The organism is Aeromonas sp. FDAARGOS 1407, from assembly GCF_019048725.1.
GTDB lineage: Bacteria > Pseudomonadota > Gammaproteobacteria > Enterobacterales > Aeromonadaceae > Aeromonas > Aeromonas enteropelogenes.
In genome coordinates this window covers 2,167,871-2,225,541 of record NZ_CP077399.1, presented here as the reverse complement: position 1 = coordinate 2,225,541, position 57,671 = coordinate 2,167,871, and the positions used below count along the sequence as shown (strand labels likewise).

Here is a 57,671-nt window from a genome sequence, read left to right as displayed (position 1 = left end):
GCTGCTTGGTGCTGGCCGCCGAGCAGCGGCTGTTGACGCCGGTCGCGCTGTTGACCGCGGAACCGATCGCCACATCCTTGGCACTGCAACCGGAGGAAAGAAGATTGGCCTGGGACGGCAGGGAGGCCAGCGCCAGGGGCAGGAGGAGAAGGGACCAATGTTTCATGACAGACTCACCATAGCTAATAACATGACGCCGCAGTGTACCCTCCCAGGCCCAGCCTTGGCACCGGATAGCTCCTTTATGCTCTTTTGGCTCCTCTGAGCCCGCTTCCTCCGTCAGTTTTTAACGCGCCGATGACCTGCCAAACAAAAAGGGAGCCATTGGCTCCCTTTCTTGCGCTGCACGGCGTACCGCTGGCGACTCCCAGCCTTAGCCCTTGTTGACCACGGCGGTGGCGGCCGACTTGACCGGATCCTTCACCACCTTCTTCACGTCCTTGCTGGTCTGCTTGAGATCGTCGCGCGTCTCCTTGAGGCCATCTGTCTTGTTGTCGATCGCCTCGGCGGTGTTCTTCTTCACCTCTTTCACTTCTTTCTTGGCGTCCTTGGTCTTCTGCTCCACCAGCTTGTCGGTATCACAGCGTCCCTTGACCCCCAGTGTCGCGTTGAGGGCTTCGTTTTTGGCCGCTTTTTCGAGATTGCACTCGGCCTGCACGCCGGCAGACAGCAACCCCAGGGAAACACACAGTATCCATGCACGCATGACAGCACCACTCTTTGATTGAAGGAACAACAGCCAGCATATAACGCTGGTGGCCAAGCACAAGCACGAATACGAACGGAGCCCTTCATCGCCAGGCCCAGGAAGATGGTCCGACAGTTTCTGACCGATTTCGCCAAAAAAGATCTCCCCGGGCGGCCAACCAGCGCACGGGTCATGTCATCAAACCATCATAAAAGTGTCACTTTGTCATATTTCTGTCATGGAGCCTTGCTTAAATGCGCCTGTCATCAACTACCCAAGACGGAACGACCGTCTCAAGAGGCTTTATGCAACACAATGACTCCTTGCCGCAGCAGACCGCGACCCGCGCCCTGTTCAACTGGATGAGTGTTATCGTACTGGTCTATCTGATCCTGGTCGCCGTTGGCGCCGTTTCTCATGGTTTCAAAGGCTTCTCCGGCGGTGCCGAGGGTGCCGCCCAGATCTTCGCGTTTGCCAACAACCCCTTCGTCGCCCTGCTGCTCGGCATTCTGGCCACTGCCCTGGTGCAATCCTCCAGCACAGTGACCTCCGTCATCGTCGGCCTGGTGGCCGGCGGCCTGCCCATCAGCATGGCCATCCCCATGGTCATGGGCGCCAACCTCGGCACCACCATCACCAACACCATCGTCTCTCTGGGCCATATCCGGGATCGGGCGGAATTTCGCCGCGCCTTCGCCGCCGCCACCGTCCATGACTTCTTCAATCTCATGGCCGTGGCCATCTTCCTGCCCCTGGAGCTGATGTTCGGCCTGCTGCAAAAGAGCGCCGAGACCCTGGCCACCTTCTTCACCGGTTCCGCCGACATGTCGATGAAGGGGATGGATTTCATGAAGCCGCTGACCGCCCCGGCCCAGCAGCTGATCGACAGCGCCGTCGCCTTCCTGCCGGGCAAGGGTGCCTCCATCGCCACCATCATCATCGGCATCCTGCTGATCCTGGGCTGCGTGACCTATCTGGGCAAGGTATTGCAACAGGTACTGGTCGGCCGCGCCAAAGAGGTGCTGCACAAGGCGCTGGGCCGTGGCCCCATGAGCGGCATCGCCTCCGGTGCCCTGGTGACCATCATGGTGCAGTCCTCCTCCACCACCACCAGCCTGATGATCCCGCTGGCCGGCGGTGGCGTGTTCAGCACCCGTCAGCTCTATCCCTTCACCCTGGGCGCCAATATTGGTACCACCATCACGGCCCTGCTGGCTGCCACCGCCATCAGCGGCGCCGGTGCCCAGCTGGCCCTGACCATCGCCCTGGTTCACGTGCTGTTCAATGTCTTCGCCGTCATCTTCATCTACGGCATCCCGGCCCTGCGCGACCTGCCGGTGCGCGCCGCCGAGTGGCTGGCCCGGGTTGGCAGCGAGAACAAGCTGCTGGCACTGGGTTACGTGGCAGGTCTCTTCTTCGCCCTGCCCGCCCTGATGATGGTGGCCGCCAAGTAACGCTCATCATGAAAACGAGGGGGAGGAGCCTGGCTCCTCCCCCTTCTCATTTGCCTGTTCTGTCACATCCTGCCCCGCCCCGACTCGCCCTGACGCCCCGGCTGGGATAAGATGCCGCTCTCGTTCTCACAAGGGAAAATCGATGAAATTCATCCTGATCGCGCTGCTGGTTGCCGGTGCCGCCTACTACTTCTACACCAGCAGCAACAACAAGAAGCTGGCCGCGGAAAACGTGCGCATCGGCGCCGAGTTCCTCGCCGGCAACAAGGAAAACCCGCTGGTGACCACCACCGCCTCCGGCCTGCAGTACGAGGTGCTCACCAAGGGCAGCGGCACGGTTCACCCCACCGCCACCAGCAAGGTGAAGGTGCACTACGAGGGCAAACTGCTGGATGGCACCGTATTTGACAGCTCGGTGGCCCGTGGCGAGCCCATCGAATTTGGCCTCAACCAGGTGATCCCGGGCTGGACCGAAGGGGTACAGCTGATGGTGGAAGGTGAGAAGACCCGCTTCTACATCCCCGCCAACCTGGCCTATGGCGATCGCGCGGCTGGCAAGATCCCGCCCGGCTCGGTCTTGATCTTCGACGTGGAACTGCTGGGCATCCAGTGACGCCTCCTCCGGGACCGATAACAAGCTGGCCCGTAGCAATCACATCACCGGCAAGATCCCACTGAGCAATTCTGTCCTGATCTTCGACGTGGAGCTGCCAGGCATCCAGTGACGCGTTCTTCGAGCCCGTCACGCACCAACAACAAGGCCAGCATCATGCTGGCCTTGTTGTGATGGAACGGTTGCGATGGGAACACCTCACTCCCCCTTGGCGATCCCCTCGCGGCGCGGATCGGCGGCGCCAAACCATCCCTCTTTGTTGCGCTCTACCCCCTGCAGGCCTGAAGTCTGTTCATTGAGCACCACCTCGTGCCCCCTCGCCTTCAGCCCCTCAACCACGGCATCAGGGGTGCGTCCCGCCTCCAGCTCGGTAGGACCGTTGCGACTGCCGAAGTTGGGCAGATTGATCGCCTGCTGCAGATTGAGCCCCCAATCCTGGGTCCCCAGCAGCGTCTTGCCCACGTAGTTGATGATGGCCGAGCCACCCGGGGAGCCCAGGCTCATCTCCAGCTCGCCGCTTGCCTTGTCAAACACCAGCAGGGGCGACATGGAGGAGCGCGGCCGCTTGCCGGGCTCCACCCGGTTGGCCACCGGCAGCCCGGCGGCATCCACCGAGGTGAAGGAGAAGTCGGTGAGCTGGTTGTTGAGCAGATAGCCGTTGACCATCTGGCGCGAGCCGAAGCCATCCTCGATGGAGCTGGTCATGGCGATCGCCATGCCGCTCGGGTCGACGATGGAGATGTGGCTGGTCGACGGCAGCTCGGGGGTGGCGTCGCGGCCCATGGCCAGCGCCTGCGGCGGCGTGCCCGGTCGAGCTATCCCCATGGAGCGCTCGCCGATAAGCCGCCCGCGCTCGGCCAGATAGCCTTTATCGAGCAGGCCGGCCAGCGGTACCGATACGAAACGGCTGTCGGCCACATACTGGTTGCGATCGGCGAAGGCGAGGCGCGCAGCCTCGCTGTAGAGATGGATGGCTTCAGTCGAGGCGGCAAGCCCCCCTGCCGGGGTGGTGACGGGTTTGAGGGCCGCCATATTGCGACTCTCCAGCATGCCGAAGATCTGGCCAAGCGCGATGGTGCCCGACGAGGGGGTCGGGAAGCCGCACACCTTGCTCTGGCGATAGTCAAAGCAGAGTCCGTCACTCACCCGGGCCCGGTAGCTGGCCAGATCGGCGGCGCTGAGCACTCCGGGATTGGTGGCATGACCGCGCACCTTGACCACCATGGCATCGGCCAGCGGCCCCTGATAGAAGGCATCAGCCCCCTGATCTGCCAGCGTTTTCAGTACCTTGGCCAGCGCCGGGTTGGTCAGCCGTGTGCCCGCCGGCTTGGGGCTGCCATCAGGCTGGTAGAAGTAGGCGCGCGCCTGTGGGTCTTTGGCGAGATAGGGATCTTTTGCCAGCTGGGTGACCAGGCGCGGGCTTATCACAAACCCCTGCTCCGCCAGGGTGATGGCCGGCGTGAACAGACTTGCCCAGGGCAGCTTGCCATAACGCTCGTGGGCCAGCGCCAGGGCGCGCACAGTGCCGGGCGCCCCGACTGAGCGACCACCCACCACGCCATCGTAAAAGGCCATCGGCTGGCCATCTTTCATGAACAGCTGATCCGTGGCCGCAGCGGGGGCCGTCTCCCGGCCATCCACCGCGCTGACCCGTTGGCCATCCCACACCAGCAGCAGGGAGCCGCCACCGATGCCGGAGGATTGCGGCTCCACCAGGGTCAATACCAATTGCACCGCGATGGCAGCATCCACGGCGCTGCCGCCCGCCTTGATGATCTGGTAGCCCGCATCCACCGCCAGCGGGTTGGCGGCAGCCACCATGAAGTCACGGCCCTGCCAACCCTGTTTCTCCTGCCAGCCGCTGGCCGCCTCCGGCGCGATCAGGGTCTGGGGTGGCGCAGCATAGTGAAAGCCCGGTTCGCTGGCACAGCCGGCCAGCAGGGCAAGGGCGATGGCTAGCCCCAGGGGTTTGCGCAACATGACACTCTCCTTGTCTGTTTTATGACCATGAAGGACGACTATGTCACGATTGGCGCTAATGACTCAAGTTACCGAGCCAAATCAATACTTTACTCATTTATCAACAGATTGAGCCGACTCATGCGGTCATAAAAAAACCGCCCGTAGGCGGTTCTTGCTGACAAGGAGTGCATCAGATGGACTGCTCTTCCCCGCCCATGGCGGCAAACAGCGCCGGGATGAACTGGGCCAGCTCGGCGGTCACCAGGGCGAAGTCGGCGTCCAGACGGGCGGCCGGATCCTCGCTGGTGATGTCATCGTTTTGCTCGCGCAGCTCTTCGCTGAACTTGAGGCGCTTGATGGAGAGATCGTCCCCCAGCACGAAGCTGATGGTCTCGCCCCAGTTGAGGGCCAGCTTGGTCACCAGCTTGTCGTTGGCCAGGTGGTTCTTGATCTCGTCGGTCATCAGATCCTGCTGCTTGCAGCGGATGATGCCGCCGTGCTCCATGGCGCTGCGCAGCTCGGCTTCGTCCTCCAGGGTGAAAGAGGCCGGCAGATTGCCTTCGTTCAGCCACTCGGTCATGGTGATCTCGGGCGGGTTCTTCAGGGCCACCGGCACCACCGGCAGGGAACCGATGGACTTGCGCAAGAGAGCCAGCAGATCGTCCGCCTTCTTGGCGGAGCCCGCATCCACCACCATCAGGTTGTCGGCAGGGTTTATCCAGGCAAAGGTCTGGCTGGTGCGGCTGAAGGCGCGCGGCAGCAGGGTGTGGAGGATCTCCTCCTTGAGCGCTTCCTTCTCTTTCTTCTTGAGGGCACGCCCCTGCTCGAACTCGATCGCCTCTACCTTCTCCGCCAGCATCTCCTTGACCACGGTACCCGGCAGCATTTTCTCCTCCTTGCGGGCACAGATGAGGATGTGACCGGAGGCGCTGTGGGTCAGGGTGGAACCGAATTTGCCAAGGGGCTTGACCCACCCGAAACGGGACATGTCCTGACTGCCGCACGGGGTGAAGGCGCAGGCCTCAAGCTGAGTCTCCAGCTGATCCACGGTCAGGTCAAAGGGGCGGGTAAAGCGATAAATCTGCAGGTTTTTAAACCACATGGCGTCCTCGGTCTCTAGATTGTCCGGCGGGCATTGTACTAGAGAGGCGCTTTGTGATCAGCCAATCATTCTCGCTAAATAAAGGACGATCGACGTCACAGGGAGTCATGTTCGCCCCCGACTCGATCGGCAAACTCCCCTAGACTGCGAATGTTTGAATTGTTAACAAGGATCAAAGCATGTTGCGGCCGAGTAGCCCGAAAGACATGGAAGAGATCGTCGAAATCTGGCTGCTGGCCTCCCTGCAAGCACACGATTTCGTCGATGCCTCCTGCTGGTGGCAGGCCCAGGAGGAGTTGCGTTCCCGCTATCTGGATCGTGCCCGCATCTGGGTGTTTGAGGAGCGCGGCGACTTGCTTGGCTTTATCGCGCTGGTGGATGACTACCTGGCGGCCCTGTTCGTACGCCCCGACCGGCAAGGGCGCGGCGTGGGTCATGCCCTGTTGCAGGAGGCCAAACGCCAGGGGGCTTCGCTGTATGCCAGGGTGTTCGTGGAAAACGAGCCGGCGGTGCGCTTCTATCGCCGTCACGGCTTCATGATCGAGGGCGAGGAGTCCGATCCCTTTACCGGCCACCCGCAATACCGGATGCGCTGCATACCCGCCTGACGCCAAGCTGGTGGCCAGTTTCCCTTGAAAAAAGCGAGGGGGATCCTCATCTTGTCTCCATCGGGTGCCGCTGGCACCGTCCCAGGATCCGGGTTGCTTTCTCATGAAAATCCTCCATACCGCCGACTGGCACCTTGGCCATCAACTTCATGGCCATGACCGCCGTTTTGAACACGATGCCTTCCTCGACTGGCTGACCGACACCCTCAAGGCACGCCAGATAGACGCCCTGCTGGTCGCAGGCGATCTGTTCGATACCGCCAATCCCCCCGCCAGCGCCTGGCAGCAGCTCTACCGCTTTCTGGCGCGGCTGCGGGCCGAGATGCCCAACCTCGACATGGTGCTGATCGGGGGCAACCACGACTCCCCTTCCAAGCTCGATGCCCCCCACGAACTGCTGCGGGCATTCGATCTCCATCTGGTGGGCAGCATCAGCCGAGACAAGGATGGCCAGCTTGAGACCGATCGCCTGCTGGTGCCGCTGCACGACAACGAAGGCAAGGTGGCCGCCTGGTGCGCCGCCGTGCCGTTTCTGCGCAGCAGCGATCTGCGGGTCGAACCGCTGGCCGAGGGGCAGGACAGGCTTATCGAGGGGGTGCGTCAGATCTATGCAGAAGTGCTCGCCGAGGGGCGCAAGCGCTGCGAGCAGGATCAGGCCCTGATCGCCATGGGCCATGCCTATCTGGCGGCGGGCCAGCTCTCGGAATTGTCGGAGCGACGGGTGCTTGGCGGCAACCAGCACGCCCTGCCCGCCGACATCTTCACCGGCGCCGACTACACGGCGCTGGGCCACCTGCATCTGGCCCAGCGCTTGGCTGAAGGCGTTCACTACAGCGGCTCGCCGCTGCCCCTGTCGCTGACCGAGACCGGCTACCGCCATCAGGTGCTTGAGGTGACACTGGAGGCCGGCCAGCTCGCAGCGGTAGAAGCCATCCCGGTGCCCCGCAGCGTCGAGATGATCCGCCTGCCACTGGGCTCCCTTGACGAGGCCCTGACCGCCATCGACGCGCTTGAGTTGCCGGATCGCCCGCAGGAGGCGCAACCCTTCCTTGAGGTGCGACTGCTGCTGCCCAAACCCGAGGCCCGTATCCGTGAGCGCATTCTGGCGGCGCTGGCGGGCAAGCCGGTGCGCCTCGCCCGTATCAACACCCAGTATCAGGGGTCGGGACAGGGGCTGGCCGATGGCCGTGAGCGGCGCAGGCTGGATGAACTCTCCCCCACCGAGGTGTTTCGTCTCTGTTATCAACGCCAGTTTGAAGGTGAGCCCGAGGTCGGGCTGGTTGCCTCGTTTGAAGAGATCCTGGAGCAGGTGAAGGAGGCCGGCGCATGAAAATTTTATCCCTGTCAGGTGAAAATCTGGCCAGTTTGACCGGCCCCTTCACCATCGACTTTACCAAAGGGGCCCTCGGCGCCACCGGACTGTTCGCCATCACGGGCAACACGGGGGCCGGCAAGAGCACCTTGCTCGACGCCATCTGTCTGGCGCTCTATGACGAGATGCCGCGCTTTGTCGCCAACCGCAAGAACGTAGCCGAGGTGGGCCGCGCGGACGACGAGGAAAAGCTCAAGGCCAACGACGTGCGCGGCATCCTCAGCCGCGGCCACGCCAGCGGCTTTGCCGAAGTGCAGTTTCGCGGCTGTGACGGTCGCACCTGGCTGGCCCGCTGGGCGGTGCGCCGGGCCCGTAACCGGGCTGAGGGGCGCTTTCAGGCCCAGGAGCGCAGCCTGACCGACGTCGAGTCGGGCCAGGTTTTCTCTGGCAGCAAGCGAGAATTGCAAGAGCGCATCGACGAGCTGGTTGGCCTATCCTGGGAACAATTTCGCCGTGCGGTGATCCTGCCCCAGGGGGAGTTTGCCGCCTTCCTCAAATCCGATGCCAACGAGCGCTCCGCCCTGCTCGAGCGGATGACGGGCACCGAACTCTACTCTGCCATTTCCATCCAGACCTATGAACGGGCGCGGGAAGAACAGCAGAAGCTCGCCGCCATCGCGCAGCGCCTCGGCGACGTGGCGCTGATGGACGAGGCGACCCGTGAAGCGTGGATCGCTCGCCAGCTCACCCTCTCCACCACCCTCAAGCACGAACAACAGCAGCGCCAGCTGATGCAGGATCTGCGGGAGCTGGATGGCCGCATCGCCGCCCAGTTGCAGGGGTGCCGCGAGGGGGAAGAGGCGCTGACCGCCGCCCGGCAGGCTCACGATGCTGCGGCCCCCGAGCGGGAGGAGTTTGCCCGGGCCGAGCAGGCCCAGGTGGCCCGCGCCGATCACGATGAGCTGGCGCGCCTCACCCTGGAGGTGCAGCAGCAGGAGAAGGTGATCGCCGAGCTTGGGCCGGAGCTGGACCGCCTCGAGGAACAGGCCAGACAAAATGCGCTCCATGAGCAGCAGTTGCTGGCAGACAAGATTGCCGCCGAGCGGGAGTGGGGCGCCCTGCAACCCGAGCTCAAGCGAGCGCAGGAGCTCGACACCCGGCTGCTGGAAAAACAGCAGCAGTTGCAGAAGATCCAGCAGGAGGGAAGCCAGGAGCGCGAGGTGCAGCTCACCCTGGAGCAGAGCTGGCAGGAGCTGAGCCAACAGGTAGCCGCCCTCAAGAGCCAGTATCAGCAGTGGGGCGCCTGGCTCGAGGAGCACAGGGAGCTGGCTCCCCAGGCTCGCCAGTGGCAACCCCTGCTCACCGCGATGCAGGATTGGGCCGAGGATGCCGACAAGCTGCAGCAATTGCTGACCCTGCGCGAGCACAAAGTGCGTGCGCTGCAGCAGTTGCAACACCAGCTGGAGCAAGGCCGGCAGGAGCGTAACTACTGGCGCCAGGAGCAGGAGCGGCTGCAAAAATTGCAGGACGATCTGCAGGAGGAGCAGTGGGAGAGCCGCCTTGCCAAGGCGCAGGAGCAGTGGCAACAGCAGACAGAACAGCTGGGCCAGCTGCGCCAGCTGTTGGATCTCGCCAACTATGGCCGCAACCACGGCGAGCAGCACGATCGCCTGCAACAAGAGATAGCCCAGCTGGAACAAGCGCTGACCCGGCTCGCCAGCCAGGGCCAGGAGCTGGCCCCCGCCCTGGAGCGGCTGGCGGTGCAACGGGACGAGGCGCGCCACGCCCTGGAGCAGGCCCGCGCCGTGGCGAGCTTCGAGCAGTATCGCCACGTGCTGAGCGATGGCACCCCCTGCCCCCTTTGCGGCGCCGAGGAGCACCCCTACAGCCAGAGTCAACCCCAGGTGGCAGGGATCCTGGGTCAGCTGGCGGAGCGAGCTCGCAGCCTGGAGCTGGAGTGGGAACGGCTCAATCACCAGCACATGCAGGGCGAAGGGGAGCGCCAGGAGCTGACCCGACAGCTCGCGGTGCGTCGTCAGCATCTGCCCGAGCTAGCGGCGAGATCCGAGCAGCTGACCCAGCACTGGCAACAGCTCGGTGGGGAGGCGCTGCTCGGCCACCCCTTGCCGCTGCGCCAGAGCCCGGCCGAATGGGAGCACCTGCTGGACACCCTACTCGGTCGTGGCCAGGCGCTGGAACAGGGGCTGGCCCAGAGCCAGCAGACCCTGCGTCAGGCCCAGCAGGGGCAGCAGCAGTTGCAGGGTATCCGCCAGCAACTCAGCCAGCTGGCCACCCGCCATCAACAATTTGATCAGCAGTGGCAGGAGGCCGACCGCCAGCGCATCGCCTGGGAAGGGGAAGTGAAGGCGATGAGCGAGCAGGAGAGCACCCTGCGCCAGCGCCTCGAACAGGGGGCCAACCGGCTCGACGAGCAGATGGGCGGCCAACCCTGGCGCCAGTGGCTCGGCAGCCAGCAGTGGCGCGAGTGGCAGCAGACCTGCGAGGCCTATCTGCACGGCCAGAGCGAGTGGGAGCGACTGGCCGGCGAGATTGCCAGCCTGACCCCGACCCTGAGCGCCCAGGAGGCCCGCCTGCAGACCCAGCGCGAGCGGCTGCACAAGCTGGAGCGTGACTATAAGGAGCACGAGCAACAGCGTCAGGGATTGCTGGCGAGCCGTGCGGCCTGCCTGGAAGGTGAAGGGATCCCCCAGGTCGAGGCTCGCTGGCAGGCGCGGTTGCAGCTGGCCGCCAGCCAGCTCGACGAAGTAGCCGGCGCCGGACGCACCCTGCGGGAGCGACTGACCGAGCTCAAGACCCGTCTTGCCCATGTGGAGCAGGAAAAGCAGGTGAGCAGCCGCCGCAAACGCGAGGTACTTGGTCGCTGGGCCGCTCACGCCACTACCCTCGGCATCGCCGAATATGATCTGCGCCGCCTGCTGGCTATCGGCCAGGAGGAGCTCAAGGCCCGCCGCGCCGCCCTGCAGTCACTGGACGATGCCCTGGCCGAGGCCCGTACCCGCCTCACCGAACGGCAACGAGCGCTGGCACAGGAGCAGAGCAAGCGGGAGCGTTATCAGGAACATCACCCCGAGCTGGCCGCCCTCTCCGAGCAGGCGCTCGGCGAGCGGCTGGCAGCGCTGGAGAACCAGTGTCGCACCCTCGACGAGCAGCTGTTCGAGTGCCGCAGCACCCTGGCCCAGGCGGAGGCCGCCGCCCTCAAGGCGGGCAGCCTGCAAGAGGAGTTGGCGAGCCAGCAGGCGGTGGCGGATCACTGGCAGCAACTGTGCGATCTCATCGGCCAGGCCAACGGTGCCAAGTTCCGCACCTTCGCCCAGAGCCTCACGCTTGAGCGCCTCTTGCTGGAGGCCAACGCCCAGCTCGGCGAGCTGTCACCCCGCTACCGGCTGGAGCGGGTGCCCGGCACCGATCTGGCGCTCCAGGTGGTGGATCTCGACATGGGAGACGAGGTGCGCTCGGTAGACTCCCTCTCCGGTGGCGAGAGCTTCCTGGTGTCGCTGGCCCTGGCACTGGCCCTCTCCAGCTTGTCGTCACGCCAGACCCAGGTCGAGTCGCTCTTCATCGACGAGGGGTTCGGCACCCTGGATCCGGACAGCCTGGATCTGGCGCTGGCCAGCCTCGACTCCCTGCAGGCGGCCGGTCGCCAGATCGGGGTCATCTCCCATGTACAGACCCTGGTGGAGCGGATCGGGGTGCAGGTGAGAGTCGAGGCCCTCGGCGGCGGCGAAAGCCGGGTGATCGTGCCCTGACTGGCGCCGCTTGGTCCCATCGGCAACGGGATTGCATAGCAAAAGGCCCCGCCAAATGGCGGGGCCTTGTCGTTTATGCCCACAGCGAGCGCCTTAATTGAAGCGGTAGGCCCCCATATAGAGACTGCCCAGATCCCAGCTTTCGTGCAGCCGGACAGGGCTCTCCCCCCTGGCGGCCCCCAGCGCCACAAACAGGGGGCGCAGGTGATCGTCGTGGGGATGGGACTCCACCGCCCCGGGGGCCAGCCGGCGATAGTCGAGCAGCGCCTGCTTGTCCCCTTGCGCCATCATCTGCTCGAGCCAGCGGACAAACTCCCGGGCCCAGGGGGCCGTGGGGGAGTGATCCGGTCCGAGTGCCCGCAGGTTGTGGGTGATGGCGCCGGAGGCAAGGATGCCGATCCCCTGCTCGCGTAGCCGGCCCAGCGCTTCCCCGAGCTGCCACAGCTGCGCCGGGGTGAAGTTCACGGGGATGGATACCTGCGCCAACGGGATCTCGCTGTCCGGGTCGATCAGCGACATGGGTGACCAGACCCCGTGGTCCAGCTCCCGCCGCACGGCACTGGCCTGCCATCCGGCCACCGCCAGCTCGTCACCCACTGCCTGCTGCAGCCAGGCCGGGCTACTGGCAGGCCAGCGCATATGGTAGAGCGGCTCGGGGAAGCCGTAGAAGTCGTACATCAGGGCCGGAGCCGGCTCGACGTTGAGCTCCAGCTCGCGGCTGAACCAGTGGGCGGAGATGACCACCAGCCCCCTGAGCTCCCCCAGTCGCAGGGAGCTCAGGAAGCGGGTGGCGGGGCGATCCCGCAGCACCAGATCCGGGGCGCCGTGGGAGATAAACCAGACAGGGGCAAGGGACATGACAGTCACTCCAACAAGGTATCGGGTGGCGCTATTCACCAGGGATAACGCCGTTGGAGTACATTATCTGCCCACCCTTTCAGGTTAACAATCAGGTGAAATGGATAAGCACTGTTTACTTATTATTTATAATCACCGGGAGCTAAAACCCTGCTTCACTCTTGCCGCTCTGCGGGCAAGGTAGCATTCCGTTTATCGGTACCAGCGTCCCTCTCCCCCACAACCAGGAGACGGCTGGCCAGCCTGGTGGCCACTTGCTGATCCTGCCATTCCCGCCAGCCCAACGTCAGCGCACTTTCGTGCCGTGGCACTCCGCTTAGCCAGCCCTCATTGCCTGGCCAAAAGCGCGTTGGCAGCGCCTGCATCACCAGCAGGCTGGCCCCCAGCAGAAACAGCCCGGGCCCCGCCCATCCACTGTTTTTCATCCCGAAACCCTTCAGATGCCGACGAATGGACTAACATTCTTGCCCATGCGGGTGACAGGACGGTGACACTGAGCAAGTTGTCATTTTACAACATTTGCTCCCGAATCGGCCGCCAAGACACAGATGGAAACACTTGTCCCCTGTCAGCTCAGACCAGTAGGTGTATACCCTGAAAAGTGACAATCAGGAAAACGTTATCCCTGAAAAGAAAACGTTATCTGGTCAAAACGTTGTTTCTGGATCATAAAAAGAATCCAAAAACTGGTGTATATTGCTCGGCGGAAACTCCTTAACCATGAAGACTGACATGAAAAAGACCAAAATCGTCTGCACCATCGGTCCCAAGACCGAATCCAAAGAAATGCTGGCCAAGATGCTGGATGCCGGCATGAACGTCATGCGCCTGAACTTCTCCCACGGCGACTACGAAGAGCACGGTACCCGTATCAGCAACCTGCGTGCCGTGATGGCCGAAACCGGCAAGCAAGCCGCCATCCTGCTGGACACCAAGGGTCCGGAAATCCGCACCATGAAGCTGGAAGGTGGCAACGATGTCGCCCTGGTCGCCGGCCAGACCTTCACCTTCACCACCGACCAGACTGTGGTTGGCAACAAGGACAAGGTCGCCGTGACCTATCCGGGTTTCGCCAACGACCTGCGCGTCGGCAACCGCATCCTGGTTGACGACGGCCTGATCGGTCTGGACGTCATCGAAATCACCGAGCGTGAAGTTGTCTGTAAAGTGCTGAACAACGGTGACCTGGGCGAGAACAAGGGCGTCAACCTGCCGGGCGTCTCCATCAAGCTGCCGGCCCTGGCCGAGAAAGACAAGCGCGACCTGATCTTCGGTTGCGAGCAGGGCGTTGATTTCGTTGCTGCTTCTTTCATCCGCAAGAAAGAAGACGTACTGGAAATCCGTGAGCACCTGAAGGCCCACGGTGGCGAAAACATCCAGATCATCTCCAAGATCGAAAACCAGGAAGGCCTGGACAACTTCGACGACATCCTGGCTGTTTCCGACGGCATCATGGTCGCTCGTGGCGACATGGGTGTAGAGATCCCGGTTGAAGAGGTGATCTTCGCCCAGAAGATGATCATCGCCAAGTGCAACAAGGCCCGCAAAGTGGTCATCACTGCGACCCAGATGCTGGACTCCATGATCAAGAACCCGCGTCCGACCCGCGCCGAAGCCGGCGACGTGGCCAACGCCATCCTGGACGGTACCGATGCGGTCATGCTGTCCGGTGAATCCGCCAAGGGTAAATACCCGCTGGAAGCCGTGACCATCATGGCCACCATCTGCGAGCGCACCGATGCCGTGATGCCGTCCAACCTGTCTGCGTCCAACGACAGCAACAAGCTGCGCATCACCGAAGCCGTGTGCAAGGGCGCGGTAGAGACCACCGAGAAGCTGGATGCCCCGCTGATCGTGGTTGCCACCGAAGGCGGCAAATCCGCCAAGGCCATCCGCAAGTACTTCCCGAAAGCCTGGATCCTGGCCATCACCACCAACAAGAAGACTGCTGCCCAGCTGGTACTGACCAAGGGTGTCATGACTCACGTGGTTGATTCCATCGCCTCTACCGACGATTTCTATCGCATCGGTAAAGAAGTGGCGCTGGAGAGCGGCATGGGTCAGAAGGGTGACGTGGTTGTCATGGTTTCCGGTGCTCTGGTACCGAGCGGCACCACCAACACCGCTTCTGTTCACGTACTGTAATCCGTACCGAACTGCTGAAAACGGCGCCTGCGGGCGCCGTTTTTTTTATCCCTCCCCCTGCTTCCCTGACAAACCCGATGATAGAATCCACGCGGTTTTAATTTAAGCGGGATATCCCCCGTACATCGAGTAATAACCCGGAAGTTTTATGCTCTCAATACGATTGAAAAGAGCCTCGGCCACCCTGCTGCCGCTGCTCTGTCTACTCGCCAGCCTCTGCACTGCGCAGGCCATGGCACAAGAGGTTCCCCAGCGCGCCAGCGTCCAGCGTGCCCTGGACAGCCTGGGTAAATCCGAGACCCTCACCGTCTCGCAACAAGCCGATCAGAAATTTCTGACCGACACCCTCAGCCTGCTCGACAGCATCGACAAGGAAGAGGCGAAGGCCAAGGCCCAGGCTCAGCGGATCCGGGCACTTCCGGCCGAGATCCGCGACATCGGCGCCAAACTCAACGCCCTGAACGAGGGCAAGAGTGCGGAGCAGATCAAGAACGAATACGCCAGCATGAGCCTGAACGAGCTGGAGAGCCGCCAGCCCGATGTGCTGGCGAACATGCAAAACGCCCAGGAAGCCCTCGGTGCCATCGCCAGCCAGCTCACCAATCTGCAAACCCTGCCGGAGCGCGCCCAGACCAGCATGAGCCGGGTCTACCTGCGCAGCCAGGAGATCCGCAGCCGCCTCAATACCGGCGAGGGTGTCAGCAGTGCCGAGAAGATGAAGCTCAATACCGAGCTGGCACTGCTCGAGTTGCAGCTGGCCAATCTGCAGAAGGAGCTGGACAACCGTACCAGCATGCAGGATCTCGCGATCAAGCAGCGCGACTACCAGAGCGCCCGTCTCGCCAGCGAAGAGCAAAAGCTGCAACTGCTGCAGGAGCAGAGCAGCGCCAAGCGCCTGGGTGACACCGAGAAAACCGCCGAGCAGACTGGCGAGTTGGTGGCCACCGAAGACAGTCCGCTGGTACAAAGAGAGCAGGAGATCAACCACCAGCTCAGCCAGCAACTAATCAGCGCCACCACCAACCTCAACTCGCTGGTGCAGAAGAACCTGCAGGCCAAGAGCTGGCTGGAGCGCGGCACCCAGACCGAACGCAACCTCAATGAACAGGTGCAGATGCTCAAGGGCAATCTGCTGCTCTCGCGCATTCTCTATCAGCTCTACCAGCAGCTGGAGGCGGCACCGACCGTCGCCGTCAAGAACCTGGAAGAGCAGATTGCCGACCTGCATCTGGCCCAGTTCGAGCTGAGCCAGCAACGCGACCAGCTGTTCCAGAAGAACCAGTATCTGGACAACCTCATCGCCCAGAGCCCTGATCCCGTCACTGCCGAAGACAGGGCCAGCCTCTCCAAGCTGCTCGATACCCGCATCAATCTGCTGGATCAGCTCAACCGCCAGCTCGACAGCCAGCTCACCAATGCCATCAGCCTGCAGCTGACCCAGCAGCAGCTGAGCCGAGTCTATGCCTCGGTCGAGTTTACCTTGCAGCAACATATCTTCTGGGTAAGCAGCAATAAGCCCATCGACGGCAAGTGGTTCATCAGCTGGCCGGCCCAGGCCTTCAAACAGGCCTCCGACTGGGTGCTGAAACCTGACTGGAAGGGTTGGGGTGAAATGGTGCTGCCCATTTCGCTGCTCTCTCTTCCCCTGATGCTGGTCGCCGGTCTGCTGATCTGGAAGCGCCCGACCCTGATCGAGCGCCAGAAGAAGATCGCCAAGGATCTGGGCCGCTTCCGCCAGGACAGCCAGTGGCATACCCCGGCGGCCCTCTTATATACCGTGCTGGAGCGCCTGCCGGGCAGCCTGTTCATCCTCGCCATCGGCCTGCTGCTGACCTACTGTGGTCTGCTCACGCCCAAGCTTATCTTCCAGATCACCCTGAACCTCGCACTGGGTTATCTGGTGTTCAGCGTCTACCTCTCCGTGATGCGTCCAGGCGGCATCGCCGAGAGCCACTTCCGCATACCGAAAGCCGAGCTGCAGGCCAAGCGCAACAGCATGCACTATCTGTGGCTGCCGCTGCTGCCCCTCATCATGCTGTCGACCAAGGCGGTAGTTGAACCCTCCACCCTTGGCAACGACGTGATCGGCCAGGCGCTCACTCTGGCGCTACTGGGCCTGACCGCCTATCTGGTCTTCCCCATCTCCCGCGCCCGCATGAAGGGCGAAACGAGCATGCAGAAGTCCATCGTCGCCATGGCTCTGGCGCTGGCCCCCGTGGCCCTGATCATACTGGTCGGTCTGGGCTACTACTACACGGCATTGAAGCTGACCGGTCGCCTGATCGAATCCTTCTACATGCTCATCCTCTGGAGCCTGGTCTATCGCACTGCCCTGCGTGGCCTCGAGCTGGCGGCCCGCCGCCTGGCCTACCGCCGTGCCGTGGCCAAGCGGGAGCACAAGGCCCAGGAGGATGCGGAAGGGGGAGAATCCATTGAAGAGCAGCCCATGGATCTAGAAGAGGTCAGCCAGCAGTCCCTGCGTCTGACTCGCACCGTGCTGCTGCTGATCTTTGGCGTCGCCTTCTACTGGCTCTGGTCCGATCTGGTAGCGGTCTTCGCCTACCTCGACAGCATGGTGCTGTGGCATCGCAGTGAAGGGACTGGCGCCAATGCCGTGCTCTTCCCGATAAGCCTGAGCGACGTGCTGATCGGTTTCCTCCTGCTGGGGGGCGCCTGGTCGCTGGCCCGTAACCTGCCGGGTCTGCTGGAGGTGCTGGTGCTCTCCAAGCTGAACCTGGCCCAGGGCACCGCCTACGCCATCACCACCATGCTCAACTATGTGCTGATCGGGGTCGGCTCGCTGACCGCTCTCTCCATGATGGGCGTCCAGTGGGACAAGCTGCAGTGGGTAGCGGGTGGCCTGTCAGTCGGTATCGGTTTTGGCATGAAGGAGATCCTCTCCAACTTCGTCTCCGGCATCATCATCCTGTTCGAGCGCCCGGTGCGGATCGGTGACACCGTCACCATCGGCAGCTTCTCCGGCACCGTCTCCAGGATCCGCATTCGTGCTACCACCCTGACCGACTTCGACCGCAAGGAAGTGATCATCCCCAACCAGCAGTTGATGACCGAGCGGCTGATCAACTGGTCCCTGAGCGACACCATCACCCGCGTCATCGTACGGGTCGGGGTGGCCTATGGCTCCGATCTCGAGCTGACCCGTACCCTGCTGATGCAGGCGGCCATGGAGAACAGCCGGGTGCTCAAGGATCCGGAACCCATCGTCTTCTTCCTCACCTTTGGCGCCAGCACTCTGGATCACGAGCTGCGCTTCTTCGTGAGCGAACTGGGGGATCGCAACCCGGCCATTGACGAGCTGAACCGCAAGATCGATGCCCTGTTCCGCGAAAACGGCATCGAGATCGCCTTCAACCAGATGGATGTCTACATCAAGAACATGCAGGGAGAGGAGCAGAAGCTGGAATCCCACTCCAGCCTGCCGCCTACAGAGCCCGGCCAGCAGCCAACCTGATAATTCTTGCCGGCCATCCGATGACAAAAGCCGCTCACCCTGTGAGCGGCTTTTTTATGCCTGCTGCAGGCCACGACAAGGCCCCTTCCCTGTGTTCTGCACAAGAGGACAACTCATAGCTGCAATGAGCCAGCCAGATGCACTACCCCCTTGGTAGCCTTCTGCTCACCCTATCAGGGTGCCTACGCCTTCCACCCGCTTATGGATATGATGGCCGTTGCCAACCGTAGACCATAGGCCTCTGAACGCTCACGCAAAACGTAGAGCAGTTATCAGTGCGACCTCCTGTTTCGCACTCATGACCTGGCTGATGAAATAACGCACTTCTCCTGTGCTGAAAGCAGCTTGCACCATAGAACAGCGGCCATAAAAAAACCGAAGCACAAGGCTTCGGTTTTTGCTGCAATGGCTGGCACAGGCCAGCGCTGCATTATTTCTTGATGCGGATAACCGGGGTCTCACCCACAACAACGGCACCAGTCATCTTCACCAGCTCTTTGATCTCGTCCATGTTGGAGATGACCACCGGAGTCAGGGTAGATTTGGCTTTCGCTTCCAGAACGGCCAGATCGAACTCGATGATGGTGTCACCACGCTTGACCTGTTGACCTTCCTGAGCGATACGGGTGAAGCCTTCACCTTTCAGCTCAACGGTGTCGATACCGAAGTGAACGAACAGCTCGATACCAGAGTCGGATTCCAGAGAGAACGCATGGTTGGTCTCGAAAATCTTGCCGATGGTACCGTCGCACGGAGCAACCATCTTGTTGCCAGCCGGCTTGATGGCGATGCCGTCACCCACGATCTTCTCGGCGAAGACAACATCGGGCACATCTTCGATCGGCACGATTTCGCCTGACAGCGGAGCAAAGATTTCGATGCCACCGGTATCAGAGCTATCGTCGGAAACCAGTTTCTTCAGTTTATCAAACAGACCCATAGTAAAGCTCCTAGAGATGATTTGTCGCTGTTTGCAGCCGATCTTAGCAGACTGCCTTCTGCTTAATAAAGTTATCTACACAGGCTTCGATTTCTGCGGCAGTGGCGAAGCTCAGTGCTTGGTCAGCCATTGCCTTCACATCTTCGAAGTTGGTGTTGCGGATAAGCTTCTTGATACGCGGTACAGAGATGGCGCTCATGGAGAACTCATCCAGACCCATACCCAGCAGCAGCAGGGTGGCACGCTCGTCACCAGCCAGTTCACCACACATACCGGTCCACTTGCCTTCGGCGTGGGACGCATCGATAACCATCTTGATCAGGGTCAGGACGGAGGGTGACAGCGGGTTGTACATGGCGGAGATCATCTCGTTACCACGGTCGACAGCCAGGGTGTACTGGGTCAGGTCGTTGGTACCGATACTGAAGAAATCCACTTCCTTGGCCAGATGATGAGCCATGACGGCAGCAGCCGGGGTCTCGATCATGATACCCACTTCGATGGCTTCATCAAAGGCTTTGCCTTCGGCACGCAGTTCGGCCTTCAGCGTCTCTACGGTAGCTTTGAGGCTACGGAACTCTTCGACGGAGATGATCATCGGGAACATGATGCGCAGTTTGCCGAAGGCAGACGCACGCAGAATGGCCCGCAGCTGGGCGTTCATGATGTCGGCGCGATCGAAGAAGATACGCACGGCACGCCAGCCCAGGAAGGGGTTCATCTCTTTCGGGAAATTCATGTACGGCAGTTCTTTGTCGCCGCCGATGTCCATGGTACGCACGATGATCGGCTGATCCGGCATCGCTTCGGCCACTTCTTTGTAGGCTTTGAACTGCTCGTCTTCGGTCGGCAGCGCATCGCGATCCATGAACAGGAACTCAGTACGGTACAGACCCACGCCTTCGGCGCCATTACGGATGGCACCCTCGGTATCCTTCACGGTACCGATGTTGGCGCACACTTCGACCTGGTGACCATCCAGCGTGATGGCAGGCAGATCCTTGAGCTTGGCCAGCTCGTCCTTCTCGGCCTGGAACTGGGCCTGGATCTCTTTGAACTTGGCCAGTTGCTCGGCGGTCGGGTTGATCACGATCTGGTTGTTGATCGCATCCAGCACCAGCACGTCACCATTCTTGACGCGCTCGGTGATGTCGTTGGTACCCACGATGGCCGGCAGCTCCAGGGAGCGGGCCATGATGGAGGTGTGGGAGGTACGGCCACCGATGTCGGTGACGAAGCCCAGCACGTACTTCAGGTTGATTTGAGCGGTTTCGGACGGGGTCAGGTCTTTGGCGACCAGGATAACCTCTTCGTCGATGGTGCTCAGGTTGACAACGGCGATGCCCAGTACGTTCTTGACCAGACGGGTGCCGATGTCACGGAAATCGGTGGCGCGCTCACGCAGGTAGGGGTCGTCCAGCTCGGCCATCATCTTGGCGTACTGTTCGATAACCTCGTAAATCGCCTTGTCGGCGGAAGCCTTGTTGTCTTTGATGAAGGATTTGATATCCCCTTCCAGCTCCTCATCTTCGAGCAGCATGATGTGACCTTCGAAGATGGCCTCTTTTTCCTCACCGAAGGTACGACCGGCCATCTCTTTGATGGCTTCCAGCTGGGCAGCTGACTTGGTGCGAGCTTCGAGGAAACGGTTGATCTCGGTATCAATCTGATCGGCGGAAATCTTGCCTTGATTGATAACGATCTCATCTTCTTTCAGAAGAAGCGCCTTACCGAATGCGATACCGGGGGACGCAAGAATGCCAGATATCATAATCCTTCCTATTAAAACGACTGTGGGGGAGGAATAAAGCTGGATTACTCCAGCTCGTCCATCAGGGCAACCAGCTTCTCAACGGCTTGCTGAGCATCCGGACCTTCGGCCTGGATGGTCACGTTGGTGCCTTTGGTCAGGCCCAGGGTCTGCAGCTTGAACAGGCTCTTGGCGCTGGCGGACTTGCCACCGGAGACCACAGTGATCTCGCTTTGGAATTCTTTGGCTTCTTTCACGAACTGAGCTGCCGGACGGGTGTGCAGGCCGTTTTCAGCAGTAATAACAACAGACTTCTCGTACATGGTTTCACCCCATATTATTGATATTTTTTGATGGATTGAGCGTTTATCAAACGATTCTCCCCACCGTGTCAGTATGGATATGTTGTAAAGTAACGAAAGCAGACCCGCAATGGTTTAATCCAGGTCAAGTTTCTGTGCAGTAATCGGTTTGTTGGCCGGTGTTTTTCCGTTATCTGGCTGAAAGCCGCATCAGGACTGGCCTGAAATTAATTTATAACGAAAAATAACACTTTGTTACTTTGTGATACCTAGCCATCAAAAACCGCGTGACGCCGCACAGGATATGAGATTTATCACAGAATGTCTGCTTTTTTTGTCGCGGCAACGCTTGTTATTTTACCCCAAAAAATAAGGGTCGAGTGACGCTCCCTCGCGTCACGGCCAAGTGCAGAGTCTAGTCCATAACAAAACGGCGCTCCGAGGAGCGCCGTTGTTTTGAAAAGATCCGTACATTTACTGCTGCAGTTCCTGCTCGGTGAACACCCCGGCAAACAGGGCGCTGGAGAGGTAACGCTCCGCCGCGCTCGGCAGGATGACGACGATGGTCTTGCCTTCAAACTCCGGCAGTTCGGCCAGACGACTGGCTGCGACCACGGCGGCGCCCGAGCTTATCCCGGCCAGGATGCCTTCCTCTTCCATCAGACGGCGTGCCATCTCGATGGCCTCGTCGCTGGTCACCTGCTCGACGCGGTCCAGCAGGGTCAGGTCCAGGTTGCCCGGGATGAAGCCGGCACCGATCCCCTGGATCTTGTGGGGGCCCGGTTTGATCTCTTCACCCGCCAGTTTCTGGCTGATGACAGGAGATTCGGCCGGCTCGACGGCCACGGAGACCACGGCCTTGCCTTTGGTCTGTTTCAGATAGCGGGAGACACCCGTGATGGTACCGCCGGTACCGACGCCGGCCACGAACACGTCCACCTCACCATCGGTGGCGTCCCAGATCTCGGGGCCAGTGGTTTTTTCATGGATTTCCGGGTTGGCCGGGTTTTCGAATTGCTGCAACAGGACATATTTGCCCGGCTCGGATTCGAGGATCTCGTTGGCCTTGGCGATGGCACCCTTCATGCCGAGCGGCCCCTCGGTCAGTACCAGGTTGGCTCCCAGGGCCTTGAGCAGCTTGCGACGCTCCAGGCTCATGGTGGCCGGCATGGTCAGGGTGATGGGATAGCCACGAGCTGCGGCCACAAAGGCCAGAGCAATACCCGTGTTGCCGCTGGTGGGCTCGATGATCTCCTTGCCCTTGGTCAGCACGCCGCGCTTCTCGGCATCCCAGATGAGATTGGCGCCGATCCGGCACTTGACGCTGAAGCTCGGGTTGCGACTCTCTATCTTGGCCAACACGCGGCCCTTGGTAACACGGTTGAGACGAACCAGCGGGGTGTTGCCTATGGTCTGGCTATTGTCCTCGAAAATTTTGCTCATGGTGCTATCCCTGTGTTTGTTAAGGCGATGAAACAAGATTACCCTGTGGTTTCTGAATGAGAAGTGACGAATCGTTATAACAATATGTTATTACAACATATAGAGCTTATTCTCTCACTGAGTCCCGCCATCACCACGGGCCTCCCCTCGTCAAAGGATCGGACGCTATGGGATTTTCAGGAAGCAGCCACTATCTTGCCTCTGATGCATTGAGCATGGCGGTCAATGCCGCCATCGTGCTGGAGAAGCCGCTGCTCATCAAAGGCGAACCGGGCACCGGCAAGACGGTGCTGGCCGAGGCGGTCGCCGACCATCTGGGCACTGAACTTATCGCCTGGCATATCAAGTCCACCACCAAGGCCCAGCAGGGGCTCTACGAATACGATGCGGTGGCCCGGCTGCGGGACTCCCAACTCGGCGATCCGAACGTTGCCAACATCGACCACTACATTCGCCGCGGCAAGCTGTGGCAGGCCTTTACCGCCGACCAGCGCCCCGTACTGCTCATCGACGAGATCGACAAGGCAGACATCGAGTTTCCCAACGATCTGCTGCTGGAGCTGGATCGCATGGAGTTCGACGTCTACGAGACCGGCGAGCGCGTCAGGGCCCGCCAGCGCCCCGTGGTCATCATCACCTCAAACAACGAAAAAGAGCTGCCGGATGCCTTCCTGCGCCGCTGCTTCTTTCACTACATCCGCTTCCCCGACAAGGCCGAGATGCAAGCCATCGTCAGGCTGCACTACCCAACCCTGAAGGATGCGCTGCTGGATGAGGCCATGGCGCTCTTCTTCGAGCTGCGGGATGTGGAGGGACTACGCAAGAAACCCTCCACCTCGGAGCTGCTGGACTGGATCCGGCTGCTCTTGGCCGACGATATCGCCCCGGAGGCGATGCGCACCCGCGAGCCCGGCAAGCTGGTGCCCGCCCTCTATGGCGCCCTGCTCAAGACAGAGCAGGATCTGCATCTCTTTGAGAAGCTCGCCTTTCTGGCCCGCCGTGGTAGCTAGATGCTGATCGATTTTTTTACCCACCTGCGTCGCCACCAGCTCCCCTGCAGCCTGCGTGAACTGCTTGACCTGCACGCCGCCCTGGGGGCTCGCCTGGCCAGCGTCGACATGGATGACTTCTATTTGCTTGCCCGCCCCCTGCTGGTGAAAGACGAGGCCCATTTCGATCGCTTCGATCGCGCCTTCGCCGAATACTACGACGGCCTGCAGGCCACCCCCCTGTTGCCCGAAGCGCTACCCGACGATTGGCTGCGCAAGGAGTTCGAACGGCTGCTGAGCCCCGAGGAGAAGGCGTTGCTCAAGTCCCTCGGCGGACTCGACCAGCTGCTGGAGACCCTAAACCAGCGCCTGGCGGAGCAGAAAGAGCGTCACGCCGGCGGCAACAAGTGGGTCGGCACCGGTGGCAGCAGCCCGTTTGGCCACGGCGGTTTTCACCCGGAAGGGATCCGCATGGGGGGAGAGGGACAGCACGGCCGGGCGGTCAAGGTGTGGGAGGCGCGTCACTATCGCAACTTCAGCGACGACTCGCCTTTGGGCCAGCGGGCCATCCAGCTGGCCCTGCGCAAACTCAGGCGCTGGGTGCGCCAGGGCAGCCCCGACGAGCTGGATCTCGACGACACCATCCAGAGCACGGCCAGGCAAGGCTGGCTCGATGTGAAGCTGCGCCCCGAGCGCCACAACGGGGTCAAGCTACTGGTCTTCTTCGACGTGGGGGGCTCCATGGATGCCCACGTGGCAGAGGTGCAGCGGCTCTTTTCCGCCCTGCGCCACGAGTTCAAGCACCTGGAGTACTTCTACTTTCACAACTGTCTCTACGACTTTGTCTGGCGAGACAACGCCCGCAGGCACGAGGAGCGCTTCGACACCCTGCGGCTGCTGCGCACCTACGGCAGCGACTACCGGGTGATCCTGGTGGGAGATGCCACCATGGGCCCCTACGAGATCACCTGGCCCGGCGGCAGTGTCGAACAGTGGAACGAGGAGCCCGGCCAGGTGTGGCTCGCCCGGCTGCAGCAGCACTTCCCCAAGCTGGCGTGGATCAACCCCACACCGCGCCGGGAGTGGCTCTGGCACCCCTCCATCAAGCTGATGAACGAATTGATCGGCGGGCGCATGCACCCGTTGACCCTGGCCGGTCTCACTCAAGCTATTGACCAGCTGTAATGAACCTCTCTACCCGAATGGACAACAAGCCGGGAGTGCACCCGGCGAGGAGCAAAGATGACCCCTATCGTGATCAGTGGCTCAGGCCTCTATACCCCACCCTTTGCCGTCAGCAATGAAGAGCTGGTGGCCGCCTTCAACCAGTATGTGGATCTCTACAACGAGGAGAATGCCTCCGCTATCGATGCGGGCCAGCTGCCGGCCAGGCAGCATTCAAGCTGCGAATTCATCGAGAAGGCCTCCGGCATCAAGAGCCGTTATCTGGTGAGCAGGGAAGGTGTGCTGGATCCCGACATTATGCAGCCATTGATGGCGGAGCGCCCCGATGACAAGCCCTTCATCATGGTGGAGATGGCGGTGGCTGCCGCCGAGCAGGCGCTGATCGCCGCCGGTCGCGAGCCGGGGGAGATAGATCTGGTGATAGTGGCGGCCTCCAATATGCCGCGCCCCTATCCGGCCCTCGCCATCGAGCTGCAACACTATCTGGGGGCTAGCGGCATGGCCTTTGACATGAACGTGGCCTGCTCCTCCGCCACCTTCGGCATCAAGACGGCGGCGGACATGCTGGCGGCAGGCACAGCCAAACTGGCGCTGGTGGTCAACCCGGAGATCTGCTCGGGCCACCTCAACTTTCGCGATCGGGACAGCCATTTTATCTTCGGTGACGCCTGCACCGCCGTGCTGCTGGAACGGGAGACCGATTGCAAGGTGGCCAACCCCTGGCAACTGGTGGCCAGCAAGCTGATGACCCAGTACTCCAACAACATCCGCAACAACTTCGGCTTTTTAAACCGGCTGAGCCCACGCACCCGCTACGGGGATGACAAGCTGTTCCGCCAGCAGGGGCGCAAGGTGTTCAAGGAGGTGCTGCCCATGGTGTGCGACCTGATCGCCGACCAGCTGGACGAGCAGGGTTGGAGGGCGGATGCCTTGAACCGGCTCTGGCTTCATCAGGCCAACCTCACCATGAACCAGTTCATCGCCCGCAAGCTGCTGGGGCACGATGCCAGCCAGCAGGAGGCCCCGGTGATCCTCGACAGTTACGGCAATACCAGCTCGGCGGGTTCCATTATCGCGTTCCATCTGTACAATCGCGACCTTCCTTCGGGGGCCTGCGGCGTGCTTTGCTCATTCGGAGCCGGTTATTCCATCGGCAGCCTGCTGCTGCGGCGCCTGTAAAAAGGGGCCTGCCCCCTCATAACAATCATCCGTTGTTTGGGCGACATTATGCAGAAGATCACGGGGCGCTGTGCCCTTCACTACGGCGTGACACTGTCACTCTTTTGTCTCTACGGGCTGCAGGTCTGCCCGTTCCTCGAGAGCCTGACCCTGCCCCAGCTGGTCATGCCTACCCTGGTGGCCTTCACCTTCATGTTCGTCATGCGCAGCTGGCTGCTGCCACGCAGCCGCCTCACCGCCCGGGGGCTGGGCGGTTTCGGGCTCGAGGTCGGTTTCTTCCTGCTGGGCGCCCTGATGATCTCTACCTACAACGCCCTGGTACACACCTTCCCGCTGGAGAGTCATCTCAAGATCCTGCTGGGCATGACGACCCTGGGCTTTCTGGTGGCGGCGGACCTGACCCTGGCCCGGGACTGGCTCAGTGCCAAACAGCGGGAACAGCAGGGCTCCTTCGCCCTGAGTCATCCGTTGGCGATGCCGGTTTCGCGCAAGCTCTCCCTGTTTGCCCTGGCGACCCTGACCCTGCTGGGGGCCGTCTTCTTCCTGCTGTTCAACAAGGATCTGGAGTGGCTGATCACGGTCGGGGATACCTTGCCGCACCTCGCAGCCCAGCACTACATACTGTTGGAAATAGCCTTCGTGATGGCGGTGACTTTCGGCTATCTCTCCCTGATCATTCACGGCTATGGCCGCAACCTCTCCCTGACCCTGATGCACCAGACCCGCACCATGGCCAGGGTGCAGTGCGGCGATCTCAATGCCCGGGTGCCGGTTATCCGGGATGATGAGTTCGGTCTGATTGCCGCCAGCACCAATCAGATGATCGGGGAGCTGAAAGCGCGCCATGACGAGCTGCACCTGACCCGGGACGTGGCCATCCTGGGGCTCGCCTCCCTGGCGGAGACCCGGGACAACGAGACCGGCGCCCACATCATCCGTACCCAGCACTACGTCAAGGTACTGGCCGAATACCTGAGCCGTCACGAACGGGCCCGCTACCCGCTGGACGACGCCACCATCGATCTGCTGTTCAAGTCGGCCCCCCTGCACGATGTGGGCAAGGTGGGCATTCCCGATGCCATCCTGCTCAAGCCGGGCAAGCTCACCGACGAGGAGTTCGCCATCATGAAGCGCCACCCCCAGATAGGCGCCGATGCCCTGGCGAGCGCCGAGGCCCAGCTCGGCTCCAACTCCTTCCTGCACCTGGCGCGGGAAATTGCCCTCACCCATCACGAGAAGTGGGATGGCAGCGGTTATCCGAGCGGCCTTGTCGGCGAGGCGATCCCCCTCTCCGGCCGACTGATGGCGGTGGCGGATGTCTACGACGCCCTCATCTCGAAGCGGGTCTACAAGCCCGCCTTCAGCCATGAGGAGGCGAAGGCGATCATAGTCCGGGGCCGCGGCAGCCATTTCGATCCGGTCATCGTCGATGCCTTCCTCACCTGTGAGGCAAATTTCCAGCAGATTGCCGCCCGCTTTCAGGACAGCCACTGACAAAGGGGCCGCCAACATGGCGGCCCTCCCCTCAAGCGTCATTCCCCTTTCGCAGCCGCCATAATCCCCTTCATTCACTGCGGTTGATGGCCCTCAGAGGCGCGCTAACGTTTTCCTCCCTCACACACAACCAGCTGATAAATATATTATTTTTAAATAATGTGTCATTTTTTGGTCATTTGGACCCGAGAATTATGGAACCTGGATCACAAGGTGATATAAAAGTGACGATATGGAGCCAAAGGAGCCAATCATGACTGCCAATCAGAGCCAGGTTTGTTATCATCCCTGAATCTTTATCACCTGCCGCCGGTCACAAAAGAATACCCATGTACACACAGTTCTTCGGCCTCTCGGAACCTCCGTTCTCCATTTCCCCCAATCCAAAGTACCTCTATATGAGTGAACGCCACGGCGAAGCCCTGGCTCACCTCACCTACGGATTGCAGGATGGGGGCGGCTTCGTGCTGCTGACCGGCGAGGTGGGTACCGGCAAGACCACAGTCTCCCGCTGTCTGTTGCAACAGCTGCCGGAGGAGACCGAGATCGCCTACATCCTCAACCCCTCCCTGACCGAACGGGATCTGCTGGCCGCCATCTGCGACGAGTTCCAGCTTGCCTATGGGGAAGAGGCCGGGATCAAGGCGTTATTCGACCTCATTCGCGATCACCTGCTGGCCAACCTGGCGGCGGGCAAACGCAGCGTGGTACTGGTGGACGAGGCGCAGCACCTGCTGCCCGGCGTGCTGGAGCAACTACGCCTGCTGACCAACCTCGAAACCGACGACAAGAAGCTGTTGCAGGTGGTGTTGATAGGCCAGCCGGAGCTGCAGCAGATGCTGCGTCAGCCCCTGCTGCGCCAGCTGGCCCAGCGCATCACCGCCCGTTACCACCTGTTGCCGCTCTCCGCCACTGACGTGGATGCCTACGTCAGGTTCCGCCTGCAGGTGGCCGGTTGCGTGCAGCCCATCTTTACCCCGGGTGCGATCCAGACCCTGCATCGCCTCTCCGGCGGCGTGCCCCGCCTCATCAACCTCATCTGCGATCGCGCCCTGATCGCCGCCTTCGCCCGCGCCAGCTATAAGGTCGCCCCTGCCGACATCAGCCAGGCGGCCTTCGAGGTGACCGGCGTGCGGGACGAAGGGAGCTGGCTCTCGGGGCTGACCGTGACCCTGGCCGGCGCCCTGCTGGTGGCTGCCGGCTGGTGGGGCTGGCAATTTTTCGGCATTTTTCCCGAGCGCCCCGTGGTCAAGGTCGAGGTGCCGGTCACCATAGACGAGACCGCCGAGCAGCAGGAGCAGCTGACCGAGGCAATCAACCAGGCGCTCGATCCCGACGGCGCTATGCAGAATCTCTACCGGGTATGGGGATATGAACCCGAACTGGACGACGCCACCTGTGCCAATGCCCCCCGTGCCGGCCTGCGCTGCCAGGAGGGGGAAGCAAGCCTCGAGGAGCTGCGCGCCCTGCTGCACCCCGCCATGATCACCCTGACCGACGAGACCGGCGGGATCTACTACGCCACTCTGGTGACCCTGGGTCCCAAGCAGGCCAGCCTGATGATCGGCGATCAGAGCTGGGAAGTAGAGCGCCAATGGCTCCAGGATAACTGGGGCGGCAGCTACACCCTCTTGTGGCGCATGCCCAAGGGTGGCGTGGGCCTCATCAGCAACAACGCTGGCCAATCTCAGCTCCAGTGGCTCGACAACGCCCTGAGCCGCGCCCTGCAACAACCGGAACGCAAGGTGCGCCGCTTCGATGGCGAGCTCAAGCAAAAACTGCAGCAGTTCCAGCGGGATCAGGGGCTGACCCCGGACGGCATCGCCGGCAGCAATACCCTGCTGCGTCTCAACGCCCTCTCCGGCGAGCCCATGCCCAGACTGGAGGAGGCTTCCTGATGTCTACCCTGCTCAAGGCGCTGCGCCGTGCCGAACAACCGGCCATCCCGGCCCATATCCCCGCCATGGGGCTGCCGCTACCCCGGGAGGAGGAACGTCACCCTCGCCGCATCGGCTGGCTGCTCGCACCGCTGGCCCTGCTGCTGGGCGCCGGCGCCAACTATGGCTGGCACCTGCTGCACAATCGCCCCATCGAGGAGAAGGTCGAGGTAAAGGAGGTGGTCAGGCCCCCCTTCGTGCGAGTCGAGCCCAAGGCGATGATCACCCGACCACTGCCGCCTCCCCTGCCGGAGCCCGTGGTGCAGCAACCCAGGGTGGTGGCTAAAAATGGCAACCCGGCCCCGAGTCTGGCCGAACAGTTGCTGCGCGCCCTCAATGAAACACCGCTGCAGGAGCCCCGGGCCAGCGGGCCAGCGGTCGCTCCGAGCCAACTGATGAGCCTGAATGCGGCGCCGCCCGCGGTGCGCCAGCAGGTGCCGCAGCTGATGTACGGCTCCCATGTCTTCTCCTCCAACCCGGCCAAACGCACCGTGCTGCTCAATGGCCGTGAATACCGGGAAGGGAGCGAACTGGCGCCCGGCGTGCGCCTCGCCGCCATCGCGCAGGAGTACATAGTGCTGGATGTGGGCGGGCAGAGCGTCACCCTCAAGGCACTGCAGGACTGGCATGGTTAGCAGGGCGATGAAGCAAACCGTTCACCCCGGGTCGCGGGGCTGTGATATGAAGAGGATGCCAAACGGGTCACATCTGACAACCCCTGACGCCTGGCGTACAAGCGGCGCCGTGTCTCCTTGCGACGAAATGATTAAATACTCACCTGTATGCATACGCCTGTTGTGTCAGGCAAACGGGCCGTTCACAATACGCAACCACACCGGAACCTGGAAGTGATTGATTAATATGACGCTACGATTCAGGGACGACATGTTTTCCAGGCTGTGGGTCCAGTGCCGACGCCTCCCCATGACCAGGATTGCCCAGCTGGTATTCCTGGTGCTGCTGCTCATTCTGGCCCAGCAGAGTGCCAGCCTGACCTGGCGTCTGTTCACCCTGGCAAGCCCCCAGCAGAGCGAACCCTGGCAACCGGCCATGGTCGCCACTACCAGCCCGGGCAGCCCGCGCATTGAGCTCGATGACATCAGCCGGCTGGCTCTCTTTGGCAAGCCCCTGCCCAGGGTACAGGACAACACTGCCGTGGCCACCAATGCCCCCCGCACCCAACTCAATGCCCAGCTCAACGGCGTGCTGGCTAGCTCGGATCCGGCCAGATCGATCGCCATCATCGCCATCTCCGGGCGCCAGAACTCCTACGGTGTCGGGGATATGATCGACGGCACTCAGGCCAAGATCCGCCAGATCTTTGCCGATCGGGTCATCATCGCCCACAACGGCCGCGACGAGACCCTGATGCTGGACGGGGAAGAGTACGGCAAGCCGCTGCCGACCCCGGAGAAACCGGGCAATACCCTCACCGACCTGCGCCAGGAGCTGATGGCCAACCCGGGCAAGATCACTGATTACCTCAATGTTTCACCGGTGCAGGTGGATGGCCGGATGACGGGCTATCGCCTCAATCCGGGCAGCAATCCGGCCCTCTTCAACCAGAGCGGACTGCAGGCCAATGATCTGGCCATCGCCATCAACGGGCTGGATTTACGAGACAACATGCAAGCCATGCAGGCGATGCAACAGATGGCTGGCGCCACGGAAATGACGGTAACCATAGAGCGTCAGGGCGAACAGCTCGACGTCTATGTGAGCCTGGCAGAATAATGATTTTGGAGTCGTACCAAGAATGAGCACTAAAGGGAAAGGCTGGCGTCTGGCTACCATGGCCGCGGCACTGATGATGGCAGGCAGTGCCTGGGCCACCGAATACGCGGCCAGTTTCAAAAACGTCGAAATCGAAGAGTTCATCAACACGGTGAGCAAGAACCTCAACCGGACCGTCATCATAGAGCCGTCGGTGCGGGGCAAGATCAACGTGCGCAGCTATGACCTGCTCAACGAGGATCAGTACTACCAGTTCTTCCTGAGCGTGCTCGACGTCTACGGCTTTGCCGTGGTTCCCATGGACAACGGCGTGCTCAAGGTGCTGCGCTCACGGGATGCCAAGACCTCCGCCATTCCGGTGGTGGATGGCAGCAACCCGGGCTCCGGCGACGAAATGGTGACCCGAGTGGTGCCGGTGCGCAACGTCTCGGTGCGCGAACTCGCCCCCCTGCTGCGTCAGCTCAACGACAATGCAGGCGGTGGCAACGTGGTCCACTACGACCCGTCCAACGTGCTGCTCATCACAGGTCGCGCCGCCGTGGTCAATCGCTTGGTGGAAGTGGTCAACCGGGTTGACCGCGCCGGGGATCAGGAAGTCGACATCATCAAGCTGAAATACGCCTCTGCCGGCGAAATGGTGCGCCTGGTGACCAACCTCAACAAGGATGGCAACCCCCAGGGAAGCACCGCCAGCCTGCTGCTGAGCCCCAAGGTGGTGGCCGACGAGCGCACCAACTCGGTGGTGGTCAGCGGCGAACCCAAGGCGCGCGCCCGCATCATCCAAATGGTGCGCCAGCTTGATCGGGACCTCCAGAGCCAGGGCAACACCCGGGTCTTCTACCTCAAATATGGCAAGGCCAAGGATATGGTCGAGGTGCTCAAGGGGGTCAGCTCCAGCATCGAGGCCGACAAGAAGGGAGGCACGGCGGCCACCACGGGGGGCGCCAGCATCGGCGGTGGCAAGCTTGCCATCTCCGCCGACGAGACCACCAATGCCCTGGTCATCACCGCCCAGCCTGACGTGATGGCGGAGCTCGAGCAGGTGATCGCCAAGCTCGATATCCGCCGTGCCCAGGTGCTGGTCGAAGCCATCATCGTCGAGATGGACGATGGTAACGGCCTCGATCTCGGTGTGCAGTGGAACCACGCCGACTACGGCACGGTGCAGTTCCCCGGCACCAACGTGCCGATCACCAGCAAAGTGGCTGCCGACAAGGCACTTGATCTGGGTAAACCAGAGCTAAGCGCTGCGCTAATGAAGAACATCACAGGTATGGCTGCCGGTTTCTACCATGGCGACTGGAGCATGCTGGCCACAGCAATCGCCTCCAATACCAAGAACGATATCCTCTCCACCCCGAGCATAGTCACCATGGACAACAGGGAGGCGTCGTTCAACGTGGGTCAGGAGGTGCCGGTCCAGACCGGTTCGCAAAGCTCCACCTCGGGTGACAACATCTTCAACACCATAGAGCGCAAGACGGTGGGCACCAAGCTGGTGGTCACTCCCCAGATCAACGAGGGGGACTCGGTGCTGCTCACCATAGAGCAGGAGGTCTCCAGCGTGGCAACCAAACCAGCCGAAGGCACTTCCACCTTGGGTCCCACCTTCGATACCCGTACCGTGAAAAACGCCGTGCTGGTGAAAAGCGGTGAGACAGTGGTGCTGGGCGGTCTGATGGACGAAAAAACCAGTGAGAGCGTCTCGAAAGTGCCCCTGCTGGGAGATATCCCTGTACTGGGCTACCTGTTCCGCTCCACCTCCAGCTCAACCTCCAAGCGCAACCTGATGGTCTTTATCCGGCCGACCATACTGCGTGATGCCAGTGTCTACTCCGGCATCTCCAACAACAAATACTCCCTGTTTCGCGCCGAGCAGCTGGAAGCCGCCGCTCAGGATGCCTACCTCACCTCGCCCAAGCGCCAGGTGCTGCCGGAATACGGTCAGGATGTGATGGTCTCCCCCGAGGTGAAAAAGCAGCTCCAGCAGATGCAGCTTCGCCAGCAAAGCACGGTCGAGAGCACCACTCCCTTTGTGCAGAGCAAACCCTGATGAGCGCCTACCAGCTGGACGACAGCGAACTGCCGCCGCCACAGCCCGAGCTGCCCTTTGCGTTTGCCCGCAACTTCGGGGTGATCCTCACCGAGCGTGATGGCGCCCCCCTGCTGCAGTGCCGTCAGGGGGTCACGCCGCAGGCCCTGCTCGAGGTGCGCCGGGTCGCCGGCGTCCCCTTCGCGGTGGAGATGCTCGATGGCGACGCCTTCGAAGAGCTGCTGATGGCCCACTACCAGCGCGACTCCTCCGAGGCGCGCCAGCTGATGGAAGATCTCGGCAACGAGATGGACTTCTTCACTCTCGCCGAAGAGCTGCCCCAGAGCGAGGATCTGCTGGATGCCGATGACGACGCCCCCATCATCCGCCTCATCAACGCCATGCTGAGCGAGGCGATCAAAGAGGAGGCATCGGACATCCATATCGAGACCTTCGAGCGCGCCCTGGTCATTCGTTTTCGCATCGATGGGGTGCTGCGGGAGATCCTGCGCCCCCATCGCAAGCTCGCCTCCTTGCTGGTATCGCGCATCAAGGTGATGTCGCGCATGGACATCGCCGAGAAACGGGTGCCCCAGGATGGTCGTATTTCCCTGCGCATCGGCGGGCGCGCCGTCGACGTGCGGGTCTCCACCATGCCGTCGAGCTACGGCGAGCGGGTGGTATTGCGCCTGCTCGACAAAAACACCATCCGCCTCGAGCTCAAGCAGCTTGGCATGACCCAGCGCAACCGCACCATCATCAGCGAGCTCATCAGAAAGCCCCACGGCATTATCCTGGTGACCGGCCCGACCGGCTCGGGCAAGTCCACCACCCTGTATGCGGCGCTCTCCGAAATCAACTCGCGGGATCGCAACATCCTCACGGTGGAAGACCCCATCGAATATGACCTGGAAGGGGTTGGCCAGACCCAGGTCAACAGCAAGGTGGACATGACCTTCGCCCGCGGCCTGCGCGCCATATTGCGTCAGGATCCGGACGTGGTGATGGTGGGGGAGATCCGCGACCTGGAGACCGCCCAGATCGCGGTGCAGGCATCCCTGACCGGTCACCTGGTGATGTCGACCCTGCACACCAACACCGCCATCGGCGCCATCACCCGGATGCGGGACATGGGGATCGAGCCCTTCCTGCTCTCCTCATCCTTGCTGGCGGTGCTGGCCCAGCGCCTGGTGCGCACCCTCTGCCCGGATTGTCGCGCCCCGCGCCCGGTCACCGAGCAGGAGCGCCTTGCCATGGGTATCGAACTGACCGCCGATCAGCAGATCTGGCATCCGGTGGGCTGCGAGCAGTGCAACCACACCGGCTATCGCGGCCGTACCGGCATCCACGAGCTGGTGGTGGTGGACGAAGCAGTGCGCGAGGCCATTCACGGCGCCAGTGGCGAGATGGCCATCGAGCGCCTCATCCGCGAGCGCACTCCCAGCATCCGCCGCGACGGCATCGACAAGGTGCTCAAGGGGCAGACCAGCCTGGAAGAGGTGCTGCGCGTGACCCGGGAAGATTGAGATGGCGGCATTCGAATACAAGGCACTCGACAACCGGGGACGCAGCAAGAGCGGCGTGCTGGAGGGGGATTCCGCCCGCCAGGTGCGCCAGCTGCTGCGTGAACAGGGACTCACCCCGCTGGAGGTGAACGAGACCACAGAGAAGGCAAAACGGGAGGCGACCCGCTTCGCCCTGTTTCGCCGCGGTGCCAGCACCGCCGAGCTGGCCCTCATCACCCGCCAGCTGGCAACCCTGGTGGGCGCCGGCCTCACCATCGAAGAGGCCCTCAAGGCGGTCGCCGAACAGTGCGAGAAGGCCCATCTGCGCAGCCTGGTGGCGACAGTGCGCAGCAAGGTGGTGGAGGGGTATTCGCTGGCCGATTCGCTGGGGGCCTTCCCTCACGTGTTCGATCAGCTGTTTCGCTCCATGGTGGCGGCCGGCGAGAAGTCCGGTCACCTGGAGAAGGTGCTCAACCGCCTGGCCGACTATACCGAGCAGCGCCAGCACATGCGCACCAAGCTGCTGCAGGCGATGATCTACCCCATCGTCCTCACCTGCGTGGCTATCGGCGTCATCTCCATTCTGCTCACCGCCGTGGTCCCCAAGGTGGTGGCCCAGTTCGAGCACATGGGCCAGCAGCTGCCCGGCACCACCCGTTTTCTTATCGGTACCAGCGAGCTGATGCAGGCCTATGGCCTCTGGTTTTTGCTGCTGCTGTTTGCCGGCAGCCTGGTCTGGCGCTGGTGGCTCACCGACGACAAGCGTCGCCGCCGCTGGCATCAGGTCATCTTGCGCCTGCCGGTGATAGGCCGGGTCAGCCGCGGCCTCAACACCGCCCGTTTCGCCCGCACCTTGAGCATCCTCAACGCCAGCGCCGTACCGCTGCTGGAAGGGATGCGGATCGCCGGTGAAGTGCTCTCCAACGACTTTGCCCGGATGCGGATCGGCGAGGCCACCGAACGGGTGCGCGAGGGGACCAGCCTGCGCAAGTCGCTGGCGGAAACCAGGATTTTCCCGCCCATGATGCTGCACATGATCGCCTCCGGCGAGCAGAGCGGCGAGCTCGACAGCATGCTGGAGCGGGCGGCGGACAACCAGGATCGGGAGTTCGAGTCCCAGGTCAACATCGCCCTCGGGGTGTTCGAACCCATGCTGGTGGTCTCCATGGCCGGGGTGGTGCTGTTTATCGTGATGTCGATCCTGCAGCCGATTCTCGAGCTCAACAATATGGTGAATCTGTAGGTGAGGGTGTCCGAATACGCTTCGCTATTCGAACCTACAAACCCAATCGAACCCGTAGGTTCGATTAGCCGACAGGCGTAATCGAACAATCGCGGTTTAACAATTAATCGTTGATGGTTCATGCCATCTCATTTCGTTAGGGAGTCAGTCATGCAAAAACGTCGTCAATCCGGTTTTACCCTGCTGGAAGTCATGGTGGTCATCGTGATCCTCGGGATCCTGGCCAGCCTGGTGGTGCCCAACCTGATGGGCAACAAGGAGAAGGCCGACCAGCAGAAGGCGGTCTCCGACATAGTCGCGCTGGAAAATGCCCTCGACATGTACAAGCTGGACAACAACCGCTACCCGACCACAGAGCAGGGGCTGGAAGCCCTGGTCACCCAGCCGACCGTCGATCCGGCGCCGCGCAGCTACCGCGAGGGTGGCTACATCAAGCGCCTGCCGCAGGATCCCTGGGGCAACCCGTATCAGCTGCTGAGCCCGGGCCAGTTTGGCAAGCTCGACATCTTCACCATGGGACCGGATGGCGAAGCCGGCAGCGATGATGACATCGGCAATTGGAACCTGAAGGACTTCCAGTAAGTGAATGCCTGCCCCTGCATCCTGCTTCGCCCTGCCCGCTGAGGTCTGCATGAGAGTCAGTCCGGCCCTTCGTCGCCAATCCGGCTTTACCCTGCTGGAGGTCTTGCTGGTCGCCATGCTGATGGGGCTGGTGGCCACCGCCGTCACCCTCAGCATGGGGGGCGCCCGGGGCGACAGGGAGCTCGACCAGCAGGCACGCCGCCTGATGGCGACCCTGCAGCTGGCACAGGAGTATGCGGTAATGGAGGGGCGCCTGGTGGGTCTTCGCATCGAGGAGAACGGCTGGCAGTACATGCAGCGCGCCGCCCGGGATCGCAAATGGCAGCCGATCGCCGATGACAGACAGCTCGGCCAGGCCGAGCTGCCAGAGAATATGACGCTGGGCCTTGAGCTCGGCGGCTTTGGCTGGCAGCCCGATCCCGACGAGGAGCGCGAGCAGAAACGGGACGAGAAAGAACGCACGCCCCAGCTGCTCATCTTCCCGGGAGGCGAACTTACGTCGTTTACCCTCACCTTCACCCAGCAGGATGACGATGCCCGCTACATCCGCATCGTCAAGGGGGACGAGTTCGGTCGCCTGACCCTGCTGACCGGTGATGAGGAGCAGCCCGAATGAAGGCGCGCGGCATGACACTGCTGGAGGTGATGGTCGCGCTGGCGGTATTCGCCATCGCCGGTCTTGCGGTGATGAAGACAGCCAGCGAGCACCTCTCGGCCCTCAACTACCTGGAAGAGAAGACGCTGGCCACCTGGGTGGTGGAGAACCAGCTGGTGCAGCAAAAACTCGAGAAGAAGTGGCCCGGCGACAGCTGGGTGGAGGGAGATGAGCAACTGGCCGGACAGACCTGGTACTGGCGCTATCGCGGCGTCGCCACCAGCGACAACAACTTCAAGGCGCTGGATATGGAAGTGCGCACCGAGGCGAAATCAGCGAGCCCGGTCGCCATGCTGCGGACCTATATCAACCGATGATGCGCCACCCTCCCCGTCCCCGTCACGCCGGCTTTACCCTGCTTGAGATGCTGGTGGCCATCGCCATCTTCGCCACCTTGAGCCTTGGCGCCTATCAGGTGCTGCAGGGGGTGCTCACCAGCGACGAGGTGGCCAAGCGCAAGGAGGCCAGGCTCTACGAGTTGCAACTCGCCTTCACCCTGCTGGAGCGGGATGTCACCCAGATGGTGCCCAGAAGCGGCCGCATCGAGGGCGAAAGCAACAAGGTATTGCTGGCGGCGTCGCGCTTCGGCCAGCAGAGCGATGACTGGGGCATGGCGTTTATGCGCGGCGGCTGGCTCAACCCGGATGGCATGTTGCCCCGCTCCCAGCTGCAGCGGGTCGGCTGGCGCCTCAAGGATCAGACCCTGGAGCGGCTGAGTTATCTCTACCCGGATCCGGTGATCGGCAGCGAGCCGCGCATCCAGCCGGTGCTCAAGGGGGTCACAGCCCTGCGCCTCTACTTCTACGATCAGGGACGCTGGCGAGAGGAGTGGACCCAGCGCAGCGTGCTGCCTTACGGGCTCGCGGTCGAGCTGGATCTGGAGGATTACGGCACCATTCGCCGCCAGTTCCTCATCGGCGCCGGCGGCCAGCGCTACGAAGAGAACAGCCAGAGCCAGGACAACCCGGATAGCAACAACGGGGGCGACACCAACAACGGCGGCACCGATCAGGGTGGCACAACAGACAACAATGGCGGAAGCGTGAATGACAACCAGAGTGGAGTCACTCCCAATGAGGGGTAGCGCCCGTCTGGGCCGCCAGGGGGGAATGGCCCTGCTGGTGGTGTTGCTGATCCTCTCCGTGATGGTGATCGTCGCCAGCAACATGAGCGGCCGCCTGCAGCTGGAGCTGCGCCGCACCGCCAACCTCACCGCGGGCAAGCAGGCCTGGTGGTATGCCATGTCGGCGGAGGCACTGGTGAGCAAGGTGCTGACCCAGGATTTCAAGGATGACCCCGAGGTGGTGAGCCTGGGGCAGAACTGGGCCCGCAAGGAGGCGGTGTTCCCGCTGGAGGATGGCAAGCTGCGTGGCGAGGTGACCGACCTGCAATCCTGCTTCAACCTCAACAGCCTGGCCGTGGCGAGTGCCGCGGGGGGGGGCGAGGAGCTGGAACAGCAGCCCTATCCGGTGCAGGTGTTTCGCGAACTCCTGAGCCAGCTGGGGATGGAGGATTACGAAGCGGCCCAGCTCACCGATGCCGTGCGCGACTGGGTCGACAAGGATACTGTGCTGGTCTCGAGTCTGGGAGCCGAGGACGCCTATTACGAAGGGCTCAAGCCTCCCTATCTGACCGCCAACCAGTGGATGCTGGGCAAGGATGAGCTGAGGGCGGTGCGCGGGGTCACGGCCAGGGTCTATGCCAAACTGGCCCCCTATGTCTGCGCCCTGCCAAGCAGCAAGCTGAAGATCAATATCAACACGCTGGATCCGGAGCAGCCGGCCCTGCTGGTGGCACTCTACCGGGGCAAGATAGGACCGGACGATGCCAAACGGCTGCTGACCGAGCGCCCCAAGAAGGGGTGGAAAGAGATCAAGCTGATGACGGATCGCATGGGTGTCTCCCTTGAGAGCATCAAGGGGCTCAAGGAGGCCCTGGTGGTCAAGAGCGACTTTTTTGCCGCCCGCGTGGTCGCCGAGACGGGGGACACCCGCGCCTGGCTGGAGACCCTGTTCCAGCGTGGCAAGGACAACAAGCTGGTGGTGCTGCGCCGTTTGAACGGCACCGCCGAATGAGGGAAGCCGAAGCAAGCCTTCGGCACCCGACCGATTTTGGATGCAGCCGGCAGGCTGCGCACCGGCGGCCCACTCGGGGTGCGCCGGCATCGCAGGAGAGAGATGCGTGAGCGAGAGTCTGGTCATCCGTCTGGGGACCAATAAACAACAACCGGTGGCCTGGCTGGTCTGGTCTGCCCAGGAGCAGGAGATCATCGCCTCCGGCCAGCTCCCCTCGGCCGACGCGCTGAACGAGCTGCAGGAACGGGCCGGTGGCCGTCCCGTGGTCACTCTGGTGCCGGGCAGCGATCTGCTGTTTCGGCGCGTCACCCTGCCCGGCCGTTACAGCCGCCAGTCGGCGGCGGCCCTCCCCTACCTGCTGGAGGAGCAGATCGCCTCCGATGTGGAGGATCTTCACCTGGTAGCGCTGGCCCACGATGGCCCCAACGTGGATCTGATGGCGGTGGATCGCCAGAAGATGACCGAGTGGCTCGGCTGGCTCGAGGCCGCCGGGCTCAAAAGCCTGCAACTGCTACCGGATGTGCTGGCCCTGCCCCCCGCAAGCGACGGCTGGTCGGCTCTGCAACTGGAGCAAGAGTGGCTGATCCGTCAGGGCCCATGGCAGGGGATCGTCACCGACGAGGCCCTGCTGGCCCTGCTGCTGGCGGCCGAGGCCGAACCGGTCACCATCCACAGCCATACGCCGCCCCCCGCCATGGCGCATGCCAACTGGCAGGCCGCCGAGCCCGAGCTGCCCATGTTGCTACTGGCCAGGGGGGCGCTCGCCTGTCGCGCCAACCTGCTCACCGGACCCTACCGTCCCCAGACCGAATATGCCCGCTACTGGCAGCAGTGGCGCAAGGTGGCCATCACTGCCACCCTGCTGTTGCTGGTAGCCCTGGTCCAGCGTGGCGCGCAGCTCTATCAGCTGGAACAGCAGGACAAGGCGCTCAAGGGGGAGATCCGCCAGGTCTACACCCGCATCTTCCCCGGGGAGAGCCGCATTGTGAACGTACGCAGCCAGATGGCCCAGCACCTCAAGCAACTGGGACAGGCCCCGCAAAACGGCATCCTGCTGATGCTGACTGAACTGGCCCCCACCTTCGCCGAGATCCCCGGTCTCAAGCCCCAGGTGTTGCGCTTTGATGCCAGCCGCAGCGAGCTGCGCCTGCAGGTCAGCGCTCCCGGTTATGGCGAGATAGAACGCTTTCGCGAGCTGGCTGGCAAGCGCTTCGAGGTGCAGCAGGGCGAGGTACGCAGCGGCGAGGGCAAGGTAGAGGGCGCACTGGTGCTCAAGGACAAATCATCATGATGGCAAAACTGCATGGGTGGTGGCACGGCATCACCGCCCGGGAACAGCGGCTGGTGGCAGCAGGCGGCATACTGCTGCTGATCGGGCTCTGCTACTGGAGCGTCTGGCATCCCCTCAACAACCGTATCGCGGAGCGGGAGCGCCAGGTACAAAACCAGCAGCAAACCCTGGCCTGGCTCAAGGAGAAAGGGGCCGAGGTAATCGCCATGCGCGGCAACCAGGTGGTGCCGGCTGATACCGGCGGCACCCTGGAAGGGACGGTCAACCGCACCGCCTTCAACCACAAGATCAAGATTGCCCGCCTGCAACCCCAGGGCAGCGAACTGCAGGTGTGGATCGATACGGTCCAGTTCGATGATCTGCTGCTCTGGCTATCCACCCTGGTGGAGCAGCACGGCATCCAGATCCAGGTCATCGAGATCGCCCGCGAAGACCTGGCCCCGGGCCTGGTCAAGGTCAGACGTTTGCAACTGAGTCGTCCCCAATGAAACAGCGAATCCTGACTGCCACCCTGTTTCTGGTGGCCTATCTCATCTTCCTGCTGGCCACCCTGCCGGCAGCGCTGGTGGCCCGTTATCTGCCGCTGCCTGCCCAGATGGCCAACCTGCTCAAGCTGGAGGGGGTCAGCGGCACCCTCTGGAGTGGCCAGATAGCCCGATTGCAATACGCCAGCGAATCGGTGAACCAGCTGCGCTGGGAGCTCAATGGCTGGTCTTTGCTGCGCTTCGCCCCCGAGGTGTCGGTGCGTTTTGGCAATCGCCACGGCCTCAATGGCCAGGGGGTGATCGGCTGGCAGGGCAGCCTGTTTGCCCGCGATCTCACCCTCAACGCCCCGGCGCCCTGGCTGCTGGCCCGCCTCCCGCTGCGCCCGCCCTTCCCGCTCACCGTGGCCGGCCAGCTGCAACTCAAGATCGACCAGTTTGCCCAGGGGGCTCCCTGGTGCGACAACCTCTACGGCAACCTCGACTGGTATGACGCCATTGCCGATACCCCGGCCGGCAAGCTGACGCTGGCCGACCCCGAGGTAAAACTCACCTGCCTCGACTCCAGGGTAGTGGCCGAACTCAAGCAGGATTCCAATGCGGTAGAGACCCAGGGTCGCCTGGAGCTGCAGGCCAACGGCCAGTACCTGTTCCAGGGCAGCCTGAAGCCGGGGCCGGATCTGCCCGCCCAGATGCAGCAGGGACTCCCCTTCCTCGGCCAGCCCGACAGTCAGGGGCGCTTCCCCCTGCGCTATCAGGGACGGATCTGAGCCCCTCCTCTTAACCAGCGGCACCGGCACCCTGTGCCGGGGCCGCTATCGTTTCAGCCTGGCGACCTTGCTTCTGAGCCAAGGCCGCCGGCAGGCTTAACCCCGTCAAGACTGTCCCTGGATGACTCGGCCCCAGCGCGTCGCGCAAGCTGCTGACAAGGCACATCACTCTGATTTCACCACCCTAGCATTCCGCTCCTTCCCCCTGAACATCCGTCGCCCGATGCTTCGCTTTGCCTGTCTGCCGGTTCGAATAAAAACGACCACCTCACAAATATAAAACATCGTTTTGTTTTTATGTTGATGGCATTTCTTTTTGTTGGTATCGTGTTTTCAACAAAGAGAATTCCCAGATACGTTGTCATTTATGCCGCCAAGGCCCTGAAATTGAGGTTCATTATGCAAACTCGTCAAAGCATCCATAGCGACCATGCCAAGCAACTGGATACCCAGGGCCTGCGCCGTGAGTTTCTGGTGGAAGAGATCTTCACCCCGGATCAGCTGACCATGACTTACAGCCACATCGACCGCATCGTGTTCGGTGGTCTCATGCCGGTCGATGCCCCGCTGACCTTCTCCGACGAGCTGGGCAAGGCGTTTGGCGTCACCTACTTCCTCGAACGGCGCGAGCTTGGCCTCATCAACATCGGCGGCCCGGGAGTGGTGATCGTGGATGGCACCACCTACGAGGTAGGCAATGCAGAAGCCCTCTACGTTGGCCAGGGCGCACGGGAACTGAGCTTTGCCAGCGTCAGCGCCGCCCAGCCGGCCAAGTTCTATTACAACAGCGCCCCCGCCCACACCCACTACCCGACCCGCAAGGTCACCCAGGCCCAGGCCTCTCCGGCGACCCTGGGCGATGCCTCCACCAGCAACCGTCGCACCATCTACAAGTATCTGGTACCGGACGTGCTACCGACCTGCCAACTGGTGATGGGCATGACTCAACTGGAAGAGGGCAGCCTGTGGAACACCATGCCCTGCCACACCCACGAGCGCCGCATGGAGGTCTACTTCTACTTCAACATGAAGGAAGACGCCGCCGTCTTCCACATGATGGGCAAGCCGGACGAAACCCGTCACCTGCTGGTGCACAACGAACAGGCCGTCATCTCCCCGAGCTGGTCCATTCACGCTGGCGTCGGCACCCAGGCCTACACCTTCATCTGGGGCATGGTGGGCGAGAACCAGGTGTTCGGTGACATGGACCATGTCGCGGTCCGCGACCTGCGCTGATCAAAACAATGAATGGTGGGCGGCCAGGGTGGCCGCTTCGCCGTGGCAAGACACTCCACCGTCCCGTGGTTTAGAGGTAACGTTATGATTCTTAATGCATTCGATCTGAAAGGTAAGGTCGCCATCGTCACCGGTTGCGACACCGGGCTGGGTCAGGGTATGGCTCTCGGGCTCGCCGAGGCGGGTTGTGACATCGTCGGCATCAACATCGTCGAGCCCACCGACACCATCGCCAAGGTCGAGGCCATCGGTCGCCGCTTCCTGAGCCTGAAGGCCGACGTCAGCAAGGTGGAGAGCCTGCCCGCACTGGTGGATCAGGCAGTTTCCCACTTCGGTCATGTGGATGTGCTGGTGAACAATGCCGGCATCATTCGCCGGGAAGATGCGATCAATTTCAGCGAAAAAGATTGGGACGACGTGATGAACATCAACATCAAGAGCGTCTTCTTCATGTCCCAGGCGGTGGCCAGACAGTTCATCACCCAGGGCACAGGCGGCAAGATAGTCAACATCGCCTCCATGCTCTCCTATCAGGGCGGGATCCGCGTCCCCTCCTACACCGCCTCCAAGAGCGGCGTCATGGGCATCACTCGCCTGCTGGCCAACGAATGGGCAAGCAAGGGGATCAATGTCAACGCCATCGCCCCCGGCTACATGGCCACCAACAATACCGTAGCCCTGCGCGCCGACGATGACCGCAATGCCGCCATTCTGGAGCGGATCCCGGCAGGGCGCTGGGGCGTACCGGACGATATGATGGGCCCTGTGGTATTCCTGACCTCCGCCGCCTCCGACTACATCAATGGCTACACGATTGCCGTCGATGGCGGCTGGCTGGCCCGCTGATCCAGCGCAATGTGACAAGGCGCCGCAAGGCGCCTTTTGTCATTGTCCCCTGACAGGAGGGCGATATGTTTCTCGATAGCAACTGGTTTGCCCAATCCGTGGGGTTGCTGGCCTGCCTCGTTGGCGCCACGGCCTTCATGCAACGCCAGGACAACAAGCTCAGACTCCACCTCACCCTCAACGGCACCCTGATGGGTTTGCACTTCCTGCTGCTGGGATCCTCCGTGGCCGCCATCAACTGTCTGCTCTGTGCAGTACGCAACTGGGTTTCGGGTTACTACCGCGGCCTGGGCGTCATGCTGCTGTTTCTGGCGCTGGCCTGGCTGCTGGTCATCCCCCAGATTACCCATCCGGTGCAGATACTGACCCTGCTCGGCACCACCCTGAGCACCTATGCCCTGTTTCGCCTCAACGGCATTGCTCTGAGGCTCTGCATGCTGAGCAGTACCGTCTGTTGGCTGACCCATAATGTCTGGGCGGGATCCATCGGCGGCATCCTGCAGGAGAGCATCTTCTTCGTCATCAACAGCCACACCATCTTCAAGCTCTACCGGGCAACACCGCAAAACGCCTGACCGCGCAGGCAAACAGTCCCATACCACACATAAAAAAAGAGCAGGCCAAGCCTGCTCTTTATATGACGGATGAACCTTATCCGCGCTGGTCGTTCATCCCAAAGGGATAGTCGTGGAAGCCCAGACCGGCGGAAATCTTGGCCGCGGCATCATGCAACTGAGCCACCAGCGTCTCCTTGTCTTCCTCATGGAAACGCACCAGGGGCAGTGACAGGGAGAGCCCCGCGATGATCCGCCCCATACGGCTGTAGATGGGAACGGCGAAGCACCGCAGGCCGTGTTCCATCTCTTCCCTGTCTTCGGCATAACCCTGTTCCCGCACCTGTGCCAGCTCCACCAACAGTGCATCGACATCCTTCAGAGTGTGCTCGGTAAAGCGCTCGAAGGTCACGTCGGCCAGCATGGCGCGCACCTCGGTATCGGGCAACCAGGCCATCATCACCTTGCCAAGACCAGTGCTGTAAAGGGGACGACGGCGGCCGATACGGGAGTACATCCGCAGGTTGTATTCGGAGTCGATCTTGTGCAGATAGACGATGCTGTCTTCATCCAGCGTACCCAGATGCAGGGTCTCCTTGGTCAGCTTGCCAAGACGGTGCATCTGCTCATCGGCGATCTTGACCAGATCCTGGTGCTCCAACGCCTTGGCGCCCAGCTCGAACAGTTTCAGACTGAGGGCATACTTGTCGGTTTCCCCTTCCTGGGAGACATATCCCAGGGTTTTCATCGTTTGCAAAAAGCGGTAGACGGTGCTCTTGGACATCATGATGCGCTGGGAAAGCTCCGTCACCCCGATCTCTTTTTGTTCCCCGAGCGCCTGCAAAATGCCAAACACCTTGAGCACAGATGAGACTGAATCAGGCGAGTTATCTATCACAGACATGTCTACTTCCAAAAAAAATGATTGATTGTTTCATTGTATTTGAAATGAACTGGCAGTCATAGAGTTGGTAGCGATTATCCAGATAAATCAGTGAATAATGAGGACATTATGTGGCCTTGCTCACGTTGAGTCCCCTCTCTTCACCACACGGGAACGACCAGGTTTCATCCCGCTGTTACCACCTCACCCGCTCCATGGCCCCTCTTTCTCGCCCTGTATTCCCTCGATAGTAGAAACACCTTTGGCGGGCGCATTTCGTCATCTTGTCATACATAAGACCGACGTCACAAATTTAATGAAATTACGTTTTACTTTATTTCAATTGAATGACAATTAAATAAAATGGTCGGGTCACCAACGCGAAGTACGCGGGAGAAATTATGGCTATCAAAGTCGCCGTCATTGGCGAGTGCATGATCGAGTTGTCCGAAAACCGGGACAGCATAGTGCGCCATTTCGGGGGGGACACCCTCAACACCGCCGTCTATCTGACGCGCGCCAATCCAGATGTCGCCGTGAATTATGTCAGCGCCCTGGGCACGGATCCCATGAGCAGTGCCATGCTGGCCCAATGGCAACAGGAGGGGGTACACACCGAACTGGTACAACGGCTCGACCACAAGCTGCCCGGCCTCTACCTCATCGAGACGGACGAGCGGGGGGAACGAACCTTCCACTACTGGCGCAACGACGCGGCGGCCCGCTACTGGTTGCAGACACCCAAAAGCGGCGAGATCTGCCGCCAGCTGCAGGCGTTTGACTACCTCTACCTGAGCGGCATAAGCCTCGCCATCCTCTCCGATGAGGATCGCCAGACTCTGCTGCAGCGGCTGGCCGAGTGCCGGGCCTCCGGCGTCCGAATCGTCTTTGACAACAACTATCGACCACGCCTTTGGGAGAGCCGGGAAGCGGCCAGGCAAGCCTATCGCGCCATGCTGGCCCTGACCGACATCGCCTTCCTGACCCTGGATGACGAGTTTGCCCTTTGGGGCGACAGCGAAGAGGCCCAATGCCTGGCCCGCACTCGCGAGCTGGGTGTCGAGGAGATCGTCATCAAGCGTGGCGCCGCCCCCTGCCTCATCGTCCAGCAGGCATACAGCTGTGAAGTGCCGGCCGTAGCGCTGGTAAAAGAGTGCGTGATCGACACGACCGCTGCCGGTGACTCGTTCAGTGCGGGTTACCTTGCTGCCAGACTGGCAGGGCAATCCCCGGCCGACTCAGCGCGTTATGCCCACCTGCTGGCAAGCACCGTTATTCAACACCGTGGTGCCATCATCCCCCTGACGGCGATGCCACCCCACATTACTCCTGACCACTCAGCCAACGAGGCTTCCCATGTCGATATTGCTTGAACAACTCTCCGCCCTGAAGATCATCCCCGTCATCGCCATCAAGGATGCCGATGATGCCGTCGCTCTCGGCCAGACCCTGATGGACAACGGCATGCCCAGCGCAGAGATCACCTTCCGCACTCCGGCTGCCGCCGAGTCTATCCGCCGCCTGCGGGAAGCCTTTCCGGAGATGATCATCGGTGCTGGTACCGTACTGACCACGGCCCAGGTCGATCAGGCCATCGAGGCCGGCGTAGACTTCATCGTGAGCCCGGGGCTCAACCCGCGCATAGTGCAATACTGCCAGGCCCGCGGCGTGCCCATCATCCCGGGCGTCAACAACCCCAGCCTGGTGGAGCAGGCCATGGAGCTGGGTCTGCATACCCTCAAGTTCTTCCCGGCAGAGCCGTCCGGTGGACTGGGCATGCTCAAGGCCATGAGCGCCGTCTATCCGGTCTCCTTCATGCCCACTGGCGGCATCAGCCCGAGCAATGTGAAAGACTATCTGGCCCTGCCCGCCGTCTTTGCCTGTGGTGGCACCTGGATGGTCCCCGCCAACCTCATCGACAACCGCGAATGGCAAAAGATTGGTGCACTGGCCAAGGAGGCCATGGCCGCCCTGTAACCTTGCACAGACCCCTCTCGCGGGTCCGTCACGTCACCCCGGATCCGGCGATGCAACACGAGTGAGTCGCCGGCTCCATCCAAGGAGCTCACGCCATGATCACTGGCAATCTTAACCGGCTCGACATCGCCATGCTGCCCGCCCCGCTGCTGCAACTCCTGACTCGCGACGAGCTGTCTCTGTCTCGCCTGCAGCAACAGGAGGAGGGGAAATACGATCTCATCGACGATGCCGTCTTCTATATCGTCTCGCACCCCACCACGGCTCAGGAGGCAAACCTGAAGAGCGAGTTTCACGATCGTTACCTCGATATCCAGATAGTGCTGGATGGCCAGGAGATGATCGCCACTAGCGCCACCGTCAGCTCTCCTCATACCTACCCGGAAACAAAACCGGATCTGCTCTTTCTGGAGGACCCGGCGATCACCACCCGATTGCAGCTCGAGCGCGGTGACTTCGCCATCTTCTACCCCGGCGAGGTACACAGACCCACCTGCCAGGTACGAGCACCAGCCAGGATCAAGAAGGCCGTGTTCAAGGTTTGCAAACATTGGCTGGCCGCGCAGTAATCCGGGCCAACGTCTGCGATACAGCCCCCGCCCTTGTGGGGGCTGATTGTTTTTATCCCCTTTTGGATCGCCAACACCGCCAGCCCAAGAGCCCATTGGCAAGTTCCCACTCCCCCCCTGCACTCCGCGTTGAGAGCCGGTTTGCAGCCTTGCCTTACCGCCTGTAACGGAATGCAACACCGCCATCCCACAAAAAATGATTTCAAATTCTCACAAAATAGAAACGCCATTTCATTATCTTGAGTTTGATCACTGAAATCGTGCCGGATTCACGTAGCATGAACACCATCAAGATAACCAACCCATAGAGGGGTTACACATGCGTACGAAGAATGCTCTGCCCAAGTTGTCTCTTATTGGCACTGTTGTAGCCGCTGGTCTGTTTCTGACTGGATGTGGTGAAGACAGCAAGGCTGCTGGTCCCGTGATTTTGAAAACAGCGTTCAACCAGTCCGAGAACAACCCCCAGTACAAGGCCCTTGAAGATTTCAGCCAGAAACTGGAAGCCGCCACCGGCGGGAAATACAAGCTGGAGATCCACCCGAACGAGCTGCTGGGTGATCAGCGTGCCGCGCTGGAGCTGGTCCAGTCCGGCGCCATCCAGCTGGCGGTGGTCGCCAACCCCTTGGTCGAGAACTTCAACAAGAACTTCTCCGTACTGGCTATGCCCTACATCTATGACAGCCCCGAGCACCAGCGCAAAGTGTTCACCGGCGGAACCCTGGATGCCCTGTTCAGCTCAACCAAGGGCAACGGCTTCGAGGTATTGACCGCCTACACCGCCGGCGCGCGCAGCATGTATGTCAAGGGAGCCCCCATCAAGACCCCCGAAGACATGAAAGGGAAGAAGATCCGGGTCATGCAGTCCGACACCATGGTCAAGATGCTGGGCTGCATGGGGGGAACCGGTGTGCCCATGGGACAGGGCGAGGTCTATTCAGCCATCCAGCAAGGGGTGCTGGATGGTGCCGAGAATAACGAGATCACCTATGCCGACCTGAAACAGTACGAGGTGGCACCACACTTCTCCTATACCCGTCATGTGATGGTGGCCGATCTGCTGGTGGTCAACGAAAACTTCCTGAGCCAGATGGATGCCGCGGATCAGGCCACCTTCCGCAAGCTGGCCAAGGAGAGTACCTCGACCGAGTTTGATCTCTTCAGCCAGGCACTGGAAAGCGCGAAGCAGACTGCTACCAGCCAGGGAGCCACCTTTACCGAGGTGGATATCGCCCCCTTCCAGGCTCGCTGCAAGCCGCTGCAGGAGACCCTGCTGACCACGCCGGAACAGAAAGACATTTTCAGCAAGATCCGCGCATTGGCCAACTAATGCCGCATGTTGCCAGGGGCTGCCATCGCAGCCCCTTTTATGAGGATCAGTCATGAAACCCACTGAACAACCGACTCCTTTCTCTGCACCAAGTGAACCCGCTGTTCAGAAGGGCTTCTGCGCCACCCTGACCAGCATTATGCCGCCATTCCCATCAGCGGCGTGCTGGCTGTCTTCTACTGCCTGTACAACCAGTACGGGTTGGCCAGGCAATTCTCCTTCAAGCAAAAGGTGTAACTATGGATATTGCGGTTGTTGTTGCGCTGGTGATGTTCATCGGTGCGTTTATCCTGCTGTTCATCGGCACCCCCATCAGCATCAGTATCGGGCTCTCCTCCTTCCTGGCGATGGCGATGATCCTGCCGTTTGATGGCGCCATCCTGACCTCGGCCCAGCGAGTCTTCGTCGGCCTGGACTCTTTCGCCCTGCTGGCCATCCCCTTCTTCATCCTGGCCGGCAACCTGATGAACAATGGCGGCATCGCCATCCGGCTGATCAACTGCGCCAAGATCGTCAGCAACTTCCTGCCCGGCCCCTTGGCCCAGACCAACGTGGTCGCCAACATGCTATTTGGCTCCATCAGTGGGTCCGGCGTCGCCTCCGCAGCGGCCATCGGCGGCATCATGTCCCCGATCCAGAAGAAGGATAACTACGATCCCGCCTTCAGCGCCGCGGTCAACATCGCCTCGGCCCCGACCGGCATGCTGATCCCTCCCAGCAACTCCCTGATCGTCTATGCCACAGTGGCAGGCAGCGTCTCCATTACCGCCCTGTTCATGGGAGGATACGTCCCCGGCATCCTGTGGGGACTGGGGGTTATGCTGGTAGCGGGCTTCATCGCCAAACGTCGTGGCTATGTGGCGGAAAAAAACTCCCTCAAGGGTCAGCATCTCAAGCTGCTGCTGGATGCGGTTCCCAGCCTGATGATGATAGTGGTGGTCATTGGCGGCATCCTGGGCGGCATCTTCACGGCCACCGAGGCCTCTGCCATTGCCGTGGTCTACTCCCTCGTGCTCGGCATCTGCTACCGGAACATCAAGGCGGCCGACCTGCCCGCCATCTTTCTGGCGACCGCCAAGATGACGGCCATCGTGATCCTGATGCTGGCCGCCTCCTCCATCATGTCCTGGGTGATGGCGTTCACCAAGATCCCGGCCCTGATCGCCTCCGGCCTGCTCTCCTTCACCGACAGCTTCCTGATCATCCTGCTGATCATGAACCTGGTGCTGCTGCTGGTGGGTACCTTCATGGACCCAACCCCGGCAGTGCTGATCTTCACCCCCATCTTCCTGCCCATCTGCACCCAGTTCGGCATGGATCCGGTGCAGTTCGGCATCATGATGATCTTCAACCTCTCCCTCGGTACCATCACGCCCCCGGTCGGCCCCATCCTGTTCACCGGCTGCAAGATTGGGGAGATCAAGATTGAGGGGGTCATCAAGCCGCTGCTGCCCTTCTTCGCGGTCATCGCGCTGGTGCTGCTGCTGGTCACCTATGTGCCAGCCATCTCGATGGCACTGCCCCAGGCGATGGGTCTGGTGGGATAATTCACCAACATTGACATACTGGCGTCTGCGACCCGCAAGAGACGACTCGCGGCCCCGGCACCCTGTGCCGGGGCCGCTTCTTTTCGCTCGCCTTGGCGCCTTGACCTTTTCAGGGGGGAGAGAGAACGCAAGCCAAGGCGTTTATCTCCTCTACGGGCTCAGCTTTCTTTATCTGATCCGCTTTGCTTGCTTCACCGACTGCTCTGTTTTGCCTGTCCTGATTTCTGCAGCCTCTCCCGCTCTTTGCCAGTTAGCGCTTGTCACTCTTCCTTCTATCTCTTTTGCCCCTCTATCACCTTTCAGGCGCCCTGACCGAGACCACCTCTCTGGTTGATTCTCATTAACGCAAGGTCAATAAAACCCCATCTTGGTGATATTCAGACGATCTGAAAGATCTGGCAGGAATATCAATCAGATTGCATTAACTTGTGAATTTGAGCCGGTGAAGACAATTTCTCATTTTTCTAGCAAAGCAGGTCAACGCACCACATAAAACACATAATTGATTGATTTAAATAAAAATAAATCATCAACCTCTCTTTTTATCTTCGTTATATCGTCTTTTTTCCAATCATGGCACATCGAAAACTGTGAAGAGCGGCAGATCACTTGGTCAACCAAAGACAATTGATTTAGAGCGCGAAATACCAGTCAAACAGGATGTGTCGATACAATAAGGTCAATTGGAGATGATCAAGGCTTGCAGCGCGACTCGCCGCCGTCTCGACCGGTTTGTTCATTTGATTTTCAAGCGTTGAGGGAATGGTTATGGAAAAGAAGCACATCTACCTGTTTTGCTCTGCCGGGATGTCCACGTCACTGCTGGTCTCGAAGATGAAGGCGCAGGCAGAAAAATATGATGTCCCCGTGGTGATCGATGCCTATCCGGAGACCCTGGCCGCCGAGAAGGGGGTCGATGCCGATCTGATCCTGCTGGGCCCGCAAATCGCCTACATGCTGCCGGAAATCCAGCAACAACTGCCTGGCAAGCCGGTCGAGGTGATCGACTCCATCCTGTACGGAAAAGTGGATGGCCTGGGTGTTCTCAAGGCGGCCGTCGCGGCCATCAAGCAGCACAGCGCACAGTAAGGAGAGAGATGTGAGCAACCTTATCGCATCGATGGAGAAGGCAATCCTGCCGATTGCCGTGAAGCTGGGCAAACAGCCTCACGTCAATGCCATCAAGAATGGCTTTATCAAACTGATGCCCCTGACGCTCGCCGGGGCCATGTTTGTGCTGATCAACAACGTGTTTCTGAGCTTTGGCGAGGGCTCTTTTTTCTACTCCATGGGGGTGCGGCTCGATCCCGCCACCATCGCCACCCTGGATGGCTTCAAGAGCATAGGTGGCAGCGTCTACAACGGCACCCTGGGGATCATGTCCCTGATGACCCCCTTCTTCATCGGCATGGCGCTGGCGGAAGAGCGCAAGGTTGACCCGCTCGCCGCCGGTCTGCTGTCGGTTGCCGCCTTCATGACGGTCACGCCGTTCAGCGTCGGTGAGGCTTACGCCGTCGGTGCCAACTGGCTGGGCGGCGCCAACATCATCTCCGGCATGCTGATCGGTATCGCCGTGGCCGAGATGTTCACCTTCATCGTGCGCCGCAACTGGGTGATCCGCCTGCCCGACAGCGTGCCAGGCTCAGTCTCCCGCTCCTTCTCGGCGCTGATCCCGGGCTTCATCATCCTCTCCATCATGGGGGTAATCGCCTACCTGCTCGGCAACGCCGGCACCAACTTCCACCAGCTCATCATGGATACCATCTCCACGCCGCTGGCCAGCATGGGTGGCCTGGTGGGCTGGGTCTATGTGCTCTTCTCCCCACTGCTCTGGTTCTTCGGGGTACACGGCTCTCTGGCCCTCTCCGCCCTCGAGAACGGCATCCTGGTGCCATTTACTCTGGAGAACGTGGCGCTCTACACCCAGTACGGCTCGGTCGAAGCGGCGTTGGCGGCCGGCAAGGAGTTCCATGTCTGGACCAAGCCGATGCTCGACTCCTACATCTATCTGGGTGGTACCGGTGCGACTCTCGGCCTTATCCTGGCCATCTTCATGGTCTCCCGCCGCGATGACTACCGTCAGGTCGCCAAGCTGGGCCTGCCCTCCGGCATGTTCCAGATCAACGAACCCATCCTGTTCGGCCTGCCGGTCATCATGAACCCGGTGCTGCTCATCCCCTTCGTGATGGTGCAGCCGGTACTGACGGGCATTACCCTGTTTGCCTACTACACGGGCGTCATTCCGCCCATCACCAATATGGCCCCATGGACCATGCCGGCGGGGCTGGGGGCCTTCTTCAACACCAACGGCAGCGTGGCAGCCTTCCTGCTGGCCCTGTTCAACCTGGGTGTGGCCACCATGATGTATGTGCCATTCGTCATCATCGCCAACAAGGCCCAGAACGTCATCGAAGAGGAAGAGGAGAGCGAGGAAGATATCGCTCTGGCCCTGAAGTTCTGACGACACATGCGGGAGGAGCCCGGCTCCTCCCGCCAGTTTGGAGAAACGCAGTATGCAGTATCGTTTTCCGGATAACTTCTGGTGGGGCAGTGCCAGCTCGGCACCACAGATGGAGGGCGCCGCCGTTCGCGGCGGCAAGTCCGCCAACATTTTCGATCACTGGTTTGCCATCGCGCCGGAGCGCTTTCACGGTGGCATAGGCCCGACCGATACCTCCACCTTTTACGACCACTTCGAGAGCGACATCGCCCTGCTCAAGCAGTTGGGCCACAACAGCTTTCGCACCTCCATCTCCTGGTCACGGCTGATCCCGGATGGCACCGGCGAGATCAACCCCGAGGCCGTCGCCTTCTACAACGCAGTGTTTGACCGCCTGCTGGCCGAGGGGATCACCCCGCTCATCAACCTCTACCACTTCGACATGCCCATGTGCATGCAGGAGCGTGGCGGCTGGGAGAGCCGGGAAGTGGTCGCCGCCTACATCCACTACGCCAGCCACTGCTTTGCCCTGTTTGGCGATCGCATCAAGCACTGGTTCACCTTCAACGAGCCCATAGTGCCGGTCGAGTGCGGCTACCTGGGTCACCATCACTACCCCTGCGTGGTCGACTTTGGCCGGGCGGTCACCGTCGCCTACCACACGGCGCTGGCCCACGCTGGCGCGGTGCAGGCCTACCGGGCACGCCAGGAGGATGGCAAAATTGGCATCATCCTCAATCTGACGCCGACCTATCCCCGCTCCCGGGAGCCCGCCGATCTGCTGGCTTCCCGTCGGGCGGATCTGCTGCTCAACAAGAGCTTCCTCGACCCGGCTCTGAAAGGCTGCTACGACCCCGAGCTGATTACCCTGTTGCAGCAATACGATCTGCTGCCACAAGTAGCGGAAGGGGACAAGGCGCTGCTCGCCGCTGGCAAGGTAGACCTGCTCGGGGTCAACTACTACCAGCCGCGCCGGGTCAAGGCCAAGGACGAACCCTGGTCAGGCACGCCCCGCACCCCGGAGGATCTCTTCGACTATTACGAGATGCCGGGGCGCAAGATGAACCCCCATCGCGGCTGGGAGATCTACGAGAAAGGGATCTACGACATTCTCACCGATCTGCGGGTCAACTATGGCAACCTGCCCTGCTACATCTCGGAGAACGGCATGGGAGTCGAGGGGGAGGAGCGCTTCATCGGCCCGCAAGGGCGGGTGGAAGATGACTATCGCATCGACTTCATCCGCGGGCACCTTGAGTGGCTGCACCGCGCCCTCGAGGAGGGCAGCGCCTGTCGCGGTTATCACCTCTGGACCTTTATCGACAACTGGTCCTGGCTCAATGCCTACAAGAATCGCTACGGCCTGGTGCGCCTCGATCTCGAAACCCAGCAGCGTACCATCAAGAAGAGCGGTCACTGGTTTGCCGACGTCGCCCGTAACCATGGCTTCAATTAACCGGTTTCAATCAAGGAGAAAGCAAACATGTTCGATCTGGATCAAATCCCCGCAGAGAGCGATACCGCCAGCGATCTGGAAGAGGTAGTGATGGGGCTCATCATCAACTCGGGGCAGGCCCGCAGCCTGGCCTATACCGCCCTGAAGAAAGCCAAGGAGGGGGATCTGGCCGCCGCCCACCAGCTGATGGCCCAATCCCGCGAGGCACTGAATGCCGCCCACCTGGTGCAGACCCAGCTGATCGAGGGGGATCAGGGGGAAGGCAAGATCCCGGTCACTCTGGTGCTGGTGCATGCCCAGGATCACCTGATGACCTCCATGCTGGCCCGTGAGCTGATCAGCGAGCTGATCGAGCTGCACGAGAAGCTGCAGAGCAAGTAATCCCAAGGCGGGGCACCCTGCCCCGCCATAGGTTCGCAGATCAGGAAGCGACTCATGAGCGTCAAGACAATCCGGGAAACCGAGCTGTTCAACAACAAACCGTTCCACATGTTCATCTACAACAAGCAGGTGAGCGGAACCGGTTTGCACCAGCACGACTACTACGAGTTCACCCTGGTATTGACCGGTCGCTACTATCAGGAGGTCAATGGCAAGCGGGTGCTGCTGGAGCGGGGAGACGTGGTCTTCATCCCGCTGGGCTCCAGCCACCAGAGCTTCTACGAATTCGGCACCACCCGCATCTTCAACGTCGGGATCAGCCGCAGCTACTTTGACGATCACTTCAAATACCTACTGCCGGATCACTTCGTCGCCTCCCAGGCCTATCAGCTCAAGAGCGAGTTTCTCAGCTACATAGAGTCGGTGCTGGTCTCCCCCGGTTTTCGGGAAGAGGCGCTGACCGAATTTCTCGAGGTGGTGACGTTTGCGGTGATGAACCGGCTGCGTCACTACAAGGAGGCCTCCGCCAGCGAGGATCTCCCCCTCTGGCTCCACGAGACGGTGGAAAAGATGCACAACCGTCCCCTCTTTGCCGAAGATGCGCTGGCCAACATGGTCTCCCTCTGCGGCAAGAGCCAGGAGTACCTGACCCGGGCCACCCGGCGTTACTACAACAAGACGCCGATGCAGATCATCAACGAGATCCGGGTCAACTACGCCAAGATGCAACTGGAAGTGACCAACAACTCGGTGGCCGACATCGCCTTCGAGACCGGCTACAACGACGTCAGCCTGTTTATCAAGAACTTCAAGAAACTGACCTCGTTTACCCCGGGGAGCTATCGCAAATATCTCTACCCGAAATTTGAAACCCCTGCCTGATGCGGGGAAAGATTCAAGATGTAAAACAGTGAGTTAGATAACGATTCGCCCATTTTGACCAGCCCCTGCATCAGGCGGCTGCTGCCCCGCTCATCCCTGGCTCGGCGCCAGAGCAGAGCGGCCCCTGTTCAACCAGATAGAGAAAGATGAAAGAGGGATTTATGAACGAGAAGATCAAGGTAGTCACCATAGGCGGCGGCAGCAGCTACACCCCGGAACTGGTCGACGGCTTCATCAAGCGTTATGCCGAGCTGCCCATCAGCGAGCTGTGGCTGGTCGACATTCCCGCCGGCGAAAAGAAACTGAACATCATCTTCAGTCTGTGCCAGCGGATGATCCGCCAGGCCGGCATCCCCATGACGCTGCACAAGACCCTGGATCGCCGTGAAGCGCTGGCGGGTGCCCACTTCGTGACGACCCAACTGCGGGTCGGCCAGCTGCAGGCGCGGGAAAAAGATGAGCGTATCCCCTTGAGCCACGGCATGTTGGGGCAGGAAACCAACGGCGCCGGTGGCCTGTTCAAGGGGCTGCGCACCATCCCCGTCATCTTCGATATTATCCGTGACATCGAGGAGCTCTGCCCGGATGCCTGGCTCATCAACTTCACCAATCCGGCCGGCATGGTGACCGAGGCAGTCCACCGCCACACCAACTTCCGCCGCTTTGTCGGGGTGTGCAACATTCCGGTCGGCATGAAGATGTTCGTCAAGGATGCCCTGAAGCTGACCGAGCAGGATCACCTCTCCATGGATCTGTTCGGCCTCAACCACCTGGTCTTCATCGGCGACGTGCTGGTGAACGGCGAGTCCCGCTTCGACGAGCTGCTGGAAGGGGTAGCCGACGGCACCCTGACCCGCGCCAGCTCGGTCAAGAACATCTTCGATCTCCCCTTCGATGCCAGCCTCATCCGCGGGCTGCGCCTGCTCCCCTGCTCCTACCTGCGTTACTACTTCAAGGAGAAGGAGATGCTGGGGATCGAGATGGGCGAGTTCTACAAGGGCGGAGCCCGCGCCCAGGTGGTGCAGGAGGTCGAGAAGAAGCTGTTCGATCTCTACCAGAACCCCGAGCTGTGCGAAAAACCCAAGGAGCTGGAGCTGCGTGGCGGCGCCTACTACTCGGATGCCGCCTGCGAGGTGATCAGCGCCATCTACAACGACAAGCAGAGCGAGCACTATGTCATCATTCCCCACCAGGGCCATGTCACCAATATCCCGGCCGACTGGACGGTGGAGATGACCTGCCGGATCGGACGTGACGGCGCCATTCCCCACCCCCGTCTCACCCGCTTTGACGACAAGGTGAATGGTCTGGTACACCTCATCAAGAGCTTCGAGATCGCCGCCTCCCGGGCCGCCATCAGTGGCAACATGGAGGATCTGCTGCTCGCCATGAACCTCAACCCGCTCATCCACTCCGACAACGATGCCCGCCTCGTTGCCCGCGAGCTGTTGTTGGCCCACCGCGAACATCTGCCGAACTTCGCTGCCGCCATCGACGCCCTCGCCTGAGACCATCGCGCCCCGTTTGATTACGAGCGGGGCGCCTGAAAGGAAGAGAACCGTCATGAGCAAGAGATTGATCATCAATGCCGACGACTTCGGTCTGTGCCGCGCTCAGAACTACGGCATCATCGAAGCCTTCACTCAAGGCGTCGTCAGCTCCACCACCGCCATCGTGACCTCCCCGGCCATCGAGCATGCCACCTGGCTGGCCGGGTGCTTCCCCGAGCTGCCGGTGGGGCTGCACTTCATGCTGAGCTGGGGACGCCCGCTCACCCCGCTCACCAGCCTGGTCAACGAACAGGGAATGCTGGACAAGGGGATCTGGCAAAAGAGCGAGGCGGGCACCCTCGACCCAGAGGAGATCCGCTGCGAGCTGGCAAGCCAGTACCAGCGCTTTATCGACCTCTTTGGCAAGGCGCCCACTCATATCGACAGCCACCACCATGTGCATATGCTGCCGACCCTCTACCCGCTGGTGGAAGCCTTTGCCATGGAGCAC

Annotated in this window: 50 protein-coding genes and 1 pseudogene (2 of these 51 running past the window's edge); 40 read left to right on the top strand and 11 right to left on the bottom strand. The window is 61.2% G+C overall.

All coding sequences use genetic code 11. The features are described from left to right. A protein-coding gene (locus I6L37_RS10715; RefSeq protein WP_216994029.1) for a hypothetical protein crosses the window boundary here: on the bottom strand, positions 1–166 show its beginning. 320 nt of this gene lie to the left of the window's left edge; only the first 166 of its 486 coding nucleotides appear in the window; its start codon is at positions 164–166; its stop codon lies off the left edge, out of view. Positions 167–373: 207 nt separating this feature from the next. Then, positions 374–706, bottom strand: coding sequence for a hypothetical protein (locus tag I6L37_RS10710; RefSeq protein WP_216994028.1), 333 nt, complete (start codon positions 704–706; stop codon positions 374–376). A 287-nt stretch (positions 707–993) separates the two neighbouring features. Here I6L37_RS10710 and I6L37_RS10705 point away from each other — a divergent pair, with 287 nt between their 5' ends. Then, a complete protein-coding gene (locus tag I6L37_RS10705; protein ID WP_042027705.1) occupies positions 994–2,142 on the top strand; it encodes a sodium:phosphate symporter in 1,149 nt (382 codons plus the stop codon). Between the two features lie 142 nt (positions 2,143–2,284). Continuing rightward, positions 2,285–2,755 carry an FKBP-type peptidyl-prolyl cis-trans isomerase gene (locus I6L37_RS10700; protein ID WP_216994027.1) on the top strand — a complete coding sequence of 157 codons (471 nt, stop codon included), beginning with the start codon at positions 2,285–2,287 and terminating at the stop codon, positions 2,753–2,755. A 198-nt stretch (positions 2,756–2,953) separates the two neighbouring features. On the opposite strand, the gene I6L37_RS10695 is transcribed toward I6L37_RS10700, so the two are convergent. Both I6L37_RS10695 and rdgC read right to left on the bottom strand, forming a co-directional pair. Continuing rightward, the gene (locus I6L37_RS10695) at positions 2,954–4,735 is read right to left on the bottom strand and encodes a gamma-glutamyltransferase family protein (protein ID WP_216994026.1); all 1,782 of its coding nucleotides are present in this window, start codon (positions 4,733–4,735) and stop codon (positions 2,954–2,956) included. A gap of 172 nt (positions 4,736–4,907) precedes the next feature. After that, positions 4,908–5,819: a recombination-associated protein RdgC gene (rdgC, locus tag I6L37_RS10690; RefSeq protein WP_026456883.1), complete on the bottom strand. Its 912-nt coding sequence runs from the start codon at positions 5,817–5,819 to the stop codon at positions 4,908–4,910. 179 nt (positions 5,820–5,998) lie between these two features. Between rdgC and I6L37_RS10685 the strand changes: the two genes are divergently transcribed. The 3 genes from I6L37_RS10685 to I6L37_RS10675 all read left to right on the top strand — a co-directional run bounded on the left by I6L37_RS10685 (position 5,999) and on the right by I6L37_RS10675 (position 11,506). Further along, on the top strand, positions 5,999–6,427 hold the full coding sequence (locus I6L37_RS10685) for a GNAT family N-acetyltransferase (RefSeq protein ID WP_026456882.1): 429 nt from the start codon (positions 5,999–6,001) through the stop codon (positions 6,425–6,427). Between the two features lie 103 nt (positions 6,428–6,530). Continuing rightward, positions 6,531–7,757 (top strand): exonuclease SbcCD subunit D C-terminal domain-containing protein, encoded by a 1,227-nt coding sequence (locus I6L37_RS10680; RefSeq protein WP_216994025.1) that lies wholly within the window; start codon positions 6,531–6,533, stop codon positions 7,755–7,757. Further along, complete coding sequence (locus I6L37_RS10675; protein ID WP_216994024.1) at positions 7,754–11,506, top strand: AAA family ATPase; 3,753 nt, start codon at positions 7,754–7,756, stop codon at positions 11,504–11,506. Before I6L37_RS10680 ends, I6L37_RS10675 begins: the two co-directional genes overlap by 4 nt. Before the next feature lie 93 nt (positions 11,507–11,599). Here I6L37_RS10675 and I6L37_RS10670 read toward each other — a convergent pair whose 3' ends face one another. After that, entirely contained in the window at positions 11,600–12,364 is a 765-nt protein-coding gene (locus I6L37_RS10670) for a class III extradiol ring-cleavage dioxygenase (RefSeq protein WP_216994023.1), read from the bottom strand. A gap of 155 nt (positions 12,365–12,519) precedes the next feature. Beyond that, positions 12,520–12,789 carry a hypothetical protein gene (locus tag I6L37_RS10665; RefSeq protein WP_216994022.1) on the bottom strand — a complete coding sequence of 90 codons (270 nt, stop codon included), beginning with the start codon at positions 12,787–12,789 and terminating at the stop codon, positions 12,520–12,522. Positions 12,790–13,096: 307 nt separating this feature from the next. On the opposite strand from I6L37_RS10665, the gene pykF reads away from it, so the two are divergent. Beyond that, positions 13,097–14,509 carry a pyruvate kinase PykF gene (gene pykF / locus I6L37_RS10660; RefSeq protein WP_042027715.1) on the top strand — a complete coding sequence of 471 codons (1,413 nt, stop codon included), beginning with the start codon at positions 13,097–13,099 and terminating at the stop codon, positions 14,507–14,509. Positions 14,510–14,657: 148 nt separating this feature from the next. Further along, positions 14,658–17,981, top strand: a complete 3,324-nt coding sequence (mscK, locus tag I6L37_RS10655) for a mechanosensitive channel MscK (RefSeq protein ID WP_216994021.1) — start codon at positions 14,658–14,660, stop codon at positions 17,979–17,981. A 430-nt stretch (positions 17,982–18,411) separates the two neighbouring features. Here the strand turns inward: mscK and crr are convergent, their stop codons facing one another. The 4 genes from crr to cysK form a co-directional block, all read right to left on the bottom strand. Next, the gene (gene crr, locus I6L37_RS10650; protein WP_026456550.1) at positions 18,412–18,921 is read right to left on the bottom strand and encodes a PTS glucose transporter subunit IIA; all 510 of its coding nucleotides are present in this window, start codon (positions 18,919–18,921) and stop codon (positions 18,412–18,414) included. Between the two features lie 43 nt (positions 18,922–18,964). Continuing rightward, entirely contained in the window at positions 18,965–20,692 is a 1,728-nt protein-coding gene (gene ptsI / locus I6L37_RS10645) for a phosphoenolpyruvate-protein phosphotransferase PtsI (protein WP_216994020.1), read from the bottom strand. 44 nt (positions 20,693–20,736) lie between these two features. Beyond that, a complete protein-coding gene (locus I6L37_RS10640) occupies positions 20,737–20,994 on the bottom strand; it encodes an HPr family phosphocarrier protein (RefSeq protein WP_026457936.1) in 258 nt (85 codons plus the stop codon). Between the two features lie 453 nt (positions 20,995–21,447). Continuing rightward, positions 21,448–22,416, bottom strand: coding sequence for a cysteine synthase A (gene cysK / locus I6L37_RS10635; RefSeq protein WP_042027719.1), 969 nt, complete (start codon positions 22,414–22,416; stop codon positions 21,448–21,450). A gap of 167 nt (positions 22,417–22,583) precedes the next feature. Here cysK and I6L37_RS10630 point away from each other — a divergent pair, with 167 nt between their 5' ends. From I6L37_RS10630 to I6L37_RS10530, 21 genes and pseudogenes are all read left to right on the top strand, one after another. Next, positions 22,584–23,426, top strand: coding sequence for a MoxR family ATPase (locus tag I6L37_RS10630; RefSeq protein ID WP_216994019.1), 843 nt, complete (start codon positions 22,584–22,586; stop codon positions 23,424–23,426). Beyond that, on the top strand, positions 23,427–24,590 hold the full coding sequence (locus I6L37_RS10625; protein WP_216994018.1) for a VWA domain-containing protein: 1,164 nt from the start codon (positions 23,427–23,429) through the stop codon (positions 24,588–24,590). Between the two features lie 57 nt (positions 24,591–24,647). After that, complete coding sequence (locus tag I6L37_RS10620) at positions 24,648–25,769, top strand: beta-ketoacyl-ACP synthase III (RefSeq protein WP_216994017.1); 1,122 nt, start codon at positions 24,648–24,650, stop codon at positions 25,767–25,769. Positions 25,770–25,817: 48 nt separating this feature from the next. Continuing rightward, positions 25,818–27,263 carry an HD domain-containing phosphohydrolase gene (locus I6L37_RS10615; RefSeq protein ID WP_216994016.1) on the top strand — a complete coding sequence of 482 codons (1,446 nt, stop codon included), beginning with the start codon at positions 25,818–25,820 and terminating at the stop codon, positions 27,261–27,263. 329 nt (positions 27,264–27,592) lie between these two features. Further along, positions 27,593–29,161, top strand: coding sequence for an ExeA family protein (locus I6L37_RS10610; RefSeq protein WP_216994015.1), 1,569 nt, complete (start codon positions 27,593–27,595; stop codon positions 29,159–29,161). Next, a complete protein-coding gene (exeB, locus tag I6L37_RS10605; protein WP_216994014.1) occupies positions 29,161–29,835 on the top strand; it encodes a GspB family T2SS assembly factor variant ExeB in 675 nt (224 codons plus the stop codon). The genes I6L37_RS10610 and exeB overlap by 1 nt, the downstream gene beginning before the upstream one ends. 226 nt (positions 29,836–30,061) lie before the next feature. Beyond that, positions 30,062–30,934, top strand: a complete 873-nt coding sequence (gene exeC, locus I6L37_RS10600; protein WP_216994013.1) for a GspC family type II secretion system variant ExeC — start codon at positions 30,062–30,064, stop codon at positions 30,932–30,934. Positions 30,935–30,956: 22 nt separating this feature from the next. Then, entirely contained in the window at positions 30,957–32,987 is a 2,031-nt protein-coding gene (gene exeD, locus I6L37_RS10595; RefSeq protein WP_216994012.1) for a GspD family T2SS secretin variant ExeD, read from the top strand. Next, complete coding sequence (gene gspE, locus I6L37_RS10590; protein WP_216994011.1) at positions 32,987–34,492, top strand: type II secretion system ATPase GspE; 1,506 nt, start codon at positions 32,987–32,989, stop codon at positions 34,490–34,492. The genes exeD and gspE overlap by 1 nt, the downstream gene beginning before the upstream one ends. A 1-nt stretch (position 34,493) precedes the next feature. After that, the gene (gene exeF / locus I6L37_RS10585; protein ID WP_216994010.1) at positions 34,494–35,714 is read left to right on the top strand and encodes a GspF family T2SS innner membrane protein variant ExeF; all 1,221 of its coding nucleotides are present in this window, start codon (positions 34,494–34,496) and stop codon (positions 35,712–35,714) included. A gap of 150 nt (positions 35,715–35,864) precedes the next feature. Further along, positions 35,865–36,296: a GspG family T2SS major pseudopilin variant ExeG gene (gene exeG, locus I6L37_RS10580; protein WP_026457825.1), complete on the top strand. Its 432-nt coding sequence runs from the start codon at positions 35,865–35,867 to the stop codon at positions 36,294–36,296. A gap of 49 nt (positions 36,297–36,345) precedes the next feature. Further along, positions 36,346–36,912 (top strand): GspH family T2SS minor pseudopilin variant ExeH, encoded by a 567-nt coding sequence (exeH, locus tag I6L37_RS10575; RefSeq protein WP_216994009.1) that lies wholly within the window; start codon positions 36,346–36,348, stop codon positions 36,910–36,912. Continuing rightward, positions 36,909–37,268, top strand: a complete 360-nt coding sequence (gene exeI / locus I6L37_RS10570) for a GspI family T2SS minor pseudopilin variant ExeI (protein WP_216994008.1) — start codon at positions 36,909–36,911, stop codon at positions 37,266–37,268. The genes exeH and exeI overlap by 4 nt, the downstream gene beginning before the upstream one ends. Beyond that, positions 37,265–37,900 (top strand): annotated as a pseudogene (gspJ, locus tag I6L37_RS10565) (type II secretion system minor pseudopilin GspJ); the annotation flags it as partial. The gene exeI and the pseudogene gspJ, both read left to right, overlap by 4 nt. A gap of 124 nt (positions 37,901–38,024) precedes the next feature. Continuing rightward, positions 38,025–39,026, top strand: coding sequence for a GspK family T2SS minor pseudopilin variant ExeK (gene exeK, locus I6L37_RS10560; RefSeq protein ID WP_216994006.1), 1,002 nt, complete (start codon positions 38,025–38,027; stop codon positions 39,024–39,026). A 106-nt stretch (positions 39,027–39,132) separates the two neighbouring features. Then, positions 39,133–40,317 (top strand): GspL family type II secretion system protein ExeL, encoded by a 1,185-nt coding sequence (gene exeL, locus I6L37_RS10555; protein WP_216994005.1) that lies wholly within the window; start codon positions 39,133–39,135, stop codon positions 40,315–40,317. Continuing rightward, positions 40,314–40,805: a GspM family type II secretion system protein ExeM gene (exeM, locus tag I6L37_RS10550; RefSeq protein WP_061475846.1), complete on the top strand. Its 492-nt coding sequence runs from the start codon at positions 40,314–40,316 to the stop codon at positions 40,803–40,805. Before exeL ends, exeM begins: the two co-directional genes overlap by 4 nt. After that, positions 40,802–41,569 carry a GspN family type II secretion system protein ExeN gene (exeN, locus tag I6L37_RS10545; protein WP_216994004.1) on the top strand — a complete coding sequence of 256 codons (768 nt, stop codon included), beginning with the start codon at positions 40,802–40,804 and terminating at the stop codon, positions 41,567–41,569. Before exeM ends, exeN begins: the two co-directional genes overlap by 4 nt. 399 nt (positions 41,570–41,968) lie before the next feature. Continuing rightward, positions 41,969–42,805, top strand: coding sequence for a 5-dehydro-4-deoxy-D-glucuronate isomerase (gene kduI, locus I6L37_RS10540; RefSeq protein WP_216994003.1), 837 nt, complete (start codon positions 41,969–41,971; stop codon positions 42,803–42,805). An 84-nt stretch (positions 42,806–42,889) separates the two neighbouring features. Beyond that, entirely contained in the window at positions 42,890–43,651 is a 762-nt protein-coding gene (gene kduD / locus I6L37_RS10535; protein WP_216994002.1) for a 2-dehydro-3-deoxy-D-gluconate 5-dehydrogenase KduD, read from the top strand. Positions 43,652–43,716: 65 nt separating this feature from the next. Then, positions 43,717–44,226 (top strand): YgjV family protein, encoded by a 510-nt coding sequence (locus I6L37_RS10530; RefSeq protein WP_124238771.1) that lies wholly within the window; start codon positions 43,717–43,719, stop codon positions 44,224–44,226. 76 nt (positions 44,227–44,302) lie between these two features. On the opposite strand, the gene kdgR is transcribed toward I6L37_RS10530, so the two are convergent. Then, positions 44,303–45,109 (bottom strand): DNA-binding transcriptional regulator KdgR, encoded by an 807-nt coding sequence (gene kdgR / locus I6L37_RS10525; RefSeq protein ID WP_254203560.1) that lies wholly within the window; start codon positions 45,107–45,109, stop codon positions 44,303–44,305. A gap of 380 nt (positions 45,110–45,489) precedes the next feature. On the opposite strand from kdgR, the gene I6L37_RS10520 reads away from it, so the two are divergent. The 12 genes from I6L37_RS10520 to chbG all read left to right on the top strand — a co-directional run. Next, the gene (locus I6L37_RS10520) at positions 45,490–46,461 is read left to right on the top strand and encodes a sugar kinase (RefSeq protein WP_216994001.1); all 972 of its coding nucleotides are present in this window, start codon (positions 45,490–45,492) and stop codon (positions 46,459–46,461) included. After that, on the top strand, positions 46,445–47,065 hold the full coding sequence (locus I6L37_RS10515) for a bifunctional 4-hydroxy-2-oxoglutarate aldolase/2-dehydro-3-deoxy-phosphogluconate aldolase (RefSeq protein ID WP_042027749.1): 621 nt from the start codon (positions 46,445–46,447) through the stop codon (positions 47,063–47,065). Before I6L37_RS10520 ends, I6L37_RS10515 begins: the two co-directional genes overlap by 17 nt. A gap of 95 nt (positions 47,066–47,160) precedes the next feature. Further along, complete coding sequence (locus I6L37_RS10510) at positions 47,161–47,634, top strand: YhcH/YjgK/YiaL family protein (RefSeq protein WP_124238775.1); 474 nt, start codon at positions 47,161–47,163, stop codon at positions 47,632–47,634. Positions 47,635–47,953: 319 nt separating this feature from the next. Next, a complete protein-coding gene (locus I6L37_RS10505; RefSeq protein WP_124238776.1) occupies positions 47,954–48,964 on the top strand; it encodes a TRAP transporter substrate-binding protein in 1,011 nt (336 codons plus the stop codon). Between the two features lie 239 nt (positions 48,965–49,203). Further along, entirely contained in the window at positions 49,204–50,511 is a 1,308-nt protein-coding gene (locus I6L37_RS10500; RefSeq protein ID WP_042027755.1) for a TRAP transporter large permease, read from the top strand. A gap of 768 nt (positions 50,512–51,279) precedes the next feature. Continuing rightward, positions 51,280–51,600, top strand: a complete 321-nt coding sequence (locus tag I6L37_RS10495; RefSeq protein ID WP_026457940.1) for a PTS sugar transporter subunit IIB — start codon at positions 51,280–51,282, stop codon at positions 51,598–51,600. Between the two features lie 10 nt (positions 51,601–51,610). Further along, on the top strand, positions 51,611–52,972 hold the full coding sequence (chbC, locus tag I6L37_RS10490; RefSeq protein WP_216994000.1) for a PTS N,N'-diacetylchitobiose transporter subunit IIC: 1,362 nt from the start codon (positions 51,611–51,613) through the stop codon (positions 52,970–52,972). 52 nt (positions 52,973–53,024) lie between these two features. Further along, on the top strand, positions 53,025–54,407 hold the full coding sequence (locus I6L37_RS10485) for a glycoside hydrolase family 1 protein (protein ID WP_216993999.1): 1,383 nt from the start codon (positions 53,025–53,027) through the stop codon (positions 54,405–54,407). 27 nt (positions 54,408–54,434) lie between these two features. Next, on the top strand, positions 54,435–54,788 hold the full coding sequence (gene chbA, locus I6L37_RS10480) for a PTS N,N'-diacetylchitobiose transporter subunit IIA (protein WP_026457347.1): 354 nt from the start codon (positions 54,435–54,437) through the stop codon (positions 54,786–54,788). A 54-nt stretch (positions 54,789–54,842) separates the two neighbouring features. Beyond that, a complete protein-coding gene (chbR, locus tag I6L37_RS10475) occupies positions 54,843–55,670 on the top strand; it encodes a transcriptional regulator ChbR (RefSeq protein WP_216993998.1) in 828 nt (275 codons plus the stop codon). A gap of 161 nt (positions 55,671–55,831) precedes the next feature. Beyond that, complete coding sequence (locus I6L37_RS10470) at positions 55,832–57,178, top strand: 6-phospho-beta-glucosidase (RefSeq protein ID WP_216993997.1); 1,347 nt, start codon at positions 55,832–55,834, stop codon at positions 57,176–57,178. Between the two features lie 55 nt (positions 57,179–57,233). Continuing rightward, positions 57,234–57,671, top strand: partial view of a chitin disaccharide deacetylase gene (gene chbG / locus I6L37_RS10465; protein WP_216993996.1) — the 5' portion only. It continues 336 nt past the right edge of the window; the window shows 438 of its 774 coding nt (coding positions 1–438); its start codon is at positions 57,234–57,236; the stop codon falls past the right edge of the window.

Excerpts from the sequence above, each read along its gene's own strand:
- I6L37_RS10610 (WP_216994015.1), top strand. The coding sequence starts at position 27,593 with ATGTACACACAGTTCTTCGGCCTCTCGGAACCTCCGTTCTCCATTTCC.
- kdgR (WP_254203560.1), bottom strand. The coding sequence starts at position 45,109 with ATGTCTGTGATAGATAACTCGCCTGATTCAGTCTCATCTGTGCTCAAG.
- exeH (WP_216994009.1), top strand. The coding sequence starts at position 36,346 with ATGAGAGTCAGTCCGGCCCTTCGTCGCCAATCCGGCTTTACCCTGCTG.
- I6L37_RS10680 (WP_216994025.1), top strand. The coding sequence starts at position 6,531 with ATGAAAATCCTCCATACCGCCGACTGGCACCTTGGCCATCAACTTCAT.
- I6L37_RS10470 (WP_216993997.1), top strand. The coding sequence starts at position 55,832 with ATGAACGAGAAGATCAAGGTAGTCACCATAGGCGGCGGCAGCAGCTAC.
- I6L37_RS10630 (WP_216994019.1), top strand. The coding sequence starts at position 22,584 with ATGGGATTTTCAGGAAGCAGCCACTATCTTGCCTCTGATGCATTGAGC.
- I6L37_RS10500 (WP_042027755.1), top strand. The coding sequence starts at position 49,204 with ATGGATATTGCGGTTGTTGTTGCGCTGGTGATGTTCATCGGTGCGTTT.
- cysK (WP_042027719.1), bottom strand. The coding sequence starts at position 22,416 with ATGAGCAAAATTTTCGAGGACAATAGCCAGACCATAGGCAACACCCCG.
- I6L37_RS10620 (WP_216994017.1), top strand. The coding sequence starts at position 24,648 with ATGACCCCTATCGTGATCAGTGGCTCAGGCCTCTATACCCCACCCTTT.
- ptsI (WP_216994020.1), bottom strand. The coding sequence starts at position 20,692 with ATGATATCTGGCATTCTTGCGTCCCCCGGTATCGCATTCGGTAAGGCG.
- gspE (WP_216994011.1), top strand. The coding sequence starts at position 32,987 with ATGAGCGCCTACCAGCTGGACGACAGCGAACTGCCGCCGCCACAGCCC.
- kduD (WP_216994002.1), top strand. The coding sequence starts at position 42,890 with ATGATTCTTAATGCATTCGATCTGAAAGGTAAGGTCGCCATCGTCACC.
- exeK (WP_216994006.1), top strand. The coding sequence starts at position 38,025 with ATGAGGGGTAGCGCCCGTCTGGGCCGCCAGGGGGGAATGGCCCTGCTG.
- I6L37_RS10670 (WP_216994023.1), bottom strand. The coding sequence starts at position 12,364 with ATGTCCCTTGCCCCTGTCTGGTTTATCTCCCACGGCGCCCCGGATCTG.
- I6L37_RS10710 (WP_216994028.1), bottom strand. The coding sequence starts at position 706 with ATGCGTGCATGGATACTGTGTGTTTCCCTGGGGTTGCTGTCTGCCGGC.
- I6L37_RS10515 (WP_042027749.1), top strand. The coding sequence starts at position 46,445 with ATGTCGATATTGCTTGAACAACTCTCCGCCCTGAAGATCATCCCCGTC.
- mscK (WP_216994021.1), top strand. The coding sequence starts at position 14,658 with ATGCTCTCAATACGATTGAAAAGAGCCTCGGCCACCCTGCTGCCGCTG.
- I6L37_RS10695 (WP_216994026.1), bottom strand. The coding sequence starts at position 4,735 with ATGTTGCGCAAACCCCTGGGGCTAGCCATCGCCCTTGCCCTGCTGGCC.
- rdgC (WP_026456883.1), bottom strand. The coding sequence starts at position 5,819 with ATGTGGTTTAAAAACCTGCAGATTTATCGCTTTACCCGCCCCTTTGAC.
- I6L37_RS10495 (WP_026457940.1), top strand. The coding sequence starts at position 51,280 with ATGGAAAAGAAGCACATCTACCTGTTTTGCTCTGCCGGGATGTCCACG.
- I6L37_RS10530 (WP_124238771.1), top strand. The coding sequence starts at position 43,717 with ATGTTTCTCGATAGCAACTGGTTTGCCCAATCCGTGGGGTTGCTGGCC.
- exeI (WP_216994008.1), top strand. The coding sequence starts at position 36,909 with ATGAAGGCGCGCGGCATGACACTGCTGGAGGTGATGGTCGCGCTGGCG.
- I6L37_RS10615 (WP_216994016.1), top strand. The coding sequence starts at position 25,818 with ATGCAGAAGATCACGGGGCGCTGTGCCCTTCACTACGGCGTGACACTG.
- I6L37_RS10625 (WP_216994018.1), top strand. The coding sequence starts at position 23,427 with ATGCTGATCGATTTTTTTACCCACCTGCGTCGCCACCAGCTCCCCTGC.
- I6L37_RS10665 (WP_216994022.1), bottom strand. The coding sequence starts at position 12,789 with ATGAAAAACAGTGGATGGGCGGGGCCCGGGCTGTTTCTGCTGGGGGCC.
- exeD (WP_216994012.1), top strand. The coding sequence starts at position 30,957 with ATGAGCACTAAAGGGAAAGGCTGGCGTCTGGCTACCATGGCCGCGGCA.
- I6L37_RS10505 (WP_124238776.1), top strand. The coding sequence starts at position 47,954 with ATGCGTACGAAGAATGCTCTGCCCAAGTTGTCTCTTATTGGCACTGTT.
- I6L37_RS10700 (WP_216994027.1), top strand. The coding sequence starts at position 2,285 with ATGAAATTCATCCTGATCGCGCTGCTGGTTGCCGGTGCCGCCTACTAC.
- pykF (WP_042027715.1), top strand. The coding sequence starts at position 13,097 with ATGAAAAAGACCAAAATCGTCTGCACCATCGGTCCCAAGACCGAATCC.
- chbA (WP_026457347.1), top strand. The coding sequence starts at position 54,435 with ATGTTCGATCTGGATCAAATCCCCGCAGAGAGCGATACCGCCAGCGAT.
- chbR (WP_216993998.1), top strand. The coding sequence starts at position 54,843 with ATGAGCGTCAAGACAATCCGGGAAACCGAGCTGTTCAACAACAAACCG.
- I6L37_RS10685 (WP_026456882.1), top strand. The coding sequence starts at position 5,999 with ATGTTGCGGCCGAGTAGCCCGAAAGACATGGAAGAGATCGTCGAAATC.
- exeB (WP_216994014.1), top strand. The coding sequence starts at position 29,161 with ATGTCTACCCTGCTCAAGGCGCTGCGCCGTGCCGAACAACCGGCCATC.
- exeC (WP_216994013.1), top strand. The coding sequence starts at position 30,062 with ATGACGCTACGATTCAGGGACGACATGTTTTCCAGGCTGTGGGTCCAG.
- exeF (WP_216994010.1), top strand. The coding sequence starts at position 34,494 with ATGGCGGCATTCGAATACAAGGCACTCGACAACCGGGGACGCAGCAAG.
- crr (WP_026456550.1), bottom strand. The coding sequence starts at position 18,921 with ATGGGTCTGTTTGATAAACTGAAGAAACTGGTTTCCGACGATAGCTCT.
- I6L37_RS10705 (WP_042027705.1), top strand. The coding sequence starts at position 994 with ATGCAACACAATGACTCCTTGCCGCAGCAGACCGCGACCCGCGCCCTG.
- I6L37_RS10485 (WP_216993999.1), top strand. The coding sequence starts at position 53,025 with ATGCAGTATCGTTTTCCGGATAACTTCTGGTGGGGCAGTGCCAGCTCG.
- kduI (WP_216994003.1), top strand. The coding sequence starts at position 41,969 with ATGCAAACTCGTCAAAGCATCCATAGCGACCATGCCAAGCAACTGGAT.
- exeN (WP_216994004.1), top strand. The coding sequence starts at position 40,802 with ATGAAACAGCGAATCCTGACTGCCACCCTGTTTCTGGTGGCCTATCTC.
- I6L37_RS10640 (WP_026457936.1), bottom strand. The coding sequence starts at position 20,994 with ATGTACGAGAAGTCTGTTGTTATTACTGCTGAAAACGGCCTGCACACC.
- I6L37_RS10520 (WP_216994001.1), top strand. The coding sequence starts at position 45,490 with ATGGCTATCAAAGTCGCCGTCATTGGCGAGTGCATGATCGAGTTGTCC.
- exeG (WP_026457825.1), top strand. The coding sequence starts at position 35,865 with ATGCAAAAACGTCGTCAATCCGGTTTTACCCTGCTGGAAGTCATGGTG.
- exeM (WP_061475846.1), top strand. The coding sequence starts at position 40,314 with ATGATGGCAAAACTGCATGGGTGGTGGCACGGCATCACCGCCCGGGAA.
- I6L37_RS10510 (WP_124238775.1), top strand. The coding sequence starts at position 47,161 with ATGATCACTGGCAATCTTAACCGGCTCGACATCGCCATGCTGCCCGCC.
- I6L37_RS10675 (WP_216994024.1), top strand. The coding sequence starts at position 7,754 with ATGAAAATTTTATCCCTGTCAGGTGAAAATCTGGCCAGTTTGACCGGC.